Consider the following 57,671-nt stretch of genomic DNA (forward strand, 5'->3'; position numbering starts at 1 on the left):
CATGCTCAGCAGCCTTCGTGCCGGATCAACCGTTAATGCCCGCAGATAGGGAGGTCTGGCCTGATGGATCTGCGCACCCACCTTTCCGTAGTGCGTCAACGCTGGTGGCTGGTGCTGGCGACGGTCATGGTCGGGCTCGGCGCCGCCGGGCTCGTCACCGTACGCACCGAGCCGTTGTACACCTCGTCGGTGACGTTCTTCGTGACGACGCAGAGCCAAGGGGTGACCGACGCCTACCAGGGCGGCCTCTTCCTTCAGCAACGGGTGAAGTCGTACGCCGACCTGCTGACCAGCGACCGGCTGGCGCAGAGCGTGGTGGCCGACCAGCCGGTCGGGCTCACCGCGGACGAGGTGCAGTCCCGGGTCACCGCCCGGGTCGAGGCGAACACCGTACTGCTGCGCGCCACCGTCACCGACAGTGACCAGGCGCGGTCGCTGCGACTCACCGAGTCGGTCGCCTCGCACTTCGTCGCGCTGGTGCAACGGCTGGAGACACCGCCCGGGGCCCAGGAACCGCCCGTCAAGATCGAGACGGTGAGTGGTCCACGGGTCAGCGCCGATCCGGTCTCTCCCCGCCCGGCCCGCAACCTCGTCGTCGGTGGCGTACTCGGGCTGTTGCTCGGGATCGCGCTCTGCGTGCTGCGGGGCCTGATCGACACCACCGTCCGTGACGGAGCCACCCTGCAACAGCTCACCGGCAGCCCGCTGCTCGGGCAGATCCCGTGGGACGTCGAGGCCCTGAACTCGCCGCTGATCGTCGGCACGGCGTCCCAGTCGGCCCGCGCGGAGGCCATGCGCAAGCTCCGGACCAACCTGAGGTTCGTCGACGTGCACGAGTCGGCGCGGGTGATCGCGGTGACCAGTTCGGTGCAGGGGGAGGGGAAGTCCACTCTCTCCTGCAACCTGGCCATCTCGCTGGCCGAAGCGGGCTGGCAGGTGTTGCTGGTCGACGCCGACCTGCGCCGCCCGAAGATCGCGCAGTACCTCGGCCTGGAGGCCGGCATCGGGCTGACCGACGTCCTGATCGGCGAGGTCGACGTCGCCGACGTGGTGCAGCCCTGGGGGGACAAGTCCCTGCTGGTGCTCCCCGGCGGGTCGATGCCGCCGAACCCGAGCGAACTGCTCGGCTCCAAGGGCATGGCGGACCTCTTGCGGGCGCTGCGCGAGTCGGCCGACATCGTCATCGTCGACACCGCCCCGCTGCTGGCCGTCACCGACGCGGCGGTGGTGGCGGTGCAGACCGACGGGGTCCTGCTCGCCACCCGGCACGGCAAGACGACCCGCGCGCAGGTGGCCACCGCGACCGAGGCGCTGGAGGCGGTGTCGGCACGGGTGCTCGGCTGCGTGTTGAACATGGCCAAGGTGGCCCGCTCCGACAACTACCAGTACGAGATGTACCGCACCATGACGGCCAGCCCGCCGCCGGTCTCCGTACCCCCGTCGTCCGCCCCGGCCAATCAGGAGATCGACTGGCCCGGCGCGGAGATCGGAGCGGTGGGCTACCTCGACGACGAGCTGGCGCGACGGGACGACCGACGGGACGACCCGAGGGTCATCGACGCGACGCCGACCCAGGAACTCACCCGGATTCCGCGATGAGTCGCACCGTCGGACGCAGTGCCCGTTCGATCTCGCCGACGCAACGACGGAACTCCGCGATCGGCAGTCCCACCGGGTCGCTCAGGTCGTCGTCCTCGGGCCGAGCGGGGGGTTGCAGACCCGCCCGTGCCCGGCTGGCCGCCGCCACCGCCTGCGCCAGCCGCCACGCCGGGTCGTGTTGACCGGCCGGCGTCGACCACCCCTGGTCGATCGCCGCGCTGGCGAGCCGGGCGAACTGGCGCAGGGTGAACGTACGGCGCAGCGCGGCCGGGGCGAGCGCGACGCAGGTGGTCCGTTGGGCCCGGGTCGCGGTCAGGACCAGGCCGGCGGTACGGAGCTGGTCGGCGTGCAGCGGTCGGCTGCGGAACGGGTCCGGGTCGGTGCCCCGCTCGGCGGTGAGCCGGGCGGCGTGCGGATGCATCGGGTAGCCGGGCACCGCGTGCGTGCCCGCGCTGGAGACCGGTACGCCCGACGCCTCGTCGCGCAGGTGCTGAACCAGCAGCTCCCGGGCGAGGTATTCGGCCATCGGGGACCGGCAGAGGTTCGCGTGGCACACGATCAGCACCCCGCTGGACATGTCTCCTCCTCGCTGCTCCGGCCCAACCGGTGGCCGGTAGCCCAATGGGGTGCAACGAGTGGCGGGTCGGCGCGCAACGCGTACGGCGATCCCGGTTCCGGTTCGGACGCGAGCGTTTGCGAGTGTTGCTCACAACTCGCCAGAAATGCGCGGTAAATGGCCTGTACGGCGACGAAACAGCGAATGCGCGTGCTATAGAGATCTGTAGCAATTAAATCCTTATGTTCGTTTTGCCCTGAGTAGGGAGTGTGTTGGCGTGACGGAGGGCGGCACCGCCCAGACGCACCGCTCGCGATCCCGGCGCCGCCGGTCACGATCACGGGCGCGGATGCGTCGTGCCCTGATCACGGTCCTCGTGGTCACCTGCCTGCTGTTCCTCGGCGTCGGCTGGCTCGGCCTGCGCGGCTGGCAGGCCCGGGGCCACCTGGTCAGCGCCGCCGGCCTCGCCCGGGAGCTGGGGCAACAGGTGCTCGCCGGCGACTCCGACCAGGCCCGCCGCACCCTCTCCGCGCTCCAGTCACAGGCCGGCGCCGCCCGCTCCGCCACCGGCGACCCGAGCTGGGCCGCCGCCCGGCACACGCCGTACGCCGGCGACGACCTGAGCGCCGTACGGACCATCGCCGTCGCCGTGGACGACCTCGCCCGCCACGCCTTCCCGTCGCTGCTCCGGCTCGACCTGACCACCCTGGTCCCCAAGGCCGGGCAACTCGACCTGGCCCGGCTCCAGGCCGCCGCCCCCGAACTGACCACCGCCGACGACGCGGTACGTCAGGCCAACGACCGGGTCGCGGCGATCCGTCCCGAAGGACTCCAGAAGCCGGTCCGGGACGCGGTCCGGGAGCTCCGCGCCGAACTGGAACGTCTCGCCGCCCTGACCACCACCGCCCGCCACGGTGCCGTCCTGCTCCCGCCGCTGCTCGGCGCCGGCGGACCGCGCACCTACCTCGTCGCGTTCCAGAACCTGGCCGAACCCCGGTCGACCGGCGGCATCTTCGGCGCGTACGCGGTGCTCCGCGCCGAGCGCGGCAAGGTGCAGATCCTGAAGCAGGGCGCCGCCTCCGAACTGGGCATGTTCGACGAGCCGGTGACCAAGCTCGACCCGAACATGAAGGCGCTCTACACCGAGCTGCCCGGCATCTACCCCGCCGACGTGAACCTCACCCCGCACTTCCCGACCGCCGCCTCGATCTTCCGCGAGATGTACAAGCGCCGGACCGGCACGGTCGTCGACGGGGTGCTCGCCACCGACCCGGTCACCCTGTCCTACCTGTTGCAGGCGATCGGGCCGGTGCCCGTACCCAAGCACCCGACGCTGACCTCGGACAGCGCGGTGAAGACGCTGCTGTCGGACGCGTACCACCGGATCAAGGCACCGCGCGACCAGGACAAGTACTTCGCCTCGGCGGCGATGTCGGTGTTCGACGCCCTGCTCACCCGCACCGTCAACCCGCGTCAACTGCTCGAGGCGTTGGACCGGGCGGTCGCCGAGCGCCGGATCCTGTTCTGGAGCGCCAACCCGGACGAGCAGGACGACCTGGTCGACACCCGGGTCGCCGGAGTGATGCCGGAGCGGGAGGACACCCCGACCGTAGGGGTCTTCCTCAACGACGGCACCGGATCCAAGCTCGGCTACTACCTGACCCGCTCGGCCGAACTGACCGTCGGCGACTGCCGGCTCGACGGCCGCCGGGAGCTGAAGCTGCGCCTCACGATCGGCTCCACCGCCCCCAGCAAGGGGCTCAGTCAGGCCGTCCTGGGCCTGCAACTGCCGGGCGACCCGTACCGCAACCGAGTGGTGGCGTACGTCTTCAGCCCGGTCGGTGGCTCGCCGGTGAACGCCCGGCTCGACGGCGCCGCGGCCCCGATCGGGGTCGGCACCGAGCGCGGACGCAGGGTCGCCGTGCTCAGCGTCGACATTCCCCCCGGAAAGACCCGGGAACTGGAGGTCACCCTGTTGACCCCGGTCACCCGGACCGGCGCCGCCGACCTCTGGCTGACGCCCGGCGCCACGCCATGGACCACCCGTGTCAAATCCGCAACCAGGTGTGAACAGTAAAAAGAGAGGAATCATCATGCGGCTCACCCGCATCGTCGCCTCGGCCATGGCGGCACTCGTCACGGCCGGCGCGCTCGCCACCATGACATCCAGTCCGGCGGCCGCTCAACCACAACCGCCCTATCCGCCTCAACCGCCGGTGTTGACCATCAGCGACTCCACCGTCGTGGTGGGCACCGAGGTCACCCTCTTCGGTCGGTTCTACGGTCCGACCGAGATCGTCGACATCGTGTTCACGCCGCAGACGACGGCGGCCGGCGCGCCCGAACGGGCCGCCGTGCGTCACGACTCCGGAACGACCGTCGCGATGGTGCCGGTCGCCTACCAGGGGCCGCCACCGGCCCTCACCGCGGTCACCAACGCCGCCGGTGAGTTCCAGCTCAGCTTCGACGCCGACTGGAAGGGCACCTGGCTGATCACGGCAACCGGCCGGGAGTCGGGGCTGAGTGCCAGTGTTGTGCTGACAGTGGTTCCCCGGCAACTGCCGGTCACCGGTAGCTCACTCGGGACGCAGATCGGCATCGGTGCCGGCCTGCTCGCCCTCGGTGTGCTGCTGGTCATGCTCACCGTGGTCCGGCGCCGCCGTGGTGGGTTCCGTACCGGGACCGCCTGACAGGTGCCCGCGGGAGCATGGCCGATGTCCCGCGACGGTGTGACACGCATGAGCGCCGGTCGGACGAGTTCGTCTCGTCCGACCGGTGCTCGCTGTTCGTGCCAACGAAAGGTCAATGTTCCTCACTGTACGGAGAGCGCCGGTACGGCTACCGACGGGAGGGCGACCGTCGCCCGCTCCACCGGACCGTCTAACGTGCGCTGGTGCAGATCAGCGCGGACGAGGGCCCGGTAGCCGGGGAGACGGGCACCTCGCGAGAAGCAGACACCCCCTCGCTGGCCTCCATCCGGGAGGTGCTGGCCGTCCCGGCGTTCCGCCGGCTCTGGATCGTCACCGGGCTGTGCAGCTCCGGCGACTGGCTGGCCCTGTCCGGGCTCGCCGCGCTCGCCAGCACCCTGGCCACCAGCGCCGCCGGGGTGAACTTCGCGTTCAGCGTCGTACTCTTCGCCAACCTGCTGCCCGGCCTGCTCTTCGCGCCGATCGCCGGACTGGTCGCGGACCGGTTCGACCGCCGTACGGTGATGGCCGTCGCCGACCTGGCCCGGTGCGCGTTGCTGCTCTCCATCGCCGTGGTGAACACCTACTGGTGGATCGCGGTCGGCGGCTTCCTCGTCCAGGTGGCCACCACCATGTGGATCCCGTCCAAGGACGCCGCACTGCCCCGTCTGTTGCGTCGACCGGAGCAGGTCGCCCCGGCGGCCCAGTTGGGGCTGGTGATGACGTACGGCATCACGATCGTGGTCGGCGGTGGCCTGTTCACCCTCATCACCGGAGCCGGTACGGTCTTCGGTCTGCCCGGCGACGTGATCGGGATGAACGGGCTGACCCGGATCGCCATCGTCGTCGCCGCGCTGTTCTACCTGGCCAGCGCCGCGACCATCGCCACGGTCCTGCCCGAACTGTCCGGCACCGCCCGGGCGAACCCCGGCGGTCCCGGCGGTGCGCCGCCGGCCACCACGGCGGTCGGTCCCGAAGCCGAAGCCGAACCGGTCCGACCCGCGACCGGGCCCGGCCTGGGCACGATGCTGCGCGACAGCGTCGGCTACGTGCGGGACACACCAATTGTCCGGGGGCTGCTGATCGGCATGATGGGGGCGCTGGCCGCCGGTGGCGCGGTGGTCGGTTCGGCCCAGCCGTACGCCCTGAGCCTGCTCGGCGGCCAGGCCGCCTTCGGGTTGCTGCTGCTCGCCGCCTTCCTCGGTCTGGTCACCGGTATCCTCGCCGCGCCCCGGCTGGCCCGCCGCCTGTCGCACGAACGGCTGTTCGGTCTCGCGGTGGTCGCCGCGGCGGGCGCGCTCGTGCTGGTGGCGTTCTCGCCGCACCTGGCGGTCTCGCTGCCGGCCGTGGTCTTCACCGGGGCCGGCGCCGGTACGGCGTTCCTGACCGGGGTGACGATCATCGGCGCCCGGGTGGAGGACTCGATGCGGGGCCGGGTCAACGCGCTCTACCAGTCGATGCTGAAGGTGGTCCTGGGTTGCTCCGTGGCGTTGACGCCGCTGCTGGTGACGGTGATCGGACAACGGCCGGTGACCCTGTGGGGCAACGACTTCCTCATCGACGGCACCCGCCCGGTCATCCTCGGGGGCGCTCTGCTCGCCGCCGTCGCCGGCCTCGTCGCCCACCGGCAGATGCGTGACAACGCCGACCCGGACCCGGACGGGCCCGACCAGGAGGGGTCCGTCGACCCGGCGGCGGGTGAGGCCGCCAGAGGGCAGCCGACGCTGTCGCGGTAATGCCACCTCCACCGCGTCGAATGTCGTCCTCTCCGGGCGCGGTCGTGCCCGGAAACGGTGATGGTGTACCGGTGGTGGGCCCGGTCCGGTTTTGCTCGACCGATCGCACGCCGACGATTCCGGTCACGGATTTCCCGTGCCGGAATCGTCGCCCCTCGGCGCCTGGGCCCGTCGACCATTTCCGACGATTTCCGTCGGTGGTTCTCTCCCGTCGTCCGGCTTTGTCAGGGACACCGCCAGGGCCTGCCGGAATGACCGGCAGGCCCCGTTACCGCGATATTCAGGAGGCCCGGGTCTCGATGGTCAGGCCCCAGAGCGGGGTGACCAGCGGGATCGAGCCGAACCACGACCGGCTGCCGCCGCTGTCGCCGTGGCAGCCGATGTCACTGCGGCTGTGGATGCCGTACGCGACCCGGTAGGTGGCCGAGCCGAGCCAGTACCAGCCGCCGCCGCTGTCGCCGCCGCAGGAGTCGAAGCCGTCCACCCGGACCATGCCGAGCACCGACGCGTCGCTGGTGCTGCCGATGGTGCCGCAGTAGTTCGGCCCGTTGATCTCGGTGAAGTTCGCCGAGAGGCAGACCGTCTCGCCGACCAGGAGGTAGCCGGTGGTCGGGGCGACGTAGTTCAGGGCGATGCTGCGGTCGGCGTCCTCGATGTAGATCTCGCCGCCGGAGTCGTACTGGAACCAGCTGTTGTCGACCCGGATGATGCCCGCGTCGATCGCGCCGGACTGCAGCGAGTTCGTCATCGGGCCGATGCTCTGCGCGCCGGTGCTCCAGGTGCCACCGCCGCTGTTGCAGTGCCCGGCGGTGTAGACGAAGCGCTGGGCGCTGGCGTTGCGGGCGGTGAAGCCCACCGAGCAGGTGCCGCTGCCGTTGTAGCGGAGCACCGCACCGGCCCGGACGGTCCAGTCGCAGTCCAACCGGGAGGTGCAGCCGGCGTCGGCCTCGGTCTGGATGTTCGGGTCGGCGATCACCGACACCCCGGCCGGGGCAGCGGTGCGGGCGGTGGTGAGGGTGCCGGCCGGGACGGCCACCACGACGCTGTTCGTCTTGACGTCGATGCCGACCTGGCCCTTGGCGGCCTTGGCGAGACCGTCGGTGCCGGTCCGCAGGGCGCCGGCCTGCCGCTCGAGTTCGGCCCAGGTGCGGCCGACCACGTGCGTCTCGGCGCGGATTCCGAGTTCCTGGGCCGCCTTCGCCGCCACCGACGCCGCCGCCTTGGTGGTCGTCGCCAGGTGCATCACACCGGTCGGCGGGTCGAACCACGCGCCGCCGTAGGTGGAGGCGTCGGCGGAGATCCGCTCGTAGACCTTCTTGCGGTCGACCTGCTGGGCGAACGCCTGACGCGCCGACGCGTCCGACATCTGCGGGTACGACGCCTGGTAGGCGCGGACGGCTGCGGCGACCGCGCCGGTGTCGGCCGCGGACGGCGCCGCGCCCTTCGGCACGCTCGCGCCGGCCGGCGTGGCGAACGCCACCCCGGCGAGCAGGAACGCGCTGGCCGCGAGGGCCATCAGGCGTGTTGGCCTGGTCTTCATAAAAGATCCTCCCCACTTTCGGCCGGGCGCTCGCCCAGCCGCGAACAGACTTCCACAATCATCGATCGATTAATGCGTGACCGACGCATTGCTGACAGTGAATATTCGAATTCGCGGTGGGGTGGGTGCGAGTGCGTCACAAACGCTATGGATTCCCGGCAAACGGTCGGTTTGCGCATGGTCTGCCCGGGGTCGGCGTAATCGGGTCAACGCACATGCTAAATGGATCAGAACAATCGGTGTCGCCGCGTCCGGATAGCGGCTGGTGTTCCATCTCGCCGGAGATGTCGCATTGATCGGCGGCGATGGTAAAATCCTCGCCCTGGTTCTCTTGCCTGGTACTCGGGTAGACGTCGCCGGAACCCGACCGGCGACGAGAGGATCACGATGGCCATTACCCGACGCAACTTCCTGGAGGCGTCCGCCGTCACGGCACTCGGACCACTGTGGCTGCCGGCCGACCGGTCGGCACCACCCGGCTTCCCGTCCGGCATCGAGGTGCACCGGGAGACGTACCGCAACTGGGCCGGCGAGATCGAGACCGGCGCCATCTGGACCTCCGTACCGCGTACGGCGGCAGACGTGGTGACGGTGACCAACTGGGCGTACGCCCACGGCTGGTCGGTACGCGCCCGTGGCTACCGGCACACCTGGGCGCCGCTGACCGTCCCCTCCGGCGCTGGTGGAGCCGACCGGGTCATCCTGGTCGACACCACCCGCCACCTGACCTCGATGACCGTGGTCCCGACCGCACCGGCGGCGGTACGCGTACAGACCGGTGCGTCGATGGAGGCACTGCTCGCCTTCCTGGAGGAGCACGGGCTCGGTGTGACCAACACGCCCGCACCCGGCGAGCTGAGCGTCGGTGGTGTGCTCGCCGTCAACGGGCACGGCACGTCGGTCCCGGCCGACGGCGAGACCCGGACGCCCGGCCACACCTACGGGTCGTTGAGCAACCTGATCCTCTCCCTGACCGCCGTGGTCTGGGACGCCTCGGCCGGCGGGTACGTCCTGCGAACCTTCGACCGCGCCGACCCGGCCTGCGTAGCGTTGCTGACCCACGTCGGTCGTGCGTTTGTCACCGAGGTGACGTTGCGGGTCGGTGCCAACCAGAACCTGCGCTGTGTCAGCACCGTCGACATCCCCGCATCGGAACTGTTCGCCCCGCCGGGCAGTGGCGCGCGGCGTACCCTGGCCAGCTACGTGGCCGCCGCCGGCCGGGTGGAGGCGATCTGGTTCGCCTTCACCTCCCACCCATGGCTCAAGGTGTGGAGCGTCAGCCCACAGCGGCCGTTGACCTCGCGGCCGGTGGTCACGCCGTACAACTACGTCTTCTCCGACAACGTGCCGAGGCCGGTCGCCGAGTTGGCCGAGCAGTTGCTGAACGGAGCCTGGGCCCTCACACCCACCTTCGGCCAGGCGCAGTACGCCACCGCCGCCACCGGCCTGACCGCCACCCTCGCCACCGACCTCTGGGGACCGTCGAAGAACCTGCTGCTCTACGTCAAGCCGACCACTTTGCGGGAGCACGCCAACGGGTACGCGGTGCACACCAACCGCGGCTCGATCCAACGGGTGGTCAACGAGTTCGCCGAGTTCTACCAGCGCCAGCTCGCCGCCTACCAGGCGCGAGGCGAGTTCCCGGTGACCGGCCAGGTGGAGATCCGGGTCGCCGGGGTCGACCGGGCCAGCGACGTCGGCGTACCCGGGGCCGAACCACCGGCGCTCTCCGCCGCCCGACCCCGGGCCGACCATCCCGAGTGGGACGTGGTCGTCTGGTTCGACGTGCTCACCTTTCCGAGCGCGCCACGCGCGCACGAGTTCTACCGGGAGATGGAAACCTTCTTCTTCGCCAACTACACCGGTTCGTACGCCGGCTGCCGCGTCGAGTGGTCGAAGGGCTGGGGATACACGAGCACCGCCGGGTGGGCCGATCCGTTGGTGCTGAGCCGGACCGTGCCCGACTCCTACCGGCACGGGCCGGACCCGACCTGGGACCGGGCGGTCGCGGCCCTGAACGCGTACGACCCGCACCGGCTGTTCAGCAACCCGTTCCTCGACCGGCTGCTGCCCGGCACGTCCTGACCGCCCACAAGGCAGTACGGACCGGTAACCTCGGTTACCAGTCGGAGTACACGGACAGCACGACCGGCCGGGTAAACATGTTGGCCCGCTGGTACAACACCGCCACCGGTCAGTTCGACACCCGGGACACCATGTCGGTCAGCCCGGTGCCGGATTCGATCGCCGCCAACCGGTTCCAGTACGGCGACGCGAACCCGTCGACCAATACCGACCCGACCGGGCACTTCAGCCTTGGCGGGCTCGCCAAGAGCATCGCCAAGGTGGTGAGCAAGCCGGTCGCGGCTGTCAAGACGGTGGTGAACGTGACCGCCAAGGCGGTCAACTACGTCGCCTCCGGCCAGGCGTGGAACGCGGTCAAGAAGGCCGCCACCGTGGTGACCACCAAGGCCAAGAAGGCCTACAACGTGGTCAAGGAAACCACCACCCGGTACGTGAAACAGAAGGTCAACACCGTCAAGGACGCGGTCAGCGCGGCAAAGAAGTGCGTCTCGACCGGTGTCGCAAAATGCGCCGCGACCACGGTGAAGACAGCGGCGAAGGCCGCCGTGAACACGGTCAAGTCCACGGTGGAGACAATCAAGCAGGACCCGTGGAAGTTTGTTGCCAGCGCGGCGGTGGCGATCGCCGCGACGGTCGCGGTCGGAGCGCTCTGCGCCACCGGCATCGGCTGCCTGATCCTTGCCGGAGCGGCAGCCGGTGCCATGGCGGCCGGTGGCGGCTACATGGTCGACGTCGCACAGGGTGAGCAGAAGTTTTCTCTCGGCGGACTCGCCAGCACGATGATCGAGGGCGGCCTGGACGGCGCCCTCTCGGCGGGCCTGAGCCGGCTGACCGGTCCGCTCGGATCCCGGCTCGGTGGCGGCGGGCGTTCCCCGGGTGTGGGCAAATCGTCCGGCCCGAGTTCGTCGAGCGCGTCCGTCGGACGGACGCCGACATCTGGTGCTGGCTCGACGATGTCGTACTCCGGTTCGAGTGCCAGGCCGAATGCCTCGGGCGGGTCATCCGAATACCAGGGGCGCCATCGGGCGGAGTCGTGCCACAGCTTCGACCCGGAAACCCAGGTGCTCCTGGCCGGTGGGACGACGAAGGCGATCAAGGATATCGCGGTCGGGGAGCGGGTTGTCGCCACCGATCCGACCACGGGTGAGACCGCGCCGCAGGAGGTGACCCGGCTCCACGTCAACACGGACGAGGACCTGACCGACGTCACGGTACGGGACGACGCGTCCGGTGAGACGTCGGTGCTGAAGACCACCGACCACCACCCGTTCTGGGACGCCACCGAGCGTCAGTGGGTCGACGCGGCGAAGCTGAAGGTCGGTCACCGGCTCCTCGTGCACGATGACGAGAGGTTGGAGGGTGACGGCACCGGAGCTGGTTCCGGAGGTGGCGGCCCTCCGGCCGGGGTCACCGTCGTCGAGGTCGAGTCCTTCGACGGCAGCAAGGTCATGCGCGACCTCACGGTCGCCAACACCCACACGTACTATGTGATAGCCGGCACCACGCCGGTGCTCGTCCACAACTGCACACCGGTGGAAGTGAGGTCTTCAACCCTCACTGATACGGAATTGCGTCGTCCGTCCTTCAAGTATCAGGCGCATGTGATGGGAAGTCGCACAGAGACGACATGGCGCTATAACGACGAGCTGACTGAGGTTGACGGAGACAACGGGGATTGGCTCCTTGAAGCCAAATGGACTGGCAATGATGCGCAATGGGATTCGTCGCCCTATAATCCCAATCATAAGTTTTACGATCCTAGCAAAACATTGGATCAGACGCGTCGATTGTTGGACCTCGCGGCCGGTCTTGACCGGCAGGGAGTAGTCTATGCCGTATCAAATAAGGCGGGAGCTGATCACTTGCGATCCTTGTTGGGGGGTATTTCGAGGAAAATATGAAGAACGGCACGCTTTGGGTTCTCCATGTGCCCGGAAATGGCATGTAGCTTAGGATTGGATCCATGAAGTGAATTCGGATGCGGTATTGGATCTACTTGGGTGGTTCGTCGGTTCGGATGACCTAAGGCGAGCGCCGACCAATGAATCGGCATTGCTGGATTTGGGTTGGGTCGAGGTTCGAGAGAACGACGTGGCGGGCTGGAAGGAATGGAGGAGGGGAATTGAGTCTGGATATTCCAATGCTTTCGAGGATGTGCGAGCCTTCGAGGTAGTCGTAAAGATACTATGGCCTGGAGAGGGCGCTAATTTTGGTTTGCTTTACGAACTCTTCGAAGCGGAGTATGTGAGGCTCGTGACTTTGGTGGAGGAGCGTGTCGGTGCTTCAACATACTCTTCTGAATTCGATGAGCCACCCGTGCCGATGCCGGGGCAGTTCGATCGCGCCACTGTCTGGAGATCTGGTCGTGGAACTGTGGCCGTCTCGTTCCAGCATGAGGACAAAGAAGCGCCATTGAGAATGTCACTTTGGTTACTGACGGGCGACGGGGCGACTAGGGTCGACTAACTCCTGGAGTAGTTACGGTTATTTAGGTACAAGTCGGGTCGGTAATGGCGATATCCTGTGGCCTTGGAAGGTTCAAGATTGGCGCCTTCTGGCTCGTGAAGCCTTGAGATCCTACTCGGGTAGCTGGCAAGTCATCAATCGTTTGCGGTAAGCGGTAGTGGTATTGGCAGACCTCGGTGAAGCCCATCCGCTCGTACAGGCGCAGCGCCCGGGTGTTGTCGCATTCCACTTGGAGATACATGCCGTCGACCCGACGGGTGCCGGCCCACTCGGCAAGGGCGGCGAGCACGCTGCGCGCCGCGCCCCTGCCACGTGCCTCGGCCATCGTCGCCATCCCGAACACTCCGGCCCAACCGCTGTCGACAACCGTACGGCCGATCGCCACCACGTCGACCCCGCTGATCGCGCAGGCGTACGCGGCCGACCCCTCGATCCGGCCCAACATCTCCCACTCGGCTCGGGTGTCACCGCCGTGCCCCTTGACCGCGTGCCAGGCGTCGAACCAGGCGCGGGTCGGCTGCTCGTCCAGCCGGACCCGCAGTGAACCCTGCGGTGTCCGTGCCACCACCTGCTCGACCGACGCCACCTGCAACGAGATCGGGCTCTGCCACCAGTAACCCCGATCCGCCAGGATGCGGTCGAGTTCGTCGGGACAGACGCCCGGGGTGAGCTGGAAGCGGGGAGTCTCGCCGTGGCCGGCGTAGAACTCCTCGGCCTCGACGACCCTGAGCAGCAACTCCTCCTGGTCGGCGAAACCGTGCGGCAGTACGGTCCCGACCCACCAGGAGCAGCCGGGAGCGTGTCGCAACTGCCAGCCGTCGATTTCCTTGACCTGCTCGGCGGGCATCGCCCGAGTGGCCCGCTCCTGTAGACCCCGTACCAGCGCATCGAACACCGCCCGATCCTGGCACACGCCGGAGGTCCACGATGATCGTGGAGAGTTCGGCCGGCTGTGGCGGGCCGAACTCTCCACGATCACGGATCACGTGGCTTTGGTCAGGGGCGTAGGTCGTCTTCCGCGTTGGTGGCGGCGGCGAGGATGGCGGTGCGTTCCTCGCGGGTGAGGTCGCCCTGACGTACCCAGTTGGCGGAGGCGGCCGTCACCGTCTTCATGAACTGCTGGTGGTTGGCGAACGGGGCCTGGGCCCAGACCAGGTCGAGGAAGGTCTGCCCGTCGCGCTCCCGATTCTCCACCCCGGAGTCGTACGTCCCGAAGAGCACCGTCGGCTCCGTACGCCGGAAGTAGATGTGCTGTGCTTGGGTGTCGCCGACGTAGAGCGGTCGTAGCGTGTGCCCGTTCGTGGTGAACGTGCCCGCCGTGCCCGGCGTGAAGGCGGGGGAGATGTCGCCGTCGAGTTTCACCTGACGGTAGAAGGAGAACTCCCGGTACGCGCGGTCGGAGCTGAGTGCCGCCAGCACCACCGGCCCGTGGAAGACGGTCTGGGTGTCCGCCCGGTCGAGCGCCTTCTCCACCCGCAGGCCGAACGGCATCGAGATCCGGATCGTGTCGCCGGTCTGCCACATCCGCCGCAGCCGCAGGTACGTCCCCGGCGTCTTCGGTCCGAGCCGCTCCTGACCGTTGATCCACACCTGGAAGTTCTTGGCCCAGCCCGGCACCCGCAGCAGGATGTCGAGCTGCGCCTTGCCGCCGGTGATGGCCAGGGTGCTTTCCTGCTCACGGGGGAAGTTCGTGGTCTGGGTGACCGTGATCCCCTTCTCGGCCCAGTTGAGGGTCGAGCCGACAAAGAGGTTGACGTAGAGCGAGCCGTTGTCGGCCGACCGGAAGTAGATTGACTCCTGGTATTTGGTGTGGTTCTCCAGGCCGCTGCCGCCGCAGCAAGTGCCGGTGTTGCCGTAGCCACGGGTGCTGCCCGGGGTGAGCGGCAGGAAGTAGACCACGTTCGGGTTGCTGGTGCTGTCCGCGTCGCGGCGGGACCCGAGGATGTGGTTGACCAGGGTCCGCTCGTAGTAGTCCATGTACTTCGGGTCCGGGTCGTGGAAGAACAGGTTCCGCGACACCTTGAGCAGGTTGTACGACGTACAGGTCTCGGCGCCGTTGCCGGCGATCGAGCCGGCGATGTTGCCGCGCGGCTGGAACAGTTCGGCGTTGGTGTTGCCGGGGCCGGCGGCGCTGTCCGGCCAGGTGCCGCTGGTGCCGCCGTGTGCGTACATCCGGTGCGGCACCACCATGTTCCAGAAGTTCTCGGCGACGGTGTGGTATTCAGCCTCGTTCGACCGGTCGAACACCCGCAGGTAGCCGACGAACTGGGGCACGTGGGTGTTGGCGTGCAGCCGGGTGAGGATGTCGCGGTTCTCGACGGTGGCGCCGAAGAGGGCCTGCCGGTTGTCGAAGCACTTCGCGGTGGTCAGGTAGCGTTCCTCGCCGGTGAGCGCGTGCAGGTCGGCCATCACCTCGTTCATGCCGCCGTACTCGCCCGCGATGTAGATCGCCCACATCCGGTTGAGCTGTTCGCGGGGGAGCACCGAGAGTCGGCTGTGCACCCAGTCGCCCATCTTGGTGACGATCTGGAGCGCCTGCGCGTTCCCGACCAGCAGGTACGCGTCGATCAAACCCCGCATGATCTTGTGGCAGGTGTAGTACGGCGCCCAGATCGTCGGGTACGTCGCGAACGACTCCAGCCGGATGAACTGCGTCTCCGGGTAGGCGGCGAGGAAGCCGGGGTGGCTCGCCTGCCCGCTGGCGGCGATCGCGTCCTGGCACTTACCAAGCTCCGTGACGATGTAGTCGATCTTGTCCTTGTAGAGCTGCTCGCCGGTCGACGCGTACGCCTGGGCGAACATGGTGATCAGGTGCCCGCTGAAGTGCCCGCGCAGGTTGCCGGTGGCGTCGTCCCAGCCGCCCGGAGGCGAGGAGCCCTCCGGGGTCGGCAGTCCGGCGGTCACCCGGAAGTTGTGCAACACCCGGTCGGCCGGGTACGCCGTGGCGAGACTGAGCACGCGTGCGCGCTTCTCGGCGAAGACCGTACCCTCGGCCAGGGTGACCTGGTCGAGCGCGAACGGCTTGACCACCCAACTCGGGTTCTGGTCCAGGAACGCGGCCTCCGGCGAGGCACCCGCCGACGCGGTGACGGCCTCCGGTGCGGCGAACGCCGCCCCGGCGACGTGCGGGGCGATGACCGCCCCCACTGTCGCGGCGCCGCCGACTTTCAGCAAACCGCGCCGGTCGATGGACGGACGTGCTGGAGTCACTGTCTACCCCCTGAGCTCGGTGGGTCTGTAGTGAGCGTTAACATCGATGCCTGTACGGCATCATCGTGTTACGCACCTGTTTCCAGCAACCTAATGCGATCGATGCGTACGCCCACCGGACACCTGTCGGAACTTCGGCGTACGTCGTTGGAACACCTGCTGGAGGCGTACCGGATGCTTTGTCCCCGCCCGTCGACCCGACGGCAGGCAACGTTGACGGCTGCCGCCGGGTTACGCCTGCCCGGCGCTACCGGCAGGGTCGGGGAGGCGCAGATGTTCGCGTGAACAAACCGCTGCGGCTCCGCCGTGCGGCGACCGTGTGCGAGAGAAACGCGGATCCGCGCGTATCCACGGCCGCGTACCGCTGCGGTAGCGTGGTCGCGGCAGGCGAGCGGTCACCGGGGCGAATTCGCCGGTCCCCATGGGAGTCGCAGGTGTCGTACGGGTACATCGGGTCGATGAAGACCAAGCCGGGTCGCCGCGACGACGTCGTGGCTATCCTGCTCAGCTCCGTCGACGGCCTGCGTCAGGTCGGTTGTGACCTCTACGTCGTGAGTGTCGCGGACACCGACGACGTCACCATCTGGGTGAGCGAGGTGTGGCAGAGCAAGGAGATGCACGACGCCTCCCTGCGACTTCCCGAGACCAAGGCAGCGATCGCCCAGGCCATGCCGATGCTCACCGGCGAGTTCACCAGTCAGGGAGTGGTCGTGCTCGGGGGTCTCGGCATCTGAGCGTGGCCTCGCCGGGTTTGAGGTGTCGATGCGGACAACCCGGTGTCGGTGGTGATGGGGGACTTCCAGGTGAGGCCGTGACGATCGCGTGAGTGGCTGGCCGCCGCCGTGGTCTGGGCGATCGACTGCCGCGCTGCCGCGCGGCTTGCCACCGGGTACGCGGTCCAGGCACGCGGAGAGCCGGCGACACGGCACCGCCCCGGCCCGAAGGCCGAGGCGGTGAGCCGTACGAACGCCGGACGACCGCCCGGCCGTGCCAACCACGTGCCATGAGCCGGTGCCGTACCCGGTCACGAGTGGGCAGGTAAGGACACCACGACACCGTTTCCGACCAGCCACATCGGACGGATCAGGTCAGTGGATCACGATCTTCCAAACCGGCGGTGTGTCGGGCTGTCAATCGTCACTGCCGGAACGCGGGATCATCTGGCAGGCGGACTCGATGTCTCCGGAGCGGACCAGTTCCTCAATCGCCCGCGTCATCGCCGGTACTCCGGGCTCCGGCACGATGACCAGGTCTGTCGACCAGAAGTAGGCGCTGCCAGCCGCTTCCCCGGTTTTCTGGTGGCGTCGTAGCACTTCGTCGATCGCGGGTAGCGTGTAGAAGGTGACGTAGCGGGTGGTTCCGTCGGCCAGTTCCACGTGGACGTCGGCCTCGGGCGCGGTCTCCGGCCGATCGTTGCCGATCAGGAAGCGAGCGATGAAGTCCGGCCGTTCGACCACGTAGTAGGCACCCTGTTGCACTGACCCTCCAAGCTTCCACCGGGCGGCGGTTTCCGAGCGTCGAGATGCAGAGTACGTGCAATGGTCGCCCGGCACGGCGTGCCCAGCCGTCTGTCCGCCCTGGTCAAAGCCAAGCTGATTCGCCCGCCTGTGTTGCCTTCTTCAACCACGTGCCCGTACGTCAGGTGCGCCGGCCGGTTTTTCGGGCACCGCCTGGCGGAGCGGGCCGGGCCGAAGCCCGCCGAGGCGCGGCCCGCCTGCCCGATCCGGGGCAGGTGGGCCGCGAGCCCGGTCAGCGCAGGTAGCTGTCCCACGGGCCGGTGATGGCCAGGGTGTAGCCCGGGTCCTGCATGTTCACGAACAGGACCTTGCCGTCCTCGGTGAACGTCGGTCCGCAGAACTCCGAGTCGTTGAGCTGGTTGCGGGCGATGGCGTAGGTCGGCCCGCCCGGGAACGAGCTGAGCACGTGCGACGCGCCCTTGCCGTCCTCGGCCAGGACCAGGCTGCCCCACGGGGTGACCGTGACGTTGTCGGGGCCGTCGAAGGTCATGTCGTTGTACCGGGCCACCTCGCCGGACTCCGCCGTGGCCTGGTGCGGGAAGTAGGTGACGAGCTGGATGGTCTGCTCGCGGTAGTTGTAGAACCACACCATGCCGTCGTGCGGCACGGCGTCGGCGGGCAGGTCGCCGTCGCTGAAGGCGTACGAGTTGACGACGTAGACGCCCTCGTCGGTGCCCCAGACGCCCTCGAACTTCTTGCCTCGGGTGACCTGGCCGTCCGCGAACTGCTGGCGTACCGGCTTGGTCTGCGCGTCGCGCTCGGGCACCGGAACCCAGCGGACCGCGAACGGGCGGCCCATCTGCGCCGAGGTCAGGTACGCGACGTCCGGCAGCACCGAGCCGTCGTCGAGGACGATCGCCATCGCGGCGAGCGTGCCGGCGTCGGGCGCGAGGTGGCTGAGCATGCCGGGGCCGACCTTGACGCCGCGCGGGGCGGTCCAACGGTAGAACAGGCCGTTCGGGCCGGAGGCGTCCTCGGAGAGGTAGACGCTGGTGCGGTCCTTGCCGATCGCCAGCGCCTCGTGGGCGTACCGGCCGAAGCACTTGATCGGCCGAGGGTCGGCCTTGCCGTCCGAGGTGACCTCGAAGACGTAGCCGTGGTCCTTCTGGTAGGTGCCGGAGCGCCCGCCTTCCGACCACGACTCGCCGGCCTTGTACTCGGTCTCCTCGCAGGTGAGCCAGGTCTCCCACGGGGTCGGCCCGCCGGCGCAGTTCGACACGGTGCCGGAGATGCCGACGAACTCGCCGAGGTTGCGGCCCGAGCGGTCGGTCGTGATGACGGTGCAGCCGCCGGCGTCGAGCGCGCCCGGGTCGTACACGGTGCCCTTCACGTGCGGCACGCCGTGTGCGCCACCCGCCTTGATCTCGTGGTTCTGGATGATGGTGTAGCGGCCGTGGCCGGCGTCGAAGACGGCCATGCCGTCGTGGGAGGACGGCGTGCTGCCCTGGCCGCGGTCGAGCTTGGTCACGCCGGTGGTGGTCACGATGTGGTAGCTGAAGCCCGGCGGCAGGGCCAGGATGCCCTTGGGGTCGTCCACCAGCGGCGGGAACGGCTTGTGGGCGCCGGCCGGCTTGGTCGACTTGGGGTTCGCCTGGGCCAGCGACGGCACGGCGCCGGCCACGGCGAGACCGACACCGGCAGCGGCGCCACCGGTGAGCAGGGCGCGACGGGTAGAAGGCACTTGGTCACTCCTTGTGAGGATGTGTTGCAATCGCACCGAGCGAACCCCCGCGCTCCGACAGCCGGACACCAGGCACATGTTCAGCCGGCGACCTGCGGGTTAAGAGTGGCCGCCATTCGGACATCCCGCCCGCACGGCAACCGTCCTGAACTGGGGTGACGCATCGGAGTGGTCGGCGTTGGTTAGATGGTCGGCGGGCCGCTCCGTACCCGGACCCGTGCCCGCCGTCCTTGTACCCAACGTGATCGTGGTGTCCGCGACCATCGCGGTTGGTCACTCTGTGTGAGTCGGCGCAGGCGTTGCATCGGTCGAGCTGGTCGGCGTCGCCCGACCCTTCGGGGACCCGTGTCGATTCCTGGGCCGGGTGCTCGGGGGTGTGTGCGCGATGGCGGGGGGACTGGTGATTTTGCCGATGCGTGGCCGGTGAGCCCGGTCGAACAATGGGGGACGTCGATATAACCCCGACGAACAGGGAGTACACCGACGTGCAACCACTCACCGCCACCCCCGCCCCCGTCCGCCCCCGTCCCGCCGTACGCCTTCTCGGCCGGCTCGCCGCGCTTCGTGGTGATCGGTATCGAGACCAACTCCATCTTCGACCAGCCGGGAAGCCGGGGTCAGCAACTCCTGGCCGCCCTCGACTACCTGGTCGAAGGCAGTTCGGTACGGACCAGGATCGACCCCTCCCGGCTCGCGGTCGCCGGTCACTCGATGGGTGGCGGCGGCAGCCTGGAGGCGGCCCGGAGCCGTCCGTCGCTCCAGGCGGCGGTACCACTGGCGCCGTGGAACCTGACCAAGACCTGGTCGACGCTGCGGGTGCCGACATTGATCATCGGCGGCGAGAACGACTCGGTCGCCTCGGTGTCGTCGCACTCGATCCCGTTCTACAACAGCATCCCGTCCGCCGCCGAGAAGGCGTACCTGGAGCTGAACGGGGCCAGCCACTTCTTCCCGCAGACCACCAACACCCCGACCGCGAAGCAGGCGGTGGCCTGGCTGAAGCGGTTCGTCGACGACGACACCCGGTACGAGCAGTTCCTCTGCCCGGGACCGACCGGCTCGGCGATCGAGGAGTACCGCAACACCTGCCCGAGCGCCTGATCTCCGTACCGGATAGCCGAGCGACCGCGTCGGGCTTCCGCCCGGCGCGGTCGCCTTTTATATTGCACTGACGATGCAAAAACTGGGGAGGAATCGTGGCCGACGACGATGCTGCCGCCGACCGGCTCCGCGACCGGGTGGCCGCGTTCCTCGGCCGGCACGACCCACACGGTGACCGGACCGGATTCGGTGACCGGACCGGCTTCCTCTGGGCCCGGTTCGACGGGCGGCGTAGGAGTGCGTGCAGTTGCCCGGTGGGATCGGGTTCACCTGGGAGCACCCGGCGCACCTTCACCTGAAGCGGGCCAGGAGCGCGGCGATCGGGTACGGCACCGCCGACCGGCACCGGGCGGCTCTCGCCGTCCTGGCTGACCTGCCCAATTGACCGATGCGTGAACGGCTTGGCTACTGGTAAGTAACAGCTATGCGTCGAAGGTGTTGACGGCCCGTTTCGTAAACGTACACTCCGAGTGTAATTAGTTCGGGGACCGGACGAGGGATGGCGGATGACGGAGCACGGGCTCGCGTTGCACGGCATCGGGGTGCGTTTCGGTGGGCTCACCGCCCTCGACGACGTCTCGCTCCAGGTGCCCCCCGACCGGGTCGTCGGCGTGATCGGACCCAACGGGGCCGGCAAGACCACCCTGTTCAACGTCGTCTGCGGGTTGGTCGAACCGGCGGCCGGAGAACTGACCCTGGACGGTCGTCCGTTACGCCCCCGCCCGCACCGGCTGACCCGACTCGGCATCGCCCGCACCCTCCAGGGGGTCGGGCTCTTCGCCGGCCTCACCGTGCTGGAGAACGTCATGGTCGGCGCGACCAACTCGGCCCGTGCCGGGTTCGCCCCGGCCCTGCTCGGGCTGCCGCGCAGCGACCGGGACGAACGCCGGCTGCGCGAGCACGCGCTGACCGTCATGGACGGGCTCGGCGTCGCCGACCAGGCCGACGCCGCCCCGGGCACGCTGCCGTTCGCCGTACGCAAACGGGTCGCGCTGGCCCGCGCGCTCGCCGCCCGACCCCGGCTGCTGCTGCTCGACGAGCCGGCCGGTGGCCTCGGCGCCGAGGACATCGAGGCGCTCGGCGACCTCATCCGCGAACTGCCCCGACGGGTCGAGCACCCGTGCGCGGTGCTGCTGGTCGAGCACCACATGGACCTGGTGATGGCGGTCTGCGACGAGATCGTGGTGCTCGACTTCGGCCGGGTGATCGCCGCCGGTCCACCGGAGGAGATCCGGGACGACCCGACGGTCACCGAGGCATACCTGGGCGCCACCGTCGACGAGGCGGCGGCCGAGAACCCCGGTGCCGAGGCCGGGAAGGGGGCGGCGGCATGAGTGACCCCGAGGCCCTGCTGAGCGTACGTGGACTGGTCGCCGGTTACGGGGCCGCGCCGGTGCTGCGGTCGGTGGACCTGATTATCGCGCCGGGCAGCATCGCCGCGGTTCTCGGCGCCAACGGTGCCGGCAAGACGACGCTGCTGCGTACCCTCTCGGGGTTGGTCCGGCCGACCGCGGGCCAGATCGTGCTCGACGGTGACGACCTGCGCGGCGTTCCGGTCGAGCAACTCGTGCGCCGGGGGATGGCCCACGTGCCGGAGGGGCGCGGCGTGGTCGCCGAGCTGACCGTGGACGAGAACCTCCGCCTCGGCGGCCTCTGGCGGCGCGACCGGACCGACGCCCGCCGGGCCCTCGACGAGGTCTACGACCTGTTCGAGCCGCTCGCCCGGCGTCGCCGGCACGCGGGTCACCAGCTCTCCGGCGGCGAACGGCAGATGCTCGCCCTGGGGCGGGCCCTGGTCGGGCGGCCCCGGCTGCTGCTGCTCGACGAGCCGTCGCTCGGGCTGGCGCCCCGGGTGACCGCCCAGATCATGGCGTTGCTGCGACAGTTGCGCGACCGCACCGGACTCACCGTGCTGCTGGTCGAACAGAACGTACGCGGCGCGCTCTCCGTCGCCGACCAGGGCGTGGTGATGTCGCTCGGCCGGATCGCCATCGCAACCAGCGCCGCCGGTCTGCGTGACGACGCCGACCTGCGGCGCGCCTACCTCGGGTTCTGACTCACGGACCCCGCACCACGGACAGCTCGGAGCTCGGAGGGAGGACCCACTTGGACCGCTTCGTTTTCCTCACGTTCGACGGCCTGGCCAGGGGAGCGGTGTATGCCGCCTTCGCCCTCGCGCTGGTGCTGATCTGGCGGGCGGCCCGCATCGTCAACTTCGCCCAGGGCGCGATGGCGGTCGCCACCGCGTACGTCGCGCACAGCGTGTCGAACGCGACCGGCTCCTACTGGCTGGGCTTTGTCGCGGCGCTCGCCGCCGGCCTGCTGCTCGGTGCCGTGGTGGAGGTGGCCGTGATGCGGTTCGTCGGCCACTCGTCACCGCTCAACGCGGTCATCGTCGCGCTCGGGCTGGTCCTGGTCATCCAGGCCGTCCTCGGCATCCTGTACGGCAGCGAGTTCCTGCCCGCGCCGACGCCGTTCGACCGTACCGCGCTCACCGTCGGTGGCCTGGTGCTGCTCTCGCCGTACGACCTGTTTGTCTTCGCCGCCGTCGGCGCGGTGGTGCTCGGCCTGGCGTGGATGTTCGGCCGTACCCCGGTCGGGCTGCGGATGCGGGCGGCGGCCTTCGCGCCCGAGGTGTCCCGGCTGCTCGGGGTCAACGTCGGCGGCATGCTCACGCTCGGCTGGGCGCTCGCCGCCGGGGTCGGCGCGCTCGCCGGGATGCTGGTCATCCCGACCGAGTTGGGGCTGCACCCGCACGCCATGGACCTGGTCTTCGTCTCGGCGTTCACCGCCGCCGTGGTCGGTGGGTTGGACAGCCCACCGGGCGCGGTGATCGGCGGCCTGGTCGTCGGCCTGCTGCTCTCCTACGTCGGCGGGTACGTCGGCAGCGACGTCACCCCGTTGGCGGTGCTGGCGTTGCTGCTGGTGGTGCTGCTGACCCGGCCCGCCGGCCTCTTCTCCGGCGTCGCGGCGAGGCAGGTGTGAACGCCCCCGCTCCGGTGACCGCCCCCGGACCCGGACCCCGACCCGCGACAGCACCGCCGGCGCGGGACGCCACCGGGCGGCCGAACCTGCTCCGGCGTTCCACCCTGCTGCGCCACCTCACCTTCACCCTGCTCGCCGCGCTGCTGCTGGTCGCCGCGAGCTACGGGCTGGAACCGTTCCGGAACTTCCAACTCGCCACGGTCGCCGCCTACCTCTGCGCCACCGCCGGGCTGACCGTGCTGACCGGGCTCAACGGCCAGCTCTCCCTCGGGCACGGTGCGCTGATGGCGACCGGTGCGTACACCGTGGCCCTGACCCAGACCCGGTTCCTCGACAGCGGCGCCACCTCCGGCTGGCTGCTCGCGGTGTCGCTGCTCGTCGCGGTCGTGGTGACGGTCGCCGTCGGCGCGGTGATCGGGCTCGCCGCCGCCCGGTTGCGCGGTCCCTACCTGGCCGGGCTCACCCTCGCGGTGGCGGTGGTCGTGCCGGCGGTGGCGATCACCTTCGACGGGATCCTCGGCGGGGAACAGGGACTCTCCGTGCCGGTCGAGCCGCCGCCGCTCGCGCTCGGCCCGTACTTCCCGTACGAACGCTGGCAGGCTTGGCTGACCTGCGCCGCAACCCTGCTGACCATGCTGCTGCTGGCGAACCTGGTCCGCAGCCGGTTCGGACGCGCGTTTCGCGCGGTCCGGGACGACGAGGTGGCCGCCCGGCTGGCCGGCATCCACGTCGGCCGTACCCAGGTGCTGGCGTTCGTGGTCAGTGCCGGCTGCGCGGGACTTGGCGGTGGCCTGCTCGCGGTGCTGGCGCAGAGCGTGTCGCCGGGGGCGTTCTCGCTGACCCTGTCGCTGTTCCTACTGATGGCGATCGTGATCGGCGGCCTCGGCAGCCTCGCCGGTGCGGTCTGGGGCGCGGTGCTGCTGGTCGCGCTCCCCGACCTGACCCACTCGCTGACCGAGCTGTTCACCCTCTCGCCCGCGGCCGCGCAACGGTGGGAGGGCAACCTCCCGCTGGCGATCTTCGGAGTCACGTTGATCGTCGTGATGATCGCCGCTCCGGGCGGCATCCACGGACTGCTGAGCCGAGCCGGTCGCGCCTGGCGCCGACGCCGGCAGCGGTCCTGACCCGCGTACCGCCGCACCACCAGTTCACACCATCACCACGAACCGGACCGGGAAAGGTCGGTGCCTCCATCATGCAACGATTCGCACGACGCGGTCTCGCCGTCGCCACCTCGTTCGCCCTGCTCGTCAGCGTCGCCGGCTGCGGTGACGACGACGGCGGCGGTGGGGGCGGGGCCCCCGTACCCGGCGTCACCGACACCGAGATCGTGGTCGGTACGCACATGCCGCTGACCGGCCCGGCCTCGGCCGGTTACTCCAGCATCGCGCCGGCCACCAAGGCGTACTTCGACTACGTCAACGCCAATGGTGGTGTGCACGGCCGGAAGATCACCTACAAGATCATGGACGACGGCTACAACCCGGCCAACACCCAGCAGGTCGTACGCCAGCTCGTGCTCCAGGACAAGGTCTTCGCGATCCTCAACGGCCTGGGCACCCCGACCCACACCGGCGTACTCGACTTCCTCAAGACCAACCGGGTGCCGGACCTCTTCGTGGCCTCGGGCAGCCGGAGCTGGGACCAGCCGGAGAAGTACCCGTCGACCTTCGGCTTCAACACCGACTACACGGTCGAGGGCAAGATCCTGGCCAACTACATCAAGAGCGACCTGGCCGGGCAGAAGGTCTGCTTCCTCGGCCAGGACGACGACTTCGGGCGGGACAGCCTGGCCGGGGTGGAGAAGATCCTCGGTGCCGCCGCGATCGCCGCCAAGCAGACGTACGTCACCACCAACACCAACGTCGCACCGCAGATCGGCGCCTTCAAGGCGGCCGGTTGCCAGGTTGTCGTGCTGGCCACGGTGCCGGGCTTCACCGCGCTGGCCATCGGCACCGCGGCCCGACTCGCCTTCAAACCGCAGTGGGTGGTCTCCAACGTCGGTGCCGACTACAACACCCTCGCCAAGTCGCTCGGCGCCGCCGCGCCGCTGCTCGAAGGGGTGATCGGGTCGAACTACATGCCGATGAACAACGACGCCGCGAACCCCTGGATCCAGCTCTTCACGAAGGTCAACCAGGCGCACAACGGCGGGGCGCCGTTCGACGGCAACACCGTCTACGGCATGGCCGTCGGCTACCTGTTCGTGCAGGCACTGCTCGCCGCCGGCAAGGACCTCACCCGCGAGTCGCTGATCGCGGCCGTCGAGAAGAGCGGCTTCCAGGGACCGGGGCTGGTGCCGTTGCGGTTCTCCGAGACCGACCACTCGGGCTACGGGGGCGCGCGGCTCAGCAAGGTCACCGGCGGGGTGCAGAGCTACTTCGGCCCGGCGTACGAGACCGACGAGGCCGACGGGGCGGTGAAGGAGTACACCGTCGCCCCGGTCGCACCACCGGCGAACGGCATCCCGACCGCCTCCTGATCCCTCCCACCGGCGGCACCGGGGGTGGCCCGCGCTCCCGATGCCCCACCACCCGCGCCGGGAGCGGGGCGGTGGCCGACCTCGTTCCCGTCGGGGACGGGGTCAGCCACCGCCGTACGACCCGGACCGGTCGTCCGGACCGTGTGCGGGCACCGCGGACACGGCACCGAGCGGTCCCTCGGCCGTCTCCGGCCACTGCCACCGGAGGCCGTACGCACAGCCCCGGCGCGGCCGGTCCACCGATACGACGTACTTGACCAGGTCGTTCGCCCGGTCGACGGACCGGTGACAGGCGACCTTGCCCGAGTCCTGACGTCCGTAACCCTTGCTCGTACGCCGCCACACCACGCCCTCCACCCGCGTCGGCGCCAGTCCCCGGTCGAAGACGGCGGTGACCCGGATCTTGCGTACGCGCCGTTCCTCACCGCTCTCGCGGTAGTACGGCTTCATCGTGCTGAAGTCGTCGTGGAACACGTGGCGTAGACCCACCTCGACCCGTTGGTTCTTGGCGATCGGCCCGAGCAGGTAGATCCAACGGTAGATTCGGCCGTCCTCTTCGGGAATGCCGCCGTCGAGCAGGGTGTGTTCGGGAAAGAGCGACGACGTGTGCGGACGTTGCCGACTCTGTCCGCTCCAGTGGGAGCGGATAGCGACCAGACGGAGACCGTCGCGATTCGACCGGACGGTCTGCTTCCTGGTGTACGTATAGGTGTGGTGGTCGGCGGTGGCGGCGACTCGTAACGTACCTTCGAGTTCCTCGATCCGGAAGTCGGACGACCCGTCGACAATGGTGCGCAGGAGCAGGAGCGACACCACGAGGACGAGTGCCGTAACCGTCGGCACGAGCATTGCGGCCGTCGAATCCGGCCACCAGTCGATTCCGTCGAGCACCGTCACCGACACGCCGAGCAGGCCGCTGGCCAGTGCCAACAGGAAGAGGACGGCCTGTAGCACCTCGACGCCGTCCCGAACCGCCTGGACCGGGCGGCTCCGAAGAAAGCCGTTCTCGGACATCCACTGCTCCTCGTCGCGTCGTGGTCTGGTTCCGGGCCGGGCCGGGCAGATCTTGTTTTCCCGTCGTGCTCCGGCCTCGCGACGCAACGAACGGAAACGGGAAAGCGGTGTGGGGATTCCAGGCTACGGCGGTTGCGGTAGGGCGAAGACGGATGTTGATCGCCGGTACGTGAATGAACGGGAGGGAATTCGGCGACAGGGGCCGTACCGGCGGTACGGATGACGATGTCCTGTTCGCGATCGTATTGCCCGACCGGCGCCGTCGATTCCTGTGCCAGGAGGTCCTAGTGACAGCATCCGCGACCGACGACACCACCCGTGACGACGGCGAGGGTCCAACCGGCCGACGCGACGGCGGGGGGCACGACGGCGGGGGACCGGTGGAGTCGGTGCTGCCGGAACTGCGCACCATGTGGTGGGAGACCGGCCTGCGGGCCCGGGTCGACGCGGGCCTGCTCGCCGTCTTCGCCGAGCTGCCCCGGCTGGTCGGCAGGGCGTTGCGGGTCAGTTGGCGGGCGGACCGGATCCGTACCTCGGTGGTCGGTGTCGCGACGGTCGGCGCGGGTGTGATGGCGGCCTTCGGGCTGCTGGCCACCCAGCGGGTGCTGGTGGAACTGTTCGCGGGCGGCCCGACCCCGGACAAGGTGACCGCGGCGCTGCCCGCGCTCGGACTCCTCGCGGCGGCCACCGCCGTCCGGGCCGGGCTCGGCATCGCCACCGGGTACGCCCAGAACGGCCTCAACCCCCGGGTCAGCCGCGAGGTGGAACGCGGCCTGTTCGAGGTCACCACCCTGGTACGGCTGGACGCCTTCGACGAGGACGCGTTCGCCGACGACATGGAACGAGCCTCCCGGGGCACGGACTCCGCGATCGCGCTCGTGCAGGGCGCGATGAACCTGCTCGCCGGGCTGGTCAGCCTGCTCGCCGTCACGGTCGCGGTGATCGTGATCCATCCGCTGCTGCTGCTCGCACTGCTGGTTGCGACCCTGCCCAACGCCTGGGCGGCGCTGCGCGCCGGACACCAGCGGTACCAGACCTACATCGCGGGGTCCGTACGTCGCCGCAGGAGGTGGATCCTGCACCGGCTGATGGCCGAGCGGGCCTCCGCACCGGAACTGCGCTCGTACGGGCTGCGTCGTTTCCTGCTCGACCAGTACGACCGGGTGATGGGTGTGGAGACCGAGATCCAGATCGCGCTGGCGCGCAGGGTCACGACGACCACCAGCGTCGGGTCGGTGATCGGCGGGCTCGCCACCGGTGTGGTGTACGTCCTGCTCGGCGTACTGCTGCTGAACGGGCAGATCCCGTTGGCGGCGGCGGCCACGTGCGTGATCGCGGTGCAGGCCGCACAGCGGTCGCTGACCACGGTCACCTTCCACATCGACCACATCTACAGCGACGGCCAGCATTTCAGCGACTACACCGGCTTCATGACGCGGGCGGACAACTACCTGCCCGCCGCGGCCGGCGGCACCCCGGTCAGCCCGCTGCGGGAACTCACCGTGCGCGGGGTCAGCCTCCGTTACCCGGAGCGGGTGGACCCCGCGGTGGACGACGTGACGCTCACCATCCGGGCCGGACAGACGGTGGCGTTTGTCGGCGAGAACGGCTCCGGCAAGACCACTCTGGCCGCGATGATCGCGGCGTTGCGGGCGCCGAGCGAGGGCAGCGTGGAGTGGAACGGGCGCGACCTGCGCGACTGGGACCCGGACGGGTTGCGGGCGCGGATCGCGGTGGTGACCCAGGAGTACCACAAGTGGCCGTTCACGGCGGCGACCAACATCGCCATCGGCGACCCGGATAATGAGCCGAGGCAGGACCGGATCGAGTTGGCGGCCGAGCGCGCGGTCGCCCATGAGATGATCCGGGACCTGCCGCACGGGTACGAGACCCTGTTGGACCGTACCTTCGCCAACGGCCAGGATCTCTCCGGTGGACAGTGGCAGCGGATCACCGCCGCTCGGGGGTTCCTCCGCGAAGCCGAGTTGTTGATCATGGATGAACCCTCCTCGGCGCTGGACCCGCGTGCCGAGGACGCGCTCTTCCAGGCGATCCGGGACCGCCAGGGTCGGGTGACCACGATCCTGATCACCCACCGGCTGGCCAACGTACGGCACGCCGACCGGATCTTCGTCCTGCACGACGGCGCGCTGGTCGAGTCCGGCCACCACGACGAACTGGTCGCCGCCGGTGGCCGGTACGCCGAACTGTTCGCGCTTCAGGCAGCCGGCTACCGGGCGTCCGACCCGACCGTGCACGGGTAGGGATGCCCGGACCGGACCGGAGCGGACCGGACTGGACTGGACCGGACCGGAACCGGCGGTGCGCGGGTGGGTGCGCGGGAACCGAAGCGGACCGGATTCGGCGGTGCGTGGCCGGGGCGCCCCGGGGCGGGTGGCTGGCCGTTGACGGGCCGCCCGTGCCGCTCATACTATTAGCACTGTGAATGCATATTTTGTCCGCGGGGCCGGCGCTGCGGACGGACGGTCCTGATGGTGCCCGAGCCGGTCGAGGCGGCGGGACTCGACCTGGCCGGCGCCAACGCGGGTGTCGCCGACGGCCCGGACGAGGTGCACCGCCGTTCGCTTGCCCGTCGCGAACTGCGCCGCCACCTGCCGAGCTCGTCATGATCCATGGATACACTCTGCGTGCATGTTCGGCCCCGGTAGGTCGGGGCGAAGGGGGAGTGGCGACATGGGTCAGACCGACCTGCCGGCTCGGGTCGACGGGCGTACCGCACGCGCGGAACGTACCCGTGCGGCGATAGTCGAGGCTCATCTCGCGCTCATCTCCGAGGGCGACCTGCGGCCGACCGGCGAGCGGATCGCCGAGCGGGCCGGGGTGTCGCTGCGTACCCTCTGGACGAACTTCAAGGACATGGAGACGCTTTTCGAGGCCAGTGGCGAGCGGCTGCTCCAGCAACAGGACGCCGCCTACCGGCCGATCTCGCCGGAGTTGCCGCTGGCCAAGCGGGTCGACGCGTACTGCCGGCAGCGGGCCCGACTGCTCCAGCTGATCACACCCTCGGCGCGGGCCGCGCAGATGCGTGAACCGGTCTCCGCCCAGTTGCACCGCAACCGGCTCAAACACATCGACCGGGTACGCACCGAGGTGCTCGACCTCTTCGCGGTCGAGCTGGACCAGGCCGGTGCCGGCCGTGACGAACTGGTCAGCGCACTGGTCGCGGCGAGCATGTGGCCCGCCTGGTCGATGCTGCGCGACGGCCTCGGGCTGGGCGTCGACCGCGCCCGCGCGGTGATGACCCGGACCGTGCTGGCCCTCCTGACGACCGGTGGACCGGCCTGACCGTCCGCGACGTCGGCGACCGACACCCGTTACCGGCGGCGGTCCACGATCCTTGTCCGCGCGGCGGTGGCGGTGCTGATCCGGATCGCGGTGCGACCGTCCCTTGTGGTGCCGGACGGCACCCCCATCGAGGAAAGTGACTGCTGCCCTCACCGCTTGTGAGCAGTTCCGCAGGCTGGGTCCAGCGGGCGATGGCGACCGTCAACCGGGAACGGCGATGGTTCCTGCCGGCGCTCCTGCTCTGCGTGCTCACCATCGTCCTGCTCCTCATGGGCGAGCAGGCGAGCTGGATCGTCCAGATCCTGGGGCTGGTCGTCGCCGTCATCGGGGTCGTCACACCGTTCGTCGCCCACCGGTTGGGGCGCCCGACCGTCCCGGCGGAGACCGCCCCGGCCGTCGTGCGGGCCCGGGTCGCCCTGGGCATCGCGTTACTGCTCGTCAGTGTCCTGCTGCCAGCCGTGCTCCGCTGGTGGTACGCGAACTATTCCGACCTGGACGTCAGCGCCGAACGGACGCTGGAACTGCGACCGGAGGAGACGGGGGACGTGCGGCTGACCCTCGGCGGAAGACCGTGGCGCGGATCATTGGCCTTCACGCCGAGACTCGAACCGCTCAGCACACCGGGCAACTGCGTCGGCGGCCAACGTGCACCCACTCGAGGAGACCACGCTGGAGACCTGCGTCGATCGGCTGGTCGCGGGTCAGGTGGTGGGGGTGTCCACCGACCGGGTGGTGCTGGAAGGCGTGGCCAATTCCCGGCCCGGCGCCAACCTGGTCGTTTCGAAGGACTTCCTGCTCGGCCACGAGGCGTACGGCATCGGGCTGCCGAACAACTTTCCCCGGACCTGCGCCTTCCTCAACACGAAGATCAAGGAGTTCATCCTCGACCACTGGCAGCAGAAGTTCCGCGACAACCTGGCGGATTTCGCGACACCGGAGGGGCGGATGCCCGACCCGAACGGTCTGGACCCCTGCGAGCCGGAGGACTGAACCCGGAGGTCTGCGGGTGTTACCAGCCGGCCAGGCCGCCGAGCACGTCGGATTCGACCACGATGACCGCGCCGACGAGCATGAACACCACGGGTACGACCCACCGCCCGAACCGCTCCACCAGCGCGATCACCCTCTTGTGCGAGCCCAGCCATGAACCGGCGACGCACCACACCGCCACGCCGACGACGAAGACCGCGATCGTGACCAGGCTCTCCGTCACGCCGATGCCACGGAACAACGGGGTGTAGACCGAGAGGTTGTCCGCGCCGTTGGCGATCGTGATGCCGGCGACCGTCATCACGCCCGTGGCCAGCATCGGCGGCTCCTCGTCGCCACGGTCACGGATCGCCGCGACCAGGCCCCTGACGCCCAGCCCGAAGGGAATCAGTCCCAGCAGACCGACCCAGCGGTCCGGCACGATCGTCAGCCCGAGTGCGGCCACCGCCGAGACGGCCACCAGGATCGCTATCCCGAGGTACTGACCGACCCAGATCCGCCATGTCCGCGAGGCACCGCTCGCCCGCGCCGACAGGAACAGCACCGTCAGTACGACGATGTCGTCGATGTTCGTGCCGACGAACACGCCGACCGCCGTTGCGACGGTGCCGACCAGACCTCCCACGAGCGGCAGTGTAGGGCCGTTCCGGGCAGCCGTACGACGCCGGGCAGCCGCAGCCGGGTGAGCCCAGACGGCGGTGTACGGCGAAGGTTGGCGCCACTGGGCGCTGCGCGAGCCAACGACCGTGGCCGACAGCAGTCACGAGTCCTGGCAGGCGGGGCGGATGCGAGAATCGCGCAATGGTCAGCGTGGTGGTCGATGTCCGGCACGAGGATGGCGCGGCCAGCGTGAAGCTCCAGAGTGACGCGTGGGAACTCAACTTCCAGGCCCCGACCGAGATTCTGTTGCGGCTGCGAGATGTCCGGGCGGCGGACTGGGCTGCTCGCCGCTCGATCGCCACCGGGTACGCCGCTGGTGTCCCGGTCTTCTGGGCCGCCGGTGGGTCCGGGGCCGACGAGGCGGTGATCCTGATCGGGGCGGACGATGAGGGCTGGTCCATCGCGTTCACTGTTTCAGCCACGGTCGCTGACGAGATCGTGCGTACCGTCGAGGCCGAGCGCACTTACCCGGAGTGACGGGGATTCCCGGTATCGTCCCGTTCCGCCAGAAACGCAAGGAGTTGACGCTACTGCCCCATCTTGGTGCACCAGTAACCGAGGTCACAATGCGGTTTGACCATCCGGCGAGGTGCAATCAAGTGTGAGCAGGCATGGGTTGGCGGATGACGCGGCCAGGTGCACCCTCTTGTCCCGCGAGTCGGGGCATCCGGACGCCGGGGGTGTTCCCCGGCCGAACGGGTCGGGTCGGGCGACGGCGGCACACCGCCAACGGTGGGCGGTGGAGACGATGGCTGTCCTCCCCGACGACCAGGTGTTGGAGATCGGTTGCGGCCGGGGATCGGCCGTCTCCCTGGTGGCCGACCGGCTCACGACCGGCCGGATCGTCGCGATCGACCGGGCGGCGACGATGGTGCGGATCGCGACCGCGTCGAACATGAGCCACATCAGCTCCGGCAGGGCCGAGATCCAACGTGCCGGATTCGAGTCGGCAGACCTCCCCGCCAGCCGTTTCACCAAGATCTTCGCGGTGAACCTCGGCCTGTTCTGGCTGGGTGACGCGTCGCAGCAGATCGATCGGGTACGGCGCCTACTCGCGCCGGGCGGACAACTCTACGTGTTCGGCGAGCGGCCAACCGCCGCACACGCCGTGGCGAACCTCGCCTCGACGGAGCTGCTGCTCAAAGCCAACAACTTCAGCACGACCAGGTCGTGCTTCAGGCGCGGGCGGGGCGTGCTCACGTGTGTCACCGGTACGCCCACCAGCGGTCCGGGCTGAGGCCCGTTGGCGCGACCGGGGGTTATGTTTACCCGCATGTACTCGACCCGGGTCAGTCAGCACGTCAGAGCCCCACGCGCGGCCGTCTACCGGGCCCTGCTCGACGCGGACGCGATAGCGAAGTGGCGGGTTCCCGTCGGCATGAGCAGCGAGGTGCACCAGTTCGAGGCGCGTGAGGGCGGCGCGTTCCGGGTCTCGCTGACGTACGACGGCCCGGACGGCGGCACCGGCAAGTCCGGCGCGCACACGGACACCTACCACGGCCACTTCCGCAGCCTCGTCCCCGACGAGCGGGTGGTCGAGGTGTTCGAGTTCGAGTCCGAGGACACCGCCTTCGGTGGGGTGATGACGATGACCACCACGCTCACCGACGCGGACGGTGGTACCGACGTACTCGTCGTGCACGAGGGCCTCCCGGAGAGCATCTCCGCCGCCGACAACGAGACCGGCACCCGGATGGCCCTGGCGAACCTGGCCCGGCTGGTCGAGGCGGACCACGGCGCCTGACCGATTGCCGACATTGACAGCCCCCGGCTCGGCGACAAAAGCCAATCAAAGGGGTCGCCGACCCGTGACCGGGGAAGAAGGATCTCGTTCACCCGAATTCATTCACAATGGACTCGGGTGACGCCTGCTCTAATTGCTACTGGCCGGCTCCCGCTGGCCGACCGCCAAATGTTTTCGAGGGGATTCGAAACATGCGCGACGCATTCCCGGTTACCACCGACAAAGCGTTCCTGGACAGCATGGTGGCCAGCGTCAACCAGTACCGCGCCAAGCACGGCGTTCCCCCGGTGACACTCGACGACGCCCTCGTCGAGTACGCGAACTCCCGGGCCAGCCTGGTCTCCACACAGGAGGGACTGAGCCACGGACACGCCAGCCTCGACCACGGGTACGGCGAGAACCTCTCGTGGCACGCCTCGACGGCCCAGGTCCCGGCCGGGGCCGAGGAAGCCACCTCCGGGTGGTACGGGGAAATTGTCGACTACAATTTCGCCGACCCTTCCGCGAGTGGGCCGGGAGCCACCGGGCACTTCACCCAGCTCGTCTGGCGCAGTACCACGAAAGTGGGCTTCGGCCGGGCATTCGGCAAGGGCGGGGAATGGTGGGAGACCTACATCGTCGCCATATTCCACCCGGCCGGGAACATGCAGGGTGAATACCAGGCCAATGTGCCACCCGCCTCGGCCTGACCGACCGATCCTCGACCGGTCGGACGACGGCGACGACGGCTGATCGCGGCTCGGTCGGGTACGAAGCTCGCCACCCGACCGAGCCGTACCGGGCGAAACCGGTCCGGCGAAGCGTCAGCCGAACCAGACGATCTCCTGGCCGTGGCCACGGGTCCAGGCGAGCGGCTTCCCGTCCAGCGCGAGGACGTTGTACATCGCCTCGCCCGGCCGGTCCGGTAGCCGGTCGTAGGGCAGCACGTCCGGATCCTCGTTCGCGATCCAGTGTCCGGGCAGGTCGCGTACCAGGTCGACAAACGCCTCCCGCCGAGGTGCCGGCACCTGGTAGAGCACGGAGGTGTGGAGCACGACCAGCGTCGCGTCGGCCGGTGCCCGCGCGGCCAGGGCCGGCAGGTCGTCGACCAGGTCGCCCCGGACGAGCAGCGGGGGATCGGTCGAGGCGACGGAGGCCGCCGCCCGCAGCCGGGCGCGGCGGTGCGTGTGCTCCGGCCAGATGAGCGCGTCGAGCCAGGCCACGTCCGTCGGATCGGTGACGTCGAGCGGGTTCAGGTCCAGGCCGGTGCGCCACACCACCCGGGGCAGGCCGACCGGCGGTGCCAGACCGGTCGCCGTGCATTCGAGGACCGGCTCGCCCGTGCCGAGTGTGTGCTCGGTGGCGTTTCCGCCCGTACCGAGGCGGTAGCGGTAGGCGTACCGGTCGGGGTAGAGGCAGAGGCCGGCGGAGGCGCCGACCTCGATCAGCGCGAGCGGCTGCGGCAGGGCGGCGAGCACCGGCAGCAGCACCGCACACCGTCCGGCCTCGTTTGTCTGGGTGGCCCGGGTGCCCATCTGCGCCGCGACCGCCGGCCAGTTCGTGAGCGTGTAGTCGCGGAACGCGGCCGGATCCTCGACCGGTCCGCCGAGCAACCGTACGACGCCGAACAGCAGGTTCGGTTGCCGCTTGGCCGGCGGCAGCGTGTCGAGCAGGGCGAGCAGGTCGTCGTCGCGGGAGACCGCGAGCGACATCCGCTCGTACGCGGGCGAGACGCCCTGAGCCTCTCGCGCGGCGAACTCGGCGTACCTCGTGGCGGTGGTCATCGGTCAATGATCGGGTCACCGGACCGACGAGCACCAGGGGGCGTGATCGTTGTCGTGGCCGCCGGTGGCCGCCAGCCCGTCACGGGCTGACGGCCACCGGACCGAGAGCTGGATCAGGGTTCGATCATCGAGTGGTCAGATCCCGCCCACCCGTGCGTCGCACGCCGAGACCGGAGCGAGGGTGAGGTCCAGTGTCGACACGAAGCCGGGCTGGATCTGCTGCTGGTGCACCTCGGGGATCCAGCCGTCCTTGGCGACGATCACCTGGTACTTCCCCCTCGGCAGCCAGTAGGCGTAGTGCCCCTGGGCGTCGGCGGTGAGCGTGTACCCGCCGTCGGCGAGGTTCAGCCGCACTGTCGCCTTGACCGGTACGCGTTCCCCGTCGCAGCTCTGGCCGACGACCGTACCCTGGATCTTGCCCCAACTGTTGGGCGCGGAGACGTTCAGTTCCACGCCCACCGCCGGCACCGGGTACGGGGTGTTCGACCGCAGGGCCAGGTCCGAGTGGTAGGTGCCCGGCTGGTCGATCCCCTTCGCGGCGGTGGCGGTCAGGGTCAGGGTGATCTTCTGCGAGGCGCCCGGTGCCAGGGTGAACGTGGCCGGTGCGGTGGCCAGCCACGGCGCGTCCCCGGCACCGTCGCAGTCACCGAGGTCACCGAGCCGCTCCGACTCCTTCCCGGGTATGCCCGGCGCCGGAGCACCGCCGACCTTGTACGCACCGCACGCCAGCCCACCCCGGTAGACGGGGAAGCCCACGTTCGGCAGCGACTGCCAGGCGTTCCCGGCCGGGTCGTAGGCCAGGGTCCGGTTGGTGAGCCCGGACGAGTTGCCGGTCACCCCGCCCGCGATCACCAGCAGACCACCGGCGGTCGCGTACTGCGAGCCCCACAGGTCGATCGGCAGTTCGGGCAGCGGGGCCCAGGAGTCGGCGGCCGGGTCGTAGGAGTACGCGTCCTGGTACGACGTCCCGCCGGCAACCCCACCCGCGCAGTACGCGTGCTCACCGATGCCGCCACACGACATCCACGCCACCGTGTGCGGGTACTTCGCGCCGGTGGTGAAGCTCGCCGACGCCGGGTCGAAGACAACGACGCTGTCCGTCGGCGCGCAACCGCCGTCGGCGCAGCCACCGACCAGGTAGACCTTGCCGTCGACGACCGCCGTACCGGCCGCCGCGCGGGCCGCCGGGTTGGTGGTGCCGAGCGTCGCCCAGGCCCCGGTGGCCGGGTCGAACACGTCGACCGTGTCGACCGGTGCACCGCTGCCGCTCCAGCCACCGAGCAGGTAGATCTTGTCGTCGACCGCGACGGCCGACGCCTTGCCCCGCCCGGTCGGCATGTCCGGCAGGTTGCCCCACGCGTTTGTCTCCGGGTCGTAGACCCAGCCCTTCTCCTCCGTGCCGGTGCCGGTGGCGCCGCCGAAGGAGTAGACCTTGCCGGCCACGGTGGCGGTGGCGTTGTCGAAGACCGCCGACGGGAGGTCGGCGATCCGGCTCCACGCGCCCTCGGCGGTCGGCCCGGCCGAGGCCGGGCCGCCGGTGACACCCGGGTACCTGGTGCTGGTCTGGGCCGGGGTCAGCCCCTTCATCTGCCGCTCGGTCAGCGCCGCGCCCGGCTTGGAGAGCAGCTCGAACTTGCCGGAGCGCTCCAGCACCTCGACGTTCGCCGGGGCACTGCCGGTGTTCTTGACCGTCACCGTGGTGGTGCGGGTGCTGCCGTACGGCTGGTGAGACTCGACCGTGCCGGGCCCGATCGTGAGCCGGCCCGCCTTCAGGGCGAAGTCGGCCTTGCGGGTCCCGTTCGCGGCCACCGTCACCGTCCTGCCCAGCGACTGGTACGGCGCCTTGCCCGCGTCGAGCAGGTGTGCGCCGGTCAGGCTGGAGAAGAACCAGTAGAAGCCGTCACCGATCGCCGGGTCGTCCGGCGTCGCCGCCGAGACGCCCTTGTCCCGCGGCTGGTCCACGCTGGTCACGGTCACGCCGTTGAGTGCGGCACCGGTGTTGGCGTCGGTGGTGAAGCCGGTGACCAGGCCGCCCGGGACCGGGGTGCAGACCCGGTTGACGAGCTGGAGGTTGTCGAGCTGCCACCACCAGGCGAAGCTGCCGGCGTACCGGAAGCGGATCTTGACGTTCGCCCGACCGGCGGCCGGGGTGAGCGGCACCTCCTCCACCAGCGGGCCCCGCCGGGACGTGTTCTGGTGCCAGACGTTGGCCCAGCTCTCGCCACCGTCGGTCGAGACGTCGACGTCGGCGGCGTTGTCGCCGCCGACCGCCCAGAGGTCGCTGTTGAACCTCAGGTACGGCGCGGTCACCCCGGTCAGGTCCAGCACCGGGCTGCGCAGGTCGGTGTCCTGGGTCTGGCCGTTGCCGAAGCGGTCGCTGTCGACGATGGCGAAGCCGCCGGTGCCGCCGGTCTGGTTGCCCCGGCCGCCCTCGTCGACGAAGGTCCAGCCGCCGCCGTCGGTCCGGTTGACGACCGACCAACCCGCCGGGGCGGAGTCGCCGTCGAAGGTCTGCGACAGCAACGGGTCACCGACCGAGACGGAGTAGCCGGCGACGTTGCAGCCCGGGTCGACCGGGACCGCGATGTTCGCCGTGGTGGTGCCGGTGCCCAGCGCCAGCGTGGTGCTCACCTGCTGGTAGCCGGGGTAACGGGCGGTTGTGGTCGCCTTGTAGGTGGTGTTGCCCGGCACGGTGAACGAGTAGGCACCGGTGCTCGGGTCGGTGAAGACCGGTCCGCCGGGACGGCCCGGGATCTCGATCGAGGCGTACAGCGGCCAGCCGTGCCCGGAACCGTCGGTGACGGTGCCGGTGACGGTGACCGGCGGGGTCTCCACCAGGGCGAAGTTGGTCGTGACCGCGCCGCCCTCGGGAACGGTCACGGTGACCGTCCGGTCGGCGTAACCGTAGGCGCTCGCGGTGACCGTCTGCTCGCCGGCCGACAGGGTCAGCGAGTAGGTGCCGTCGGTGCCGGTGGTGACGCGTCGCGGTCCGGCGCTGATCGTCGCACCGGCGAGCGCGGCCCCGGTGGCGCTGTTGGTGACCGTGCCGGTGGCCTGGCCGACCGGGCCGCGCGGGGCCGCGGTGACCGCCTGGTACGCGTTGAGCCGGCCCTCGCCGAAGATGTTGTTGTTGGCGGCGGTGCCGCCGCAGTCGAGCGCCTCGGTGTCCGTGGCGGTCTGGCCGAGCAGCGCCTCGGTGGCGGTGACGTCACCGCGCAGGCTGGCCGCCGCCGACCAGATCAGCGCGACGGCACCGGCGAGGTGCGGGGTGGCCATCGAGGTGCCGTCCCAGCTGTCGTACCCGTTGCCCGGGATGCTGGAGCGGATGGCGACGCCCGGTGCCGCGATGTCCGGCTTGGTACGCCCGTCGACGGTCGGGCCCTTGTTGGAGAAGTCGCCGATGACGTTGTTGACGTCGTAGGCGCCGACCGCGTACGCGGGCACGTTGTCACCGGGGGAACTGGCCGAGCCGCAGGGCGCGCCGCCGAGGGTGTTGCCGGACGCGAAGGCGGGGAAGATGCCGGCCGCCCGCCAGGCGGTGACGGTCTGCTCGTACCAGGAGTCGCCCCGGCCACCGCCCCAGGAGTTGTTGACGATGTCCGGGCGCAGGTCGGGCCGGGGGTTCTGGCCTCCTGCGTCGGTCGGGGCGAGCACCCACTGGCCGGCGGCGAGCAGGGAGGCGTCGGAGCAGCCGTTGGTCTCGCAGCCCTTGGCGGCGATCCACTTGGCGCCGGGAGCGACGCCGGTCTGGTTGCCGGCACCGTCGTCACCGACCATGGTACCCATGGTGTGGGTGCCGTGGCCGTTGTTGTCGCACGGCGTGGTGCCGGAGCAGACGCGCGCCGGGTCGAACCAGTTGTAGTTGTGGTCGAAGGTGCCGTCGCCGTTGTTGCCCCGGTACTTGCCGACCAGCGCCGGGTGGTCGTACTGGACCCCGGTGTCGATGTTGGCGATGACGATGCCCTCGCCCCGGTCGCCGTACTCGGACCAGACCCGGGGCGCCTCGATGTTGTTCAGGCCCCACTCGGCGCCGGCCGTTCCGGCCTTCGTGGTCTGCTTGCTCCGTACCGGTGTGATCAGCGGGTAGATCTTCACCGGCTCGATCCGGGCCACCTCGGGACGGGCGGCGATCGAGTCGACCAGGGCCTTGTCGCCCTGCACCCGCAGCGCGTTGGCGATCCAGTACGGGGTGTACGTCGCCTTCTTCGCGTCCAGTTCCGCGCGCAGTCCGGCCTGGGTCCGGGCGGCGGTACCGGTGAGCTGCCGGTGCACCTCGACGGCCTTGGCGTCGGCGTTGGTCAGCTTCGTGGCGCCGTCCAGCTTCGCCCGCTCCCGCAGGAAAACCATGAAGCTGGCGCTGCCCTTGCCGCTGATCTCCTTGAGTACGGCGGCGTCCACCGTGGCGTTCGGTGCGGCGGCTGTCGCCATCACCGGTTGGGCCGTGACGCCGAGGACGACGGCCGCCAGGACGGCGACCGACGACCGGAGTCTGAACCGGTCACCGCCTCGCTGTGTGTGTCGTACGGACACTCTTTCCTCCCCACTTCTCGGCGCCCCGACGTGATCGGGCCACCGACGCTGGCGGTCCCGGGATGCCGGTGCCGCCGGTCATGTGGGAGCGCATCCAGAAATCGATGAACGTCCCACAAAGACTTCGATCATGGTCTGTGGATCACTGTTGCTGATCAAGACACGCGGTAAGGCAGCATTCGGGCAGATCTTGGGCAGAATGCGGTCAGCCGGTGTCGTACCAGGTCGATTGACCGATGTGGACCGGAGTGCGATGGCGACGACCGGGCCGATTTCTGACAACGGGGGTCGGTGTCCGAGGCCCTCGGCGGCGTCGTGGGCCGGGTTGCCGGTTGGTTACCCCCGGGCATCCGGGGCTTGAAGCATCACCCTGGTTATTGCCAGTATTTTGCAGTTGTGCCAACATGATCATTCGTGGGCGGCGCCGACTCGACCGGCCCTCCCGCCGTCCCGACCGACACCGTGGGAGATCTCGTGATCCGGAAGCGTCCGACCCTTCGGCGGCTGGTGGCAGTGGCCGCCGCCGGTGGGCTGCTCGCCCTGCCCGGCTGTACGTCCGCGGCCACCACCGACGCACCGGCCGCCGCCGACACGTTCGTGGTGGCCACCGCCAACGAGCCCGAGGCGCTGAACCCGGTGCTCAACTACGGCGTCGACGGGGCTTCGTTGATCTTCGACGGCCTCGTTGCCCGGGATGCGGAGAACCGGCTCGTGCCCGCCCTGGCGCGCGACCTGCCGGTGGTGGCGCCGGACGGAAGGACGGTCACCGCCGTACTCCGCGACGGGGTGCTGTTCCACGACGGCAGTACGCTCACCGCGCAGGACGTGGCGTTCACGTACCGGGCGGTGCTCGATCCCAAGGTCGACTCCACGCTCCGCTCCGACCTGGACATGCTGGAGTCGGTCGAGGCCCCCGACGCCTCGACGGTGGTGTTCCGGCTCAGGTACGCCTACGCCCCGTTCCTCCAGCGGCTCGCCCTCGGCGTCGTCCCGGCGAAGGCGCTGACCGGTCAGGACATCAACAAGGCCGAGTTCAACCGCAGGCCGGTCGGCACCGGCCCGTACCGGGTCGAGTCCTGGACGCCGGGCGACCGCCTGGTGCTCGCCGCCAACGAGCGGTACTTCGCCGGCCGACCGACCAACTCCAGGCTGGTGGTGGCGTTTGTCGCCGACGACAACGTCCGCGCCCAGCGGATGCGGGCCGGCGAGTTCGACGTCGCCGAACTGGCCCCGAAGCTCGCCGCCGGGTTCGACGGCAACACCGGCTACCGGGTCGAGCGGGTGCCCACGGCCGACTACCGGGGGGTGATGCTGCCGATGGGGAACCCGGTGACCGCGGACCCGGCCATCCGGCGGGCGCTCACCCTCGCGGTCGACCGTACGGCGATGGTCACCGGCATCCTCGGCGGTGCCGGCGAACCGGCGTACGGCCCGGTACCGCCCACCTCCGAGTTCGCCGAACCGTCCGTCGCCGGTAGGCCGACCGCCGACCCGACCGCCGCCACCGCCCTGCTCGACGCCGCCGGATGGGCCCCGGGCCCGGACGGGACCCGGGTCAAGGACGGTCGGCCGGCACGGTTGACGTTGATGTACCCGGCCAGCGACAGCCTGCGCAAGGAACTGGCCCTGGCGGTCACCGCCGATGCGAAGAAGGTCGGCATCCAGGTCACCCCGGAGGGCCTCACCTGGGACGCGATCGACCCGAGGCTGAACACCGACGCCCTGCTGATGGGGTACGGCACGCCGTACGACCCGGACTTCGTCTCGTACAAGCTGTTCGGCTCCCGGTTCGCCGGGCAGGGCTACTTCAACCCCGGTCACTACCGCTCGCCGGTCGTGGACCAGGCCCTCCAGGCCGGTCGGGACCAGGCCGACCCGGCGCTGCGCAAGGCCGCGTACGCGACGTTCCAGAAGCAACTGGCGACCGACGTACCGTGGCTCTTCCTCACGTACCTCAAGCACACCTACGTGCTGAAGTCGTCCGTGCAGGGGGCGCAGCCGAGGGTCGAGCCGCACGAGCACGACGTGGCCAACAGCCTGTGGTGGAACATCCACACCTGGACCCGGAAGTGACCCAGCCAACGGCCGCTCCGCGCCGGCCCCGCCGACTGGTCGGGGCCGGCGCGGTGGTCCGGCGGCGGCTGCTGGTCGCCGGACCGGTGCTGGTCGCCACCAGCATCGGCATGTTCGCCCTCGGTGCCGCCTCGCCGATCGACCCCGCCCAGCAGTACGCCGGTGCCGCCGCGTTCACCGCCGACCCGGAGAACCTGGCCCAGATCCGGGCCAACTGGGGCGTCGAGGACCCGCTCCCGGTGCAGTACGCCCGTTGGATCGGCAACCTGCTCCGTGGTGACCTGGGCTGGTCCACCAGCCGCCACGAGCCGGTCACCTCGGTCGTCGCCGCCCGCGCCGGCTGGACCCTGCTGCTGGTCGGGACCGCCCTCGCCGTGGTGCTCGTGGTGAGCCTGCTGCTCGGCTCGCTGGCCGCGTACCGGCGCGGCGGCTGGTTCGACCGGGGACTGCGGGCCACCGCGTACGCGATCGCGTCGATGCCGGTGTTCTGGCTCGGACTCGCCGCGATCGCGCTCTTCGCCCTGGCGCTGGGCTGGTTGCCGGCCGGCGGCCTGACCGATGTCACCGCGACCGGCACCTCCTTCACCGACGTGGCCCACCACCTGGTCCTGCCAGTCGGCGTACTGGCGGTGTCGCAGGTGCCGTGGTTCGTGCTCTTCGTCCGCGACGCGGTCGCCGACAGCCTGCGCGACGACCACGTCCTGGCCGCCCGCGCCCGGGGACTGCCCGGCCGTACGGTGCTGTTCGGGCACGCGCTGCGGACCGCGCTGTTGCCGTTCCTCACCCTGATCGGGACCCACCTGCCCGAACTCGTCGGCGGGGCGATCCTGGTGGAGACGGTCTTCTCCCTGCCCGGTCTCGGCGCGGTCACCGTGCAGGCGGCGCTGGGCAGCGACTTCCCGCTGCTCGCCGCGATCACCATCATCACCACCACCGTGGTGCTGGCCGCGAACCTGGCCACCGACCTCGCGTACGCCGCCGCCGACCCGAGGGTGCGTCTCGATGACTGACCTCGCCCCCGCCCGCCCCGTCCCCTGGCGACCGCGATGGCGGCTCCGGCCGGGACAGGGCAGCGTCGTGGTCGCCGCGACCGTGCTGACGGCGGCGATCGTGGCCTGCCTGCTCGCGCCGGTGCTCTGGCCGCTGGACCAGAGCGCCGTCGCCCTCGACCAGACCCGGCAGGCGCCGTCGTGGGCGCACCCGGCCGGGACGGACGACCTCGGTCGGGACGTCGCCCTGCGTGCCGTCTACGGGCTGCGGGTGTCGCTGCTGGTCGGTGTGGTCGCGGCACTGGTCGCCACCGTCATCGGCGGCCTGGTCGGCGGGATCGCCGGCACCGTCGGCGGCCGGGTCGACCGGATTTTCATGCGGGTCGTCGACACCGTCGCCGCCCTGCCCCACCTGCTGCTGGGCATCTTCATCGTCGCCATGCTGCGACCCAGCCTCGGCGCGGTGATCGCCTCGGTCGGGCTCACCCACTGGCTCTCCACCGCCCGGATCGTCCGCTCGGAACTGCTCAGCCTGCGCGGTCGGCCGTTTGTCGACGCGGCCATCTCCGGTGGTGCCAGCCGGACCCGGGTGCTGACCCGGCACCTGCTGCCACACGTGCTGCCCCGGCTGGCCCTGGCGACCACGCTGATGATCCCGCACGCGGTGTGGCACGAGACCGCCCTGTCCTTCCTCGGCCTGGGACTGCCACCGCACCTCGCCTCCCTCGGCAACATGATCAACGATGGTCAGGGATCGCTGCTCACCGGCGCGTGGTGGGCCAGCCTGGCCCCGGGCGCCGTGATCGTCGCGGTCACCCTCGCCATCGCCACCCTCGCCGCCCGCTGGCGGGACCGCCTCGATCCCCGCGTACGAGCGGAGCTGCACCTGTGACCGCCACCCGACCCACCACCACCGTCGAGACCGGACCGGACGGCGCCGCGACGCCACTGCTCACGGTCGACGGCCTCACCGTCCGGTTCGGCCTGCGCGACGCGACCGTACACGCCGTCACCGACCTCTCCCTGACCGTCCGGAGCGGCGAGTTGCTGGCGGTGGTGGGGGAGTCGGGGTGCGGCAAGTCCGTCCTCGCCCACGCCCTGCTCGGGCTGCTACCCGCCAACGCCACCGTCACCGGCCGCGCGCTGCTGCACCACGTCGACGCCGCACCGATCGACCTGCTCGGCTGCGGTGAACCGACCCTCGCCGGCCAGGTACGCGGACGCCGGGTCGGGCTGGTCCCGCAGAGTCCGGCCACCGCGCTCAACCCGGTCCGTACAGGTCGGCGGCTGGTCGAGGAGACGCTGCGTGCCCACGGACACGGCCGCGAAGCGGCTCGCGCCGACGCCGAACGGCTCGCCGCCGACGTGGGCCTGGACCCGGCGGACCTGGACCGCTATCCGCACGAACTCTCCGGTGGTATGGCCCAACGGCTGGTCACCGCGCTCGCCCTGGCGCCCGACCCGCCGCTGCTGCTCGCCGACGAACCCACCACCGGGCTGGACCGCCCACTGGTCGACCACACCCTCGACCTGCTCCGCCGTCGCTGCGACGCGGGCGGCGCCGTCGTCCTCATCACCCACGACCTCGCCGCCGCGCAGCGGGTCGCCGACACCGTCGCCGTGATGTACGCCAGCCGCGTGGTCGAACACCGACCCGCCGACCGGTTCTTCGCCGCACCCGTCCACCCCTACGGTGCGGCGTTGCTGGACGCGTTGCCGGACCGGGCCTTCCGGCCCGTCCCCGGTCACCCGCCGATGCTCACCGACCTGCCCGCCGGGTGCGCCTTCGCGCCCCGCTGTCCCCACCGGACCGACCTCTGCCGGACCGCACCGGCGCTGAGCTCGTCCGCCTTCGGCGCCCACGCCTGCCACCACCCGATCGAATCCGGAGACACCCCGTGACCGGCACCCGAAGCCTGCGCGCCCACCAGGTGAGCGTCGCCTACGGCCGCCAGACGGTCCTGGAACACGTCGACCTGCACCTCGAACGTGGAGAGACGGTGGGCCTGCGCGGGCCGTCGGGCGGCGGCAAGTCCACCCTGGCCCGGGTGCTCGCCCTGCTGCACCGCCCCGACCAAGGGCACGTCAGCATCGACGGCAGCCCGGTCACCGGCACCCGGTACGCGGTGCCGGTGACCCTGCGTACCCGGGTCGCCATCCTCTTCCAGAGCCCCCGCGCCGCCGCCGACCCCCGGTTGACCCTCGCCGACCTGATCGCCGAGCCCCTGCGCGCCACCCGCCACCCCGAACCCCGGGTACGTGACCGGGTCGGCGACCTCGCCGACCTCGCCGGCCTCACCACCGACCTGCTCGGTCGGCGTCCGCACGCGGTCAGCGACGGTCAGCTCCAACGCGCCTGCCTCGCCCGAGCCCTCGTCCACCAGCCCGACTACCTGCTCTGTGACGAGGCCACCGCCATGCTCGACGCCTCCACCCAGGCGCACGTCGCCTCGGTCATCGGTGAGTACCAGCGCGAGCGTGCCGCCGGGGTACTGGTGATCACCCACGACACCGCCCTGATGGAACGCTGGGCCGACCGGGTGGTCGACCTGCCGGCGGTCCGGCCCGCGCCGGCCCGGCCCCGGGGCTGAGTTGTCCGGTTCTACCGGCTCGGGATGGGCGAGTCGTGAAAGACCCTGCTGGTTCGCAGCCGCAAAAAGCCACCCGTACGGGTTACCACGACTACTCTCCGGAGTATGGCCCGGGGGTTACTGGCACTCGGAGTAGCCAGCGCCGTACTGGCGCTGCCGTCGGTGATGACCGCCGGCCCGCCCGCGACGGCGGCAACCAGGCAGGTCACGACGGCGCGACAGGTCACGTCCGCGCGGCCGCCGAGCACGGCGGGAGCGGGCAGGTCGCAGCGACCCTGTCCGACGCCCCCGGCGGTGGCCCGACCGACCCGGCCCGCGCCGCCGCCGCTCGACCCGGCACACGCCGCGATCGGCGGGCCCGAGTTGGCGGGCGCCGGGCTGGCAGCCCCGCCCGGGGTGCCGTCACCGCCGCCGGTCAGCGCGACCTCGTGGCTGGTGGCGGACCTGACCAGCGGCGCGGTGCTCGCCGGCTGCGGCCCACACGAGTACGCCGTACCGGCCAGTGTGCAGAAGCTGCTGCTGGCGGCGGCGGTGATGCCGCACCTGGACCCGGCAGAGCTGGTCGAGGTGACCCAGTCGGATCTCGACTTCGAGCCGGGCAGCTCGGCGGTCGGTCTGGTCCTGGGTGGGCGGTATTCGGTCGAGACACTGTGGCTGGGGTTGTTGCTCAATTCGGGCAACGACGCGGCCAACGTACTGGCCCGACTCGGCGGCGGCCCGAAGGGGATGGCCGGTGGGGTAGCGGCGATGAACGCCGAGGCACGGGAACTCGGCGCGTACCAGACACACGCCGCCACCCCGTCCGGCCTGGACGGCCCCGGTCAGTACACCAGCGCGTACGACATGGCGCTGATCGCCCGCGCCTGCTTCGCCCGCGAGGACTTCCGGCGCTACGCCGCGACCCCGTTGGCGCAGGTTCCCGCGCAGAAGCCGTACAACACCAAGGGCTTCCCGATCTGGAACGACAACCAACTGCTGCACCGCTATCCCGGTGCGCTCGGTGGCAAGACCGGCTACACCGACCTGGCCCGGCACAGCTTTGTCGGTGCCGCCGAGCGAAACGGGCGTACGTTGCTGGTCACCCTGCTCGGCGCGGAGACGCCTCCGCTCGCCGGCTGGCAACAGGGCGCCGCGCTGCTCGACTGGGGATTCGGGCTGCCGGCCGACACGAAGGTCGGCCAACTCGTCGCCCGAGGTCAACTCGGCCCGCGCGGGCAGCCCCCGACCCAGGCCGCCGGAGCCGGCCAGACCCGGCCGGGCGAGCACCGGCACGGCCGCCCCGGCTGGCTGCTGATCGGGGGAGTCCCGGTGGTGGTACTCGGCGTCCTTGTCCCGATCCTGATCCTGGCCCGTCGCGCCCGGCGCCGTCGAGCCGGTGCGCAATGACGGAACCGTCGGCTTGACCTCAACCCCTGTTGATGTTCCAGGATGACCGTCATGGCGGAGAACGCGGGGTCAGCGACGCGGGTCGTGGTCGTCGGTACGGGAGCCATCGGCAGCGCGGTGGCCCGTCGGCTGCTCGCCGCCGGACGTGCGGTGGTGGTGTGGAACCGGACCGGCGGTCGTCACACCGAGCTGGTGCGGGCGGGCGCGCTGCCGGCGGGATCTGTCCGGGAGGCGGCGCTCTCCGGCGAGCTGATCCTGCTGACCCTCACCGACTACGCGGCGGTGGGGCAGTGCCTGGAGCAGCTCGACGGGGACCTGACCGGGCGGACGATCGTCGCGATGTGCACCGGCACCGCCAGCGACGCGCGGCGCTCGGCGGAGCGGGTGGCGGAGCTGGGCGCCCACTATCTCGACGCGGGGATCCAAACCTCGCCCGACGCCATCGACGCGGCTGCCGGGACCATCCTGTACGGCGGCTCCCGGCGCGCGTACGAGCAGCACCGGAGCACTCTCGCGCTGCTGGGCGAGCCACGGTTCGTCGGGGACACGCCGGAGGCGGCCGCAGTCTGGGATCTCGCCCTCTTCGGGCTCTGGTACGACGCCCAACTCGGCCTGCTGCGAGCCCTCGACACCGTACGCGAGGCCGGTATCGACGTCGCCGAGTTCGCCCGGACCGCCGGTCCGCAACTCGGCCACGTGGTCACGGGGGTTCCCGGCACCGTCGCCGAGCTGCTCCGGTCCAGCTACCCCGCCGGTCCCGCCGACCTGGCCGGGCACCTCGGCGTGGTCCGTCATTTGATCGAGCTGAGAAGCGACCGGGGTCTCGGCGACGGGGGACTGTCGATCGTGGCGGCGAGGATGGAAGCGCTGATCGCTGACGGCCGTGGCGGCGAGGGGCTGACCGCGACGATCGGCTACCGGTAGGCCCGCCTGGCTCTGCTAGGTTTCGCGCCATGGTTGCGGTCTGGCGGATCGTGAGTTACCAGCGGGCCGAGTCGCCCGTGACCGGGCCGGTCACCAAGTTCGGCGGCCAGCCCACCTGGCTCGGGCAGCCGCAGTGGCCACTCAGCACCGCCTGGGGCACGCCGATGCGTTTTGTCTGCCAGATCGTGCTGGAACCCGAGCTTGTCGGGGACGGGCCGGGGCGCCTCGCGTACGTCTTCGTCACCCACGGGGAGCACGGGCACGACGCCGACGACTTCGACCCGGACGTTGTCCTCCCGGACGGCGGCGAGAACGCCGTGATCGTCCAGCCGGGTCGATTCACCGGTCCGACCGCCCCGCTGACCAGTGGTCCGACGCTCTACCACGAAGACGGGTCGGCCGCGGAGTACACGGTCGAGCTGGTCCGCGACGAGGACCCCGAACCGCTGTCGTCCGACGCCTACCTGGCGTTGACGCCGGAACACCGGGACCGGTATTTCCAGGCGGTCGACCACGACAAGATCGGCGGTACGGCCCTGCTGGACGAGGAACACGACCGGCCGGTCGGCGGGCCCTGGCGGCTCCTCCTTCGGGTGGCGACGAACTGGACGCCGTTCTACCTCAATCTCGGCGCCGCGCCGGTGGCGTTCGCCTTTGTCTCCGGCGACGGCCGTGAAGGTCGCCTGCTCGTGCAAGACTCGTAGCGGTCCGTGCGGTTGGCACGCGCCGATGCATACCATGTTGGCCCGCTGGCGGAGGTGGGGAGCCGCCCCGCCGGTTCGGGCGGGGCGGCTCCCGGCTGTCACCGCGGACGTGGGAAGACCGGACGCGGCGGCCGGGGCAGGGCCGACGACTCCCAGGGGTTGGCGGCTTGGTCGTCGATCCGCACCCAGAACCGGGTGTCGGTCGGCAGCGTGCCGTTGGCCCAGAGGCTCCAACCGCTGGGCAACCACCCGACCTGCCCGAACCGGCTCACCGGGTGGCGCCCGTCGTGGAACTCGGCCATCCGCCAGCCCGCGCCGAACTGGTACTGGCAGACGAGGTTCGCGACGTGCGGGCTGAGCAGCCGGGTCCCCGGCACCGGTGTGCTCAGGGCGACGGAGGCGAAACTCCAGCCGGCGTGCTGGTCGGGGACCACCCCGGTCGGGACCGGTGCCTCGGCCATCGGCCGTGGGCGGATGCAGAGTGCCGGCAGGGTCGTGCTGGCCGGCGTGTCACCCTGGTACGCGTCGCTTTGGCCGTCGTGTCCGACCCACACCACGTTGTCGCCGCGCTGCTGCCGGACCGACCAGGTCATACCGGGGCGGGTCGCGGCCGTGTCGAGGTGGAGCAGTCGGTTCGGTGAGCCGGTGCCGACGTTCGACAGCGCGTTCTGGGTCGCCCGTTGTGTGATCCACGACGACACCTGGGCCGGAGTGGCGTCCGGGTAGAGCTCCAGGTAGTGGGCGGCGGCGCCGGCCACGTGCGGGCTGGCCATCGACGTGCCGCTCATCGTGATCAGCACGTTGTCACCGAGGATGTAGGAGGAGGTGATGTCCTTGCCCGGGGCGAACACGTCGACGCAGCTACCCCAGTTCGAGTCGACCCACCGGCTGTCCGTGTTGGTGCTGGCCGCGACCGTGATCGCCTCGGCGACCCGGGCCGGCGAGGTGGTGCAGGCGTCGCGGTTCTCGTTCCCGGCGGCCACGACGTAGGTGAGGCCGGTGGCGATCGAACGGCGTACGGCGTCGTCGAGCGGCTGGTACGCCTCACCGCCGAGGCTCATGTTCACCACCGCGGGCTTGACGGCGTGCGAGGTCACCCAGTCCACGCCGGCGATCACGTTCGAGTACGCGCCGAAGCCGGAGCAGTCGAGCACCCGTACCCCGATCGGGCGGGCCCACTTGGCCACGCCCCAGGTTATGCCGGCGACCGTGCCGGCGACGTGGGTCCCGTGGCCGTTGCAGTCGTCCTCCTCGAACCCGGGTCCCCCGATGCTGAAGGCGTTGTACGCGAGGCCGTGGAACTCGGTGTGCGTGGTGCGGATACCGGTGTCGATGACGTACGCGTTGACCCCGGAACCTCGGGCCTCGTAGGTGTAGGTGTTGTTCAGCGGTAGGTTGCGCTGGTCGATCCGGTCGAGGCCCCAGGTGGCCGGCGTCTGGGTGTAGGTGGTCCGCACCTGCTGGTCGACCGCCACGTAGGCGACCGTCGGATCGGCCCGCAGCGTGTCCACCTGGCTCGGGGTGAGTCGGGCGGCGAAGCCGTTCAGCGCGCTGGTGTACCGCCGCGTGACGGTCGCGCCGAGGGCGGCGACCCGGTCGGCCGCCGACGCGGTCCGCGCGGCCTCGGTGCTGCCGGGTTCGCCCTTGAGTACCACGACGTAGCTGCCCGAGACCGCCGGTCCGCTCGCGGCGAGCAGCGGTGCCGGTCCGGCGGCCGGGGCCCCGGCGGCCGACGCCGGGTGGGCGGGTGCGGCCAGCGCGGCGCCGGCCAGCACGAGGGCGAGCGCCGAGGCCGAGGTCGCCCGCCATCGTCGTACGCGACCAGGTCTCCTCCGGGAAGCGTGGTAACCGTCTCCGTGCACCGTTCCTCCTCAGTCGAGTGTGGACAGTCCTAAGAGGAATATAAGACGACTCGGCCGGGCGGGATAGGTTGCTCGGGTGACCGAGATCGACGCCGCACGGTTCGCCACGTTGCTGCACGTGTACGGGCGTGCCGGCGACACCCCCGCGCACCTGGCCGCCCTGGGCGGCGGTGACACACCCAGCAGACGCGCCGCGCTGGAGCACCTCTGGTCGGCCGTGATCCACCAGGGCACGCCGTGGACCGCGACACCGCCCGCCGCCGTCGCGGTCGCGGCGTTGATCGGTGACCCCCGCCTGTCCGGGGCCGCGAACGCTGACCTGCGCGCCAACCTGCTCGGCTTCCTCGCCGCCGTCGCCGAGGCCGGTCGGTCGTCCGACGGCCTCGCCAACCTCGACACCCTCGCCTCTCCGGTCGGCTTCGACGTTGATTCCGCCCTGCTCGCGGCCCTTGACGCCGACGACGAGGATGCGATCTACGCCGACGAGGTGTTGGCCAACGCCGTGTACGCACGCGCCGTCCTGGGCTGCCGCGAGATCACGCCGACCCTGCTCGAGGCGGGCCTGGTCCACGACCGCGACACCTGCCGCGACCTGGCCCGGGACAGCGGCTAGCGTCCGCCGCCCGGCTCCGCTGCCCGGGACTGTGGCCGAGGGTTGACAGGAGGTGTGACGGCGAGCATATTCAACCTACAAGTTAATTAACCGAGTGGTTGAGGAAGGTGCAGTGGTGGACCGGCTCAGTGAGGTGTTCGCTGCCGTCGCCGATCCCACCCGGCGGGCCATCCTGGCTCGACTCGCCGAAGGGGAGGCGACGGTCAACCAGCTCGCCGAACCGTTCCCGATCAGCCTTCAGGCCGTCTCCAAGCACCTGAAGGTGCTGGAGCGCGCCGGGCTGATCACCCGTGGCAAGGAGGCGCAGTGGCGGCCGTGCCGTCTCGACCCGGGGCCACTGCGCGAGGTCGCCAACTGGGTCGCCGGTTACCGGCGGTTCTGGGAGCAGCGCTAGGACCGGCTGGACGACTACCTGAGGCGGCTCCAGGACGACGAGACACCACAAGGAGGAGCGAGATGGGTGACAACCTGACGGTGACCATGCCGTCCGACCTGGAAATGAAGATGGTGCGTGTGTTCGACGCGCCGCGCGCGCTCGTCTTCGAGGCGCACGCGAAGTGCGAGCACCTCAAGCACTGGTGGGGCCGGGGCAACCCGATCGACTGCGAGGTCGACTTCCGCACCGGCGGCTCCTACCGGATCGTCGAGCACGCCCCCGACGGCAAGCAGTACGTGTTCCGGGGGGAATACCGGGAAGTCCGGGAGCCGGAGCGAGTCGTGCAGACCTTCGAGTTCGAGGGGATGCCGGGGCAGGTGTGCGTGGAGACGTTGGAGCTGACCGAGGAGGGCGGCAGGACCACGGTCACCAGCGTCACCCGGTTCGACACGGAGGGGGAGCGCGACGGCATGATGGCGTCCGGCATGACCGAAGGCGCCGGCCAGTCGTACGACGCCCTGGCGGCGTACCTGACCAAGCTTTCCTGAGCGTCACGCGGACGATCGGTTGCCTCGGTCGACCTACGCCCTGATGCCCTGGAACACGATCTCAACGAGTCTTCGACCCTGGGCCAGGCCCTCCTCCGTATCGGGTACGCGCCACAGGAATCCCATCATCAGAAGCACGTCAGCCGGTTCGACACCCGCCCGTACGGAGCCCTCGGCGACGCACGCGGAGAGCAGCTGCGTGACCGCGGCGGTCACCGGCGCGTAGCTTGCCGCGATGACGTTTTGCACCGCCGGGCTGTAGAGGGCCTCACCGAGCCCGTGTTTGAGTCGGGTCGCGGCGGCGAGATGCTCGAACCAGCCGATGAACGCTGCCTTGGCGGTGGGTTGCCCGGCGAGCGCGTCGTCGACGGAGGCGAGGAGCGAGGCGAGTTCGTGTTCGTAGACCGCGAGGAGCAGGTGCTCGCGGGTCGGGAAGTGCCGGTAAAGGGTTCCCGCGCCGACGCCGGCACGCTTGGCGATCTCGTTCAGGGAGACGATTTGGCTCTCCTCGAACAGCTGCTTCGCGGCGGCGAGAATGGCGGCGTGTTTCTCCGACGCCGCCTCGCGCTGCCTCCGGTAGCCGCCGGTCGGCTGGTCCATCTGCATCCTTCTCTCGTTGACCTACGGAGAGGTCTCCGCTAGTTTGGAAACCTGCGGAGAGTTCTCCGTAGGTGCCTCACTGTACCAAGGGATCCGATCATGAACACGAAAGCGGAACGTGTCCTCGTCACCGGTGGCACGGGGTTCCTCGCCGGCTGGGCAATCGTCCAACTGCTGGAACGTGGCTACCGCGTGCGTACCACCGTGCGCTCGCCGTCGCGGGAGCGGGCCGTACGCGACGCCGTCGCCAATCAGATTGACGCGCGGGACCGGCTCGAATTCAGCGTTGCCGACCTCTCGACTCCACATGGCTGGGACGCGGCGGTGGCGGGGTGCGACTACGTTATCCACGCCGCCTCGCCGCTCGGCGGCGCCAACCCTGACGCGCCCGACGAGTTCATCGTTCCCGCTCGCGAAGGCACCCTGAACGTTCTGCGCGCCGCCACGGCGGCGGGCGTGAGGCGGGTCGTGATGACCTCGGCGGCGAATACCGCGAGCCCCACCTCCTACAGCGAGCACGGCGTCTACGACGAGACGACCCGTTCCGTCGACGACCCCTCGTTCGGCGCCTACCGGCGCTCGAAAATCATCGCCGAGACGGCCGCGTGGGACTTCATGGCCGACCACCGTGGCGCGACGACGCTCACCACCGTGCTCCCCGGCGCCGTGTTCGGTCCGATCCTGAGCCTTGAAAACCTGCGTTCGGTACAGATCGTGCAGCGGCTGCTCGACGGCAGGCTTCCCGGGGTGCCACGGATCGGCCTCGAGGTCGTGGACGTGCGAGACGTCATGGACCTGCACATCCGTGCGATGACCGCCGAGCAGGCCGCGGGCCAGCGCTTCCTGGGCACCGGTGAGTTCGTGTGGATGCGCGACATCGCTCGTGCGCTCAAGGCCGGCCTCGGGGAGCGGGCGAAGCGCGTCCGCACGCTACAGCTACCCGACGTCGCGGTACGACTCGCGGCCCGCACCGACCGTGGTCTCAAGGAGATCCTGCCCGGTCTCGGCCGACGCAGCACGCACACGACCGACAAGGCACGTCGCCTACTCGGCTGGCAGCCCCGGCCCGCCGCCGAGACCGTGGTCGGCGCCGCCCAAGCGCTCGTCGCCTGGGGGGTGGTGCGATGACCTCGAACGCCTCCGGCCGTACGACGTAGCCAATCCCGTGACCGGGGCGGTGTTCGTCCGCCCCGGTCACGGGCCGGGTCAGTGTGACTTCCGGTGGAAGTTACGGCTGCACTGCCTCAGGTCCACCGTCACCTTCTGACCCAGGTCCACGTTCACCGACGTACGTTGCAGCACGGTGCCGTCCGGACGCTCACAGGTCAGGATCCACGGCTCGCGGTAGAAACCGGTCTGGTTCGGTCGCACCCCCTCGGCCTGGTACGGCGGCACCGGACGGTACGAAGGGTTCACCGCCCAGCTGAACCGGCCGTCGGACCGGTTCACGTCCAGGTCGGAGGTCAACGCCGTACGGAACGCACTCGGCCGGGTGGTGCCGTCCGGTTGGAGGTAGGGCTGGGTGTACATCTCGAAGGACTTGTTGATCCGCAGTACCGCCCCCTTGGGGGCCCTGCCCTCGATGGTCGCGTGCTGCCTCGGGTCGGCGGTCTTCACCAGCGCCTCGAACATGGCGAGCCGGTGCTCGGGGTAGGTGTCCATCACCTGGGTCTGGAACGTCCGCTCGACCCCGCTGTCCGGGCAGGTCTCGGCGGTGAATGCCAGACCCCGGGTGGCGAAGTAGGCCCAGTCGATCGCCTCGCCGGTGGTCTCGTAGTCGTGGGCGGAGTCACGGGGGATGTAGCCCGGACCGTACCGGCTCGCCATCCTGGTCGCCAGATCCTCGAATCGGGCCACGTCCTGGGTCGGTCCCACCTCAAGCTGAAGGGGCGGGTACAGGACGACCTGGATGCAGGTGTGCTGGGTGACGAAGGTGGTCGCCTGCCGGGTGGAGAGCAGCCACTCGATGTTCCTGGTCTCCGGCTCGGACCACGGTGCAGCGCCACCAGTCGAGATGGGCAACCACCCGAACCCGTAGTTGCGGTTCATGTCGACGTTCGTGTCGGTCTGCCGGCGGTTGCGCACCATACCGTCCACGTTGACGACGGGCACCACCACGAGCCGCGCGCGGTCGAGCAGCGCGGAGACGTACCGGTCACCCCGGGCCGCACGACGGGTGAGGTCGATCGCGTACTCCATCACGAGCTCGCCGCTGGGGCCCTCGTTGCCGTGGTGCATGCCGACGGTGACGAAGACCGGCTTGCCGTCGTTGGCCCGGACGTCACGGGAGATCTCGATGCCCTGCACCAGGCGACCGCCGGAGGTCGGGTACGGCAAGGTCAACGGCTTGACCAACCTGGGGTACTCGCTGGTCAGCGCCCGCATGTCCCGCTCGTAGTCGGCCAGGGTGCGGTAGGTGGTGTTGCCGCTCGGCAGGCCGCCGGTGTGCGCCGTCGGTGCGGCTTCGGCGCGGGTCCGATCGGGCGCGGCCGACGCCGGGGTCGCGAGCCCGGTGAGGGCGAGGCAGACTGCGGCCGAGGCGGACAGCGCCGCGCGCCATACGCCGTGACGGTCGTTCGTGCTCCACATGGCATTGTCCCCTTCCGGTTCGGGTATGGATCGGGGTGACGCGACATCGACCGGTGGCTCACCTCCGTCCGTGGGTGGTCGAGGTCGGCGCGGCGTCCCGGGTCCCGCTGCGCCACCAGCAAGATCGATTGACGGTATCGATCAACTTGATCGTCGGTCAAGGTCGGCCCCGGTTTCGTCGGCGCCTTCCGGGGGCTTCGGCCGGTGCGGCGGATCCGCTCAGGAAACGTTCCGGCGGCTCACGCCGTCGATCCCGAGCGCGACCCGGAGTCGGCCGTGCGCCTGCCGGTCGAGCCCGTCGAGCAGCGTCAACGCCTCGGCCCAGTGTCGGTGCGCCTCCCCGGTGCGCCGCAGAACGGCATAGACGTCGCCCATCACCTGCTGGGCGAGCCCCATGCCGCGTCGATGGTCGAACTCCCGGAAGATGACCAGCGCCTGCCGGGCGTGCGCCAACGCCTCCGTGGTGTCGCCGGAGACCCTCAGGGTCTCCGCGAGGTTGACCAGCATCAGGGCCTCGCGTAACCGGTCGCCGCAGTCCCGGGTGATGGCGAGGCCGGCCCGGTGGTGGGCCACGGCGCGGGTGAAGTCGCGGCGCCGCTGGAACACCAGACCGAGGTTGTCCAGGACCGACCCCTCCTTGTACCGGTCGCCCAGCTCACGCCGGATGGCGAGGCTCGCCTGCAGGTGCGCCACCGCGGCGTCCAGGTCGCCCCGATCCCGTAGGGCATTGCCCAGGTTGTTCAGACACCCCGCCTCGCCGGCCCGATCGCCGAGCTCGCGTTGGATCAGCAGGATCCGGCGCAGCAGGGCGATGCCCTCGTCCAGCCGCTCCTCCCGGAGCATCGCCACGGCCAGGATGTTGAGGGCCAGGGCGTTTGCCGTCCGGTCGCCGAGCCGCCGCGTCGCCTCGACTCCCAACTCGCCGAACTGCACCTGCTCGGTGACGTACCCCGCGTAGTCGAGGAACCTGATCGTGACCAGCACCAGGTCGCGTACGCCGGCCAGGTCCTGACCGGCGGCGAGTCGCTGCCGGGCGACGGCCAGCAGGTTGGTGTGTTCGCGTTCGAACCACTCCCAGGCCTGGGCTGCGTCGCCCAGGTGGTGGCCACGCCCGCCGTCGCCCGCCGGACCCCGGTCCGGAAACCGGTCGTGGGGGTGGAGCAGATGCGCCGCCGCCGTGGTCGTGGCGAACAGGTGCCCGGTGAGACGGGCCAGCGCGGCCTCGCGTACCGGTGCCGGGTCAACCGCCTCGGCCCGTTCCCGGGCGAAGAGCCGGACGATGTCGTGGAAGCCGTACCGGACGTCGCCGGAGGGCTCCATCAGGTGTGCGTCCAGCAGTTGTTCGAGCATCCGCTCGGCTCGCGGCACCGGCACGTCCGCGAGGGCGGCGATGGCCGGCGCCGTGGCGGCGGACCAGTCCGGCAGGCTGGCGAGCCGGAACAGCGCGACCGCCTGCCGGCGTTCGGGCTGCGTGGACTCGTCGAAGGCCCGGTATCCCAGGTCCAGGCTGGCGCGTACGGAAAGGTCCCCGGCCTCGAGTACGTCCAGCCGCCGATGCTCGTCGTCGATCCGCTCGGCGAGAGCGACCAGGGTCGCGTCCGGTCGTGCCGCCGCGCGGGCGCCCACGATCCGCAGCGCCAGTGGCAGGCCGCCGCAACGCCGTACGACGATCGAGGCGGCCGTCGGTTCCGCCTTCACCCGTGCGGTGCCGGCGATCCGGCCGAGCAGGTCCAGTGCGATGTCGTCGGTGAGCGGGCGCAACGGGATCCGGGCCGTCGCGTCCAGGTCGATCAACCGCCAGCGGCTGGTCACCACGGTGGCGCAACCCGCACCGCTGAGCAGCAGTGGACGTACCTGGGCCGCCGACGCGGCGTTGTCCAGGACCATCAGCACGCCCTGTGCGGCGGTAATCGTCCGCAGCAGCGTGCTCGCCTCCACCAGCGAGGGCGGAACGGTGGGCGCGCCCACCGCGCGCAGGAAGCGGGCCAGCACCTCGGCCGGTTCGTCCGGCGTGATCCCGGTGCTCGTGCCGTGCAGGTCGGCGTAGAGGCACCCACCGGGATAGCGCGCGGCGACCTGGTGCGCGAGGTGCAGCGCGAGTGCCGACTTGCCGACCCCGCCCGGACCCTCGACCACGCAGACCGCGCCGTCGTCGCCGATCGCGTCGAGCAACACCCCGCTCTCGTCGGCCCGGCCCACGATCATCACGGGCGGCGGCGGGAGCTGGAACGGAACCGCCCGGGTCGCCGTCGCCGTCGCCGCTGTCGGATCGACGGTCGCCGGTACGCCTTCGGCCGGCGGCACCGGGTCCCCGGCGGGGACCGGACGACCGTCCCCCGCCGCCGCCCCGGCAGGTCCGGCATCGGGCAGCGGTGCCGGCGTCGGGGCGTCGACCGGACGGAGCAACCGGATCGGTCTGGCGCGTGCACCACGCTCGGCCGCCAGGCGTTGCCACGACACGAGCCAGGGCGTACGCCGGTCGGTCGGTACGTCGCAGGCGCGTAGCAGGGCGAGCACCAGTTCCCGGCGGGGTAGCGTCTCCCGCCCGAACATGGTGGCGAGCGTGCTGGCCGGTAGGACGTCGCCGTTGGCCTGGGCCCGGCGCGCGATCGCGCGATAGGTCAGGCCCGACTGGTCCCTGATCCGGCGCAGCAGCGCGACGTACTGGGCGGGGTCGGCAGCGGTCGTCGGGTCGACGTCCGGATCGGACGCCGCCACCGTACGTGATTCGCCGTCACCCTGTCTGCTGTCCACCGAGACCCAT

Annotated in this window: 50 protein-coding genes and 1 pseudogene; 37 read left to right on the forward strand and 14 right to left on the reverse strand. The window is 70.3% G+C overall.

The features are described from left to right. Window positions 1-63 precede the first annotated feature (63 nt). Entirely contained in the window at window positions 64-1,599 is a 1,536-nt protein-coding gene (locus ACI2K4_RS03730) for a polysaccharide biosynthesis tyrosine autokinase (RefSeq protein WP_404508450.1), read from the forward strand. Here ACI2K4_RS03730 and ACI2K4_RS03735 read toward each other — a convergent pair. After that, entirely contained in the window at window positions 1,580-2,176 is a 597-nt protein-coding gene (locus ACI2K4_RS03735; RefSeq protein WP_404508452.1) for a low molecular weight phosphatase family protein, read from the reverse strand. The genes ACI2K4_RS03730 and ACI2K4_RS03735 overlap by 20 nt on opposite strands. Before the next feature lie 328 nt (window positions 2,177-2,504). On the opposite strand from ACI2K4_RS03735, the gene ACI2K4_RS03740 reads away from it, so the two are divergent. From ACI2K4_RS03740 to ACI2K4_RS03750, 3 genes are all read left to right on the forward strand, one after another. Next, window positions 2,505-4,232 (forward strand): DUF4012 domain-containing protein, encoded by a 1,728-nt coding sequence (locus tag ACI2K4_RS03740; protein WP_404508453.1) that lies wholly within the window; start codon window positions 2,505-2,507, stop codon window positions 4,230-4,232. A 16-nt stretch (window positions 4,233-4,248) separates the two neighbouring features. After that, window positions 4,249-4,845, forward strand: a complete 597-nt coding sequence (locus tag ACI2K4_RS03745) for a hypothetical protein (protein ID WP_404508454.1) — start codon at window positions 4,249-4,251, stop codon at window positions 4,843-4,845. 203 nt (window positions 4,846-5,048) lie between these two features. Further along, window positions 5,049-6,578, forward strand: coding sequence for an MFS transporter (locus tag ACI2K4_RS03750; RefSeq protein ID WP_404508455.1), 1,530 nt, complete (start codon window positions 5,049-5,051; stop codon window positions 6,576-6,578). Window positions 6,579-6,858: 280 nt separating this feature from the next. On the opposite strand, the gene ACI2K4_RS03755 is transcribed toward ACI2K4_RS03750, so the two are convergent. After that, on the reverse strand, window positions 6,859-8,118 hold the full coding sequence (locus ACI2K4_RS03755; protein WP_404508457.1) for a hypothetical protein: 1,260 nt from the start codon (window positions 8,116-8,118) through the stop codon (window positions 6,859-6,861). A 387-nt stretch (window positions 8,119-8,505) separates the two neighbouring features. On the opposite strand from ACI2K4_RS03755, the gene ACI2K4_RS03760 reads away from it, so the two are divergent. The 3 genes from ACI2K4_RS03760 (at window position 8,506) to ACI2K4_RS03770 (ending at window position 12,669) form a co-directional block, all read left to right on the forward strand. Continuing rightward, window positions 8,506-10,203 carry a cholesterol oxidase substrate-binding domain-containing protein gene (locus ACI2K4_RS03760; RefSeq protein ID WP_404508459.1) on the forward strand — a complete coding sequence of 566 codons (1,698 nt, stop codon included), beginning with the start codon at window positions 8,506-8,508 and terminating at the stop codon, window positions 10,201-10,203. Continuing rightward, entirely contained in the window at window positions 10,200-12,104 is a 1,905-nt protein-coding gene (locus ACI2K4_RS03765; RefSeq protein ID WP_404509173.1) for a polymorphic toxin-type HINT domain-containing protein, read from the forward strand. Before ACI2K4_RS03760 ends, ACI2K4_RS03765 begins: the two co-directional genes overlap by 4 nt. A 67-nt stretch (window positions 12,105-12,171) precedes the next feature. After that, on the forward strand, window positions 12,172-12,669 hold the full coding sequence (locus tag ACI2K4_RS03770) for a hypothetical protein (RefSeq protein ID WP_404508461.1): 498 nt from the start codon (window positions 12,172-12,174) through the stop codon (window positions 12,667-12,669). Window positions 12,670-12,691: 22 nt separating this feature from the next. Here ACI2K4_RS03770 and ACI2K4_RS03775 read toward each other — a convergent pair whose 3' ends face one another. Then, the gene (locus ACI2K4_RS03775; RefSeq protein WP_404508463.1) at window positions 12,692-13,564 is read right to left on the reverse strand and encodes a GNAT family N-acetyltransferase; all 873 of its coding nucleotides are present in this window, start codon (window positions 13,562-13,564) and stop codon (window positions 12,692-12,694) included. A 101-nt stretch (window positions 13,565-13,665) separates the two neighbouring features. Further along, window positions 13,666-15,879, reverse strand: a complete 2,214-nt coding sequence (locus tag ACI2K4_RS03780) for a glycoside hydrolase family 127 protein (protein WP_404508465.1) — start codon at window positions 15,877-15,879, stop codon at window positions 13,666-13,668. 102 nt (window positions 15,880-15,981) lie between these two features. Here ACI2K4_RS03780 and ACI2K4_RS03785 point away from each other — a divergent pair, with 102 nt between their 5' ends. After that, window positions 15,982-16,164 (forward strand): hypothetical protein, encoded by a 183-nt coding sequence (locus ACI2K4_RS03785; RefSeq protein WP_404508467.1) that lies wholly within the window; start codon window positions 15,982-15,984, stop codon window positions 16,162-16,164. Between the two features lie 149 nt (window positions 16,165-16,313). Next, window positions 16,314-16,613 (forward strand): putative quinol monooxygenase, encoded by a 300-nt coding sequence (locus tag ACI2K4_RS03790; RefSeq protein WP_404508469.1) that lies wholly within the window; start codon window positions 16,314-16,316, stop codon window positions 16,611-16,613. Window positions 16,614-17,009: 396 nt separating this feature from the next. On the opposite strand, the gene ACI2K4_RS03795 is transcribed toward ACI2K4_RS03790, so the two are convergent. Continuing rightward, entirely contained in the window at window positions 17,010-17,357 is a 348-nt protein-coding gene (locus ACI2K4_RS03795; protein WP_404508471.1) for a hypothetical protein, read from the reverse strand. 271 nt (window positions 17,358-17,628) lie between these two features. Further along, window positions 17,629-19,077 carry an alkaline phosphatase PhoX gene (locus ACI2K4_RS03800; RefSeq protein WP_404508473.1) on the reverse strand — a complete coding sequence of 483 codons (1,449 nt, stop codon included), beginning with the start codon at window positions 19,075-19,077 and terminating at the stop codon, window positions 17,629-17,631. A gap of 561 nt (window positions 19,078-19,638) precedes the next feature. Here ACI2K4_RS03800 and ACI2K4_RS03805 point away from each other — a divergent pair. The 8 genes and pseudogenes from ACI2K4_RS03805 to ACI2K4_RS03840 all read left to right on the forward strand — a co-directional run. Beyond that, window positions 19,639-20,178, forward strand: a pseudogene (locus ACI2K4_RS03805) (alpha/beta hydrolase); the annotation flags it as partial. Window positions 20,179-20,273: 95 nt separating this feature from the next. Beyond that, entirely contained in the window at window positions 20,274-20,477 is a 204-nt protein-coding gene (locus ACI2K4_RS03810) for a hypothetical protein (protein ID WP_404509216.1), read from the forward strand. Continuing rightward, window positions 20,420-20,563, forward strand: a complete 144-nt coding sequence (locus ACI2K4_RS03815) for a hypothetical protein (RefSeq protein ID WP_404508475.1) — start codon at window positions 20,420-20,422, stop codon at window positions 20,561-20,563. The genes ACI2K4_RS03810 and ACI2K4_RS03815 overlap by 58 nt, the downstream gene beginning before the upstream one ends. Before the next feature lie 121 nt (window positions 20,564-20,684). After that, window positions 20,685-21,512: an ABC transporter ATP-binding protein gene (locus tag ACI2K4_RS03820; protein ID WP_404508477.1), complete on the forward strand. Its 828-nt coding sequence runs from the start codon at window positions 20,685-20,687 to the stop codon at window positions 21,510-21,512. Next, window positions 21,509-22,234 (forward strand): ABC transporter ATP-binding protein, encoded by a 726-nt coding sequence (locus ACI2K4_RS03825; RefSeq protein ID WP_404508479.1) that lies wholly within the window; start codon window positions 21,509-21,511, stop codon window positions 22,232-22,234. The genes ACI2K4_RS03820 and ACI2K4_RS03825 overlap by 4 nt, the downstream gene beginning before the upstream one ends. A 50-nt stretch (window positions 22,235-22,284) precedes the next feature. Beyond that, on the forward strand, window positions 22,285-23,163 hold the full coding sequence (locus ACI2K4_RS03830) for a branched-chain amino acid ABC transporter permease (protein WP_404508480.1): 879 nt from the start codon (window positions 22,285-22,287) through the stop codon (window positions 23,161-23,163). Continuing rightward, entirely contained in the window at window positions 23,160-24,287 is a 1,128-nt protein-coding gene (locus ACI2K4_RS03835; protein ID WP_404508481.1) for a branched-chain amino acid ABC transporter permease, read from the forward strand. The genes ACI2K4_RS03830 and ACI2K4_RS03835 overlap by 4 nt, the downstream gene beginning before the upstream one ends. Window positions 24,288-24,358: 71 nt before the next feature. Beyond that, on the forward strand, window positions 24,359-25,645 hold the full coding sequence (locus tag ACI2K4_RS03840) for an ABC transporter substrate-binding protein (RefSeq protein ID WP_404508482.1): 1,287 nt from the start codon (window positions 24,359-24,361) through the stop codon (window positions 25,643-25,645). Window positions 25,646-25,747: 102 nt separating this feature from the next. On the opposite strand, the gene ACI2K4_RS03845 is transcribed toward ACI2K4_RS03840, so the two are convergent. Next, the gene (locus ACI2K4_RS03845) at window positions 25,748-26,659 is read right to left on the reverse strand and encodes a hypothetical protein (RefSeq protein ID WP_404508483.1); all 912 of its coding nucleotides are present in this window, start codon (window positions 26,657-26,659) and stop codon (window positions 25,748-25,750) included. Between the two features lie 410 nt (window positions 26,660-27,069). Between ACI2K4_RS03845 and ACI2K4_RS03850 the strand changes: the two genes are divergently transcribed. From ACI2K4_RS03850 to ACI2K4_RS03865, 4 genes are all read left to right on the forward strand, one after another. Continuing rightward, entirely contained in the window at window positions 27,070-28,923 is a 1,854-nt protein-coding gene (locus tag ACI2K4_RS03850; RefSeq protein WP_404509175.1) for an ABC transporter ATP-binding protein, read from the forward strand. Between the two features lie 228 nt (window positions 28,924-29,151). Next, window positions 29,152-29,289 carry a hypothetical protein gene (locus ACI2K4_RS03855; protein WP_404508484.1) on the forward strand — a complete coding sequence of 46 codons (138 nt, stop codon included), beginning with the start codon at window positions 29,152-29,154 and terminating at the stop codon, window positions 29,287-29,289. Window positions 29,290-29,353: 64 nt separating this feature from the next. Next, window positions 29,354-29,965 (forward strand): TetR/AcrR family transcriptional regulator, encoded by a 612-nt coding sequence (locus ACI2K4_RS03860; RefSeq protein ID WP_404508486.1) that lies wholly within the window; start codon window positions 29,354-29,356, stop codon window positions 29,963-29,965. 645 nt (window positions 29,966-30,610) lie between these two features. Continuing rightward, window positions 30,611-30,955 carry a hypothetical protein gene (locus tag ACI2K4_RS03865; protein ID WP_404508488.1) on the forward strand — a complete coding sequence of 115 codons (345 nt, stop codon included), beginning with the start codon at window positions 30,611-30,613 and terminating at the stop codon, window positions 30,953-30,955. 19 nt (window positions 30,956-30,974) lie between these two features. On the opposite strand, the gene ACI2K4_RS03870 is transcribed toward ACI2K4_RS03865, so the two are convergent. Beyond that, window positions 30,975-31,580 carry a cadmium resistance transporter gene (locus ACI2K4_RS03870; RefSeq protein WP_404508490.1) on the reverse strand — a complete coding sequence of 202 codons (606 nt, stop codon included), beginning with the start codon at window positions 31,578-31,580 and terminating at the stop codon, window positions 30,975-30,977. A gap of 176 nt (window positions 31,581-31,756) precedes the next feature. Here ACI2K4_RS03870 and ACI2K4_RS03875 point away from each other — a divergent pair, with 176 nt between their 5' ends. The 4 genes from ACI2K4_RS03875 to ACI2K4_RS03890 all read left to right on the forward strand — a co-directional run bounded on the left by ACI2K4_RS03875 (window position 31,757) and on the right by ACI2K4_RS03890 (window position 34,048). Further along, a complete protein-coding gene (locus ACI2K4_RS03875; protein WP_404508492.1) occupies window positions 31,757-32,092 on the forward strand; it encodes a hypothetical protein in 336 nt (111 codons plus the stop codon). 262 nt (window positions 32,093-32,354) lie between these two features. Continuing rightward, window positions 32,355-32,852, forward strand: a complete 498-nt coding sequence (locus ACI2K4_RS03880) for a class I SAM-dependent methyltransferase (RefSeq protein WP_404508493.1) — start codon at window positions 32,355-32,357, stop codon at window positions 32,850-32,852. A gap of 36 nt (window positions 32,853-32,888) precedes the next feature. Next, complete coding sequence (locus ACI2K4_RS03885; protein WP_404508494.1) at window positions 32,889-33,359, forward strand: SRPBCC family protein; 471 nt, start codon at window positions 32,889-32,891, stop codon at window positions 33,357-33,359. 191 nt (window positions 33,360-33,550) lie between these two features. Next, window positions 33,551-34,048 carry a CAP family protein gene (locus tag ACI2K4_RS03890; RefSeq protein WP_404508495.1) on the forward strand — a complete coding sequence of 166 codons (498 nt, stop codon included), beginning with the start codon at window positions 33,551-33,553 and terminating at the stop codon, window positions 34,046-34,048. Between the two features lie 114 nt (window positions 34,049-34,162). Here the strand turns inward: ACI2K4_RS03890 and ACI2K4_RS03895 are convergent, their stop codons facing one another. Continuing rightward, window positions 34,163-35,122: a DUF2332 domain-containing protein gene (locus ACI2K4_RS03895; protein ID WP_404508496.1), complete on the reverse strand. Its 960-nt coding sequence runs from the start codon at window positions 35,120-35,122 to the stop codon at window positions 34,163-34,165. A 135-nt stretch (window positions 35,123-35,257) separates the two neighbouring features. Next, window positions 35,258-39,550: a S8 family serine peptidase gene (locus tag ACI2K4_RS03900; RefSeq protein ID WP_404509176.1), complete on the reverse strand. Its 4,293-nt coding sequence runs from the start codon at window positions 39,548-39,550 to the stop codon at window positions 35,258-35,260. A gap of 576 nt (window positions 39,551-40,126) precedes the next feature. On the opposite strand from ACI2K4_RS03900, the gene ACI2K4_RS03905 reads away from it, so the two are divergent. The 8 genes from ACI2K4_RS03905 (at window position 40,127) to ACI2K4_RS03940 (ending at window position 48,319) form a co-directional block, all read left to right on the forward strand. Next, on the forward strand, window positions 40,127-41,725 hold the full coding sequence (locus ACI2K4_RS03905) for an ABC transporter substrate-binding protein (protein WP_404508497.1): 1,599 nt from the start codon (window positions 40,127-40,129) through the stop codon (window positions 41,723-41,725). After that, a complete protein-coding gene (locus tag ACI2K4_RS03910; protein WP_404508499.1) occupies window positions 41,722-42,735 on the forward strand; it encodes an ABC transporter permease in 1,014 nt (337 codons plus the stop codon). Before ACI2K4_RS03905 ends, ACI2K4_RS03910 begins: the two co-directional genes overlap by 4 nt. Continuing rightward, window positions 42,728-43,606 (forward strand): ABC transporter permease, encoded by an 879-nt coding sequence (locus ACI2K4_RS03915; protein WP_404508501.1) that lies wholly within the window; start codon window positions 42,728-42,730, stop codon window positions 43,604-43,606. Before ACI2K4_RS03910 ends, ACI2K4_RS03915 begins: the two co-directional genes overlap by 8 nt. Then, a complete protein-coding gene (locus ACI2K4_RS03920; RefSeq protein ID WP_404508502.1) occupies window positions 43,603-44,616 on the forward strand; it encodes an ABC transporter ATP-binding protein in 1,014 nt (337 codons plus the stop codon). Before ACI2K4_RS03915 ends, ACI2K4_RS03920 begins: the two co-directional genes overlap by 4 nt. Next, window positions 44,613-45,305: an ABC transporter ATP-binding protein gene (locus ACI2K4_RS03925; protein ID WP_404508503.1), complete on the forward strand. Its 693-nt coding sequence runs from the start codon at window positions 44,613-44,615 to the stop codon at window positions 45,303-45,305. Before ACI2K4_RS03920 ends, ACI2K4_RS03925 begins: the two co-directional genes overlap by 4 nt. 105 nt (window positions 45,306-45,410) lie before the next feature. Next, a complete protein-coding gene (locus tag ACI2K4_RS03930) occupies window positions 45,411-46,691 on the forward strand; it encodes a D-alanyl-D-alanine carboxypeptidase family protein (RefSeq protein ID WP_404508504.1) in 1,281 nt (426 codons plus the stop codon). Window positions 46,692-46,742: 51 nt separating this feature from the next. Next, window positions 46,743-47,615, forward strand: coding sequence for an NAD(P)-dependent oxidoreductase (locus ACI2K4_RS03935; protein WP_404508505.1), 873 nt, complete (start codon window positions 46,743-46,745; stop codon window positions 47,613-47,615). Window positions 47,616-47,644: 29 nt separating this feature from the next. Continuing rightward, window positions 47,645-48,319 carry a hypothetical protein gene (locus ACI2K4_RS03940; protein ID WP_404508507.1) on the forward strand — a complete coding sequence of 225 codons (675 nt, stop codon included), beginning with the start codon at window positions 47,645-47,647 and terminating at the stop codon, window positions 48,317-48,319. 98 nt (window positions 48,320-48,417) lie between these two features. Here the strand turns inward: ACI2K4_RS03940 and ACI2K4_RS03945 are convergent, their stop codons facing one another. Next, entirely contained in the window at window positions 48,418-50,181 is a 1,764-nt protein-coding gene (locus ACI2K4_RS03945) for a S8 family peptidase (protein WP_404508508.1), read from the reverse strand. Window positions 50,182-50,257: 76 nt separating this feature from the next. Between ACI2K4_RS03945 and ACI2K4_RS03950 the strand changes: the two genes are divergently transcribed. The 3 genes from ACI2K4_RS03950 (at window position 50,258) to ACI2K4_RS03960 (ending at window position 51,718) form a co-directional block, all read left to right on the forward strand. After that, window positions 50,258-50,794: a hypothetical protein gene (locus tag ACI2K4_RS03950; protein WP_404508510.1), complete on the forward strand. Its 537-nt coding sequence runs from the start codon at window positions 50,258-50,260 to the stop codon at window positions 50,792-50,794. Window positions 50,795-50,906: 112 nt separating this feature from the next. Next, the gene (locus ACI2K4_RS03955) at window positions 50,907-51,188 is read left to right on the forward strand and encodes an ArsR/SmtB family transcription factor (RefSeq protein ID WP_404508511.1); all 282 of its coding nucleotides are present in this window, start codon (window positions 50,907-50,909) and stop codon (window positions 51,186-51,188) included. Between the two features lie 62 nt (window positions 51,189-51,250). Further along, window positions 51,251-51,718, forward strand: a complete 468-nt coding sequence (locus tag ACI2K4_RS03960; protein WP_404508512.1) for an SRPBCC family protein — start codon at window positions 51,251-51,253, stop codon at window positions 51,716-51,718. A 33-nt stretch (window positions 51,719-51,751) separates the two neighbouring features. On the opposite strand, the gene ACI2K4_RS03965 is transcribed toward ACI2K4_RS03960, so the two are convergent. Next, window positions 51,752-52,324 (reverse strand): TetR/AcrR family transcriptional regulator, encoded by a 573-nt coding sequence (locus ACI2K4_RS03965; RefSeq protein WP_404508514.1) that lies wholly within the window; start codon window positions 52,322-52,324, stop codon window positions 51,752-51,754. Between the two features lie 93 nt (window positions 52,325-52,417). On the opposite strand from ACI2K4_RS03965, the gene ACI2K4_RS03970 reads away from it, so the two are divergent. Beyond that, window positions 52,418-53,446 carry an NAD-dependent epimerase/dehydratase family protein gene (locus tag ACI2K4_RS03970; protein ID WP_404508515.1) on the forward strand — a complete coding sequence of 343 codons (1,029 nt, stop codon included), beginning with the start codon at window positions 52,418-52,420 and terminating at the stop codon, window positions 53,444-53,446. 78 nt (window positions 53,447-53,524) lie between these two features. Here the strand turns inward: ACI2K4_RS03970 and ACI2K4_RS03975 are convergent, their stop codons facing one another. Together ACI2K4_RS03975 and ACI2K4_RS03980 are read right to left on the reverse strand one after the other, a co-directional pair. Further along, window positions 53,525-54,907 (reverse strand): M14 family zinc carboxypeptidase, encoded by a 1,383-nt coding sequence (locus ACI2K4_RS03975; RefSeq protein WP_404508516.1) that lies wholly within the window; start codon window positions 54,905-54,907, stop codon window positions 53,525-53,527. A 219-nt stretch (window positions 54,908-55,126) separates the two neighbouring features. Continuing rightward, window positions 55,127-57,661 carry an ATP-binding protein gene (locus ACI2K4_RS03980; RefSeq protein WP_404508517.1) on the reverse strand — a complete coding sequence of 845 codons (2,535 nt, stop codon included), beginning with the start codon at window positions 57,659-57,661 and terminating at the stop codon, window positions 55,127-55,129. Window positions 57,662-57,671: the final 10 nt, after the last annotated feature.

Source organism: Micromonospora sp. NPDC050397, from assembly GCF_044901685.1.
Classification (GTDB): domain Bacteria; phylum Actinomycetota; class Actinomycetes; order Mycobacteriales; family Micromonosporaceae; genus Micromonospora_G.

Excerpts from the sequence above, each read along its gene's own strand:
- ACI2K4_RS03730 (WP_404508450.1), top strand. The coding sequence starts at position 64 with ATGGATCTGCGCACCCACCTTTCCGTAGTGCGTCAACGCTGGTGGCTG.
- ACI2K4_RS03735 (WP_404508452.1), bottom strand. The coding sequence starts at position 2,176 with ATGTCCAGCGGGGTGCTGATCGTGTGCCACGCGAACCTCTGCCGGTCC.
- ACI2K4_RS03740 (WP_404508453.1), top strand. The coding sequence starts at position 2,505 with ATGCGTCGTGCCCTGATCACGGTCCTCGTGGTCACCTGCCTGCTGTTC.
- ACI2K4_RS03745 (WP_404508454.1), top strand. The coding sequence starts at position 4,249 with ATGCGGCTCACCCGCATCGTCGCCTCGGCCATGGCGGCACTCGTCACG.
- ACI2K4_RS03755 (WP_404508457.1), bottom strand. The coding sequence starts at position 8,118 with ATGAAGACCAGGCCAACACGCCTGATGGCCCTCGCGGCCAGCGCGTTC.
- ACI2K4_RS03760 (WP_404508459.1), top strand. The coding sequence starts at position 8,506 with ATGGCCATTACCCGACGCAACTTCCTGGAGGCGTCCGCCGTCACGGCA.
- ACI2K4_RS03785 (WP_404508467.1), top strand. The coding sequence starts at position 15,982 with ATGCGTACGCCCACCGGACACCTGTCGGAACTTCGGCGTACGTCGTTG.
- ACI2K4_RS03820 (WP_404508477.1), top strand. The coding sequence starts at position 20,685 with ATGACGGAGCACGGGCTCGCGTTGCACGGCATCGGGGTGCGTTTCGGT.
- ACI2K4_RS03825 (WP_404508479.1), top strand. The coding sequence starts at position 21,509 with ATGAGTGACCCCGAGGCCCTGCTGAGCGTACGTGGACTGGTCGCCGGT.
- ACI2K4_RS03840 (WP_404508482.1), top strand. The coding sequence starts at position 24,359 with ATGCAACGATTCGCACGACGCGGTCTCGCCGTCGCCACCTCGTTCGCC.
- ACI2K4_RS03845 (WP_404508483.1), bottom strand. The coding sequence starts at position 26,659 with ATGTCCGAGAACGGCTTTCTTCGGAGCCGCCCGGTCCAGGCGGTTCGG.
- ACI2K4_RS03850 (WP_404509175.1), top strand. The coding sequence starts at position 27,070 with ATGTGGTGGGAGACCGGCCTGCGGGCCCGGGTCGACGCGGGCCTGCTC.
- ACI2K4_RS03855 (WP_404508484.1), top strand. The coding sequence starts at position 29,152 with ATGGTGCCCGAGCCGGTCGAGGCGGCGGGACTCGACCTGGCCGGCGCC.
- ACI2K4_RS03860 (WP_404508486.1), top strand. The coding sequence starts at position 29,354 with ATGGGTCAGACCGACCTGCCGGCTCGGGTCGACGGGCGTACCGCACGC.
- ACI2K4_RS03875 (WP_404508492.1), top strand. The coding sequence starts at position 31,757 with ATGGTCAGCGTGGTGGTCGATGTCCGGCACGAGGATGGCGCGGCCAGC.
- ACI2K4_RS03885 (WP_404508494.1), top strand. The coding sequence starts at position 32,889 with ATGTACTCGACCCGGGTCAGTCAGCACGTCAGAGCCCCACGCGCGGCC.
- ACI2K4_RS03890 (WP_404508495.1), top strand. The coding sequence starts at position 33,551 with ATGCGCGACGCATTCCCGGTTACCACCGACAAAGCGTTCCTGGACAGC.
- ACI2K4_RS03895 (WP_404508496.1), bottom strand. The coding sequence starts at position 35,122 with ATGACCACCGCCACGAGGTACGCCGAGTTCGCCGCGCGAGAGGCTCAG.
- ACI2K4_RS03900 (WP_404509176.1), bottom strand. The coding sequence starts at position 39,550 with ATGGCGACAGCCGCCGCACCGAACGCCACGGTGGACGCCGCCGTACTC.
- ACI2K4_RS03915 (WP_404508501.1), top strand. The coding sequence starts at position 42,728 with ATGACTGACCTCGCCCCCGCCCGCCCCGTCCCCTGGCGACCGCGATGG.
- ACI2K4_RS03930 (WP_404508504.1), top strand. The coding sequence starts at position 45,411 with ATGGCCCGGGGGTTACTGGCACTCGGAGTAGCCAGCGCCGTACTGGCG.
- ACI2K4_RS03935 (WP_404508505.1), top strand. The coding sequence starts at position 46,743 with ATGGCGGAGAACGCGGGGTCAGCGACGCGGGTCGTGGTCGTCGGTACG.
- ACI2K4_RS03940 (WP_404508507.1), top strand. The coding sequence starts at position 47,645 with ATGGTTGCGGTCTGGCGGATCGTGAGTTACCAGCGGGCCGAGTCGCCC.
- ACI2K4_RS03960 (WP_404508512.1), top strand. The coding sequence starts at position 51,251 with ATGGGTGACAACCTGACGGTGACCATGCCGTCCGACCTGGAAATGAAG.
- ACI2K4_RS03965 (WP_404508514.1), bottom strand. The coding sequence starts at position 52,324 with ATGCAGATGGACCAGCCGACCGGCGGCTACCGGAGGCAGCGCGAGGCG.
- ACI2K4_RS03970 (WP_404508515.1), top strand. The coding sequence starts at position 52,418 with ATGAACACGAAAGCGGAACGTGTCCTCGTCACCGGTGGCACGGGGTTC.
- ACI2K4_RS03975 (WP_404508516.1), bottom strand. The coding sequence starts at position 54,907 with ATGTGGAGCACGAACGACCGTCACGGCGTATGGCGCGCGGCGCTGTCC.